The 57671-nt window shown below is 73.6% G+C and carries 46 protein-coding genes (1 of these 46 running past the window's edge); 19 read left to right on the top strand and 27 right to left on the bottom strand.

Going from position 1 to position 57671, the window contains the following annotated elements; all coding sequences use genetic code 11:
• From PUR71_RS06775 to PUR71_RS06705, 15 genes are all read right to left on the bottom strand, one after another.
• A protein-coding gene (locus PUR71_RS06775) for a WXG100-like domain-containing protein (protein ID WP_329925421.1) crosses the window boundary here: on the bottom strand, positions 1 to 1464 show its 5' end (the start). It extends 3282 nt beyond the left edge of the window; the window shows 1464 of its 4746 coding nt (coding positions 1-1464); its start codon is at positions 1462 to 1464; its stop codon lies beyond the left edge, outside the window.
• Positions 1461 to 1826, bottom strand: a complete 366-nt coding sequence (locus tag PUR71_RS06770) for a WXG100 family type VII secretion target (RefSeq protein WP_329925420.1) — start codon at positions 1824 to 1826, stop codon at positions 1461 to 1463. The genes PUR71_RS06775 and PUR71_RS06770 overlap by 4 nt, the downstream gene beginning before the upstream one ends.
• 2 nt (positions 1827 to 1828) lie before the next feature.
• A complete protein-coding gene (locus tag PUR71_RS06765; protein ID WP_329925419.1) occupies positions 1829 to 2290 on the bottom strand; it encodes a YbaB/EbfC family nucleoid-associated protein in 462 nt (153 codons plus the stop codon).
• 67 nt (positions 2291 to 2357) lie between these two features.
• The gene (locus PUR71_RS06760; protein WP_329925418.1) at positions 2358 to 5213 is read right to left on the bottom strand and encodes a WXG100 family type VII secretion target; all 2856 of its coding nucleotides are present in this window, start codon (positions 5211 to 5213) and stop codon (positions 2358 to 2360) included.
• A gap of 125 nt (positions 5214 to 5338) precedes the next feature.
• On the bottom strand, positions 5339 to 5941 hold the full coding sequence (locus PUR71_RS06755; protein ID WP_329925417.1) for a hypothetical protein: 603 nt from the start codon (positions 5939 to 5941) through the stop codon (positions 5339 to 5341).
• 2 nt (positions 5942 to 5943) lie between these two features.
• Positions 5944 to 6231: a WXG100 family type VII secretion target gene (locus tag PUR71_RS06750; protein WP_329925416.1), complete on the bottom strand. Its 288-nt coding sequence runs from the start codon at positions 6229 to 6231 to the stop codon at positions 5944 to 5946.
• 55 nt (positions 6232 to 6286) lie between these two features.
• On the bottom strand, positions 6287 to 6628 hold the full coding sequence (locus tag PUR71_RS06745; RefSeq protein WP_329925415.1) for a WXG100 family type VII secretion target: 342 nt from the start codon (positions 6626 to 6628) through the stop codon (positions 6287 to 6289).
• A gap of 64 nt (positions 6629 to 6692) precedes the next feature.
• Positions 6693 to 9989 carry a right-handed parallel beta-helix repeat-containing protein gene (locus PUR71_RS06740; RefSeq protein ID WP_329925414.1) on the bottom strand — a complete coding sequence of 1099 codons (3297 nt, stop codon included), beginning with the start codon at positions 9987 to 9989 and terminating at the stop codon, positions 6693 to 6695.
• A complete protein-coding gene (locus PUR71_RS06735) occupies positions 9986 to 12709 on the bottom strand; it encodes a hypothetical protein (RefSeq protein ID WP_329925413.1) in 2724 nt (907 codons plus the stop codon). The genes PUR71_RS06740 and PUR71_RS06735 overlap by 4 nt, the downstream gene beginning before the upstream one ends.
• 2 nt (positions 12710 to 12711) lie before the next feature.
• Positions 12712 to 14043 (bottom strand): type VII secretion protein EccB, encoded by a 1332-nt coding sequence (gene eccB / locus PUR71_RS06730; RefSeq protein ID WP_329925412.1) that lies wholly within the window; start codon positions 14041 to 14043, stop codon positions 12712 to 12714.
• A gap of 13 nt (positions 14044 to 14056) precedes the next feature.
• A complete protein-coding gene (eccD, locus tag PUR71_RS06725) occupies positions 14057 to 15451 on the bottom strand; it encodes a type VII secretion integral membrane protein EccD (protein ID WP_329925411.1) in 1395 nt (464 codons plus the stop codon).
• Between the two features lie 53 nt (positions 15452 to 15504).
• A complete protein-coding gene (gene eccCa, locus PUR71_RS06720; RefSeq protein ID WP_329925410.1) occupies positions 15505 to 19488 on the bottom strand; it encodes a type VII secretion protein EccCa in 3984 nt (1327 codons plus the stop codon).
• A gap of 341 nt (positions 19489 to 19829) precedes the next feature.
• The gene (locus PUR71_RS06715; RefSeq protein ID WP_329925409.1) at positions 19830 to 22847 is read right to left on the bottom strand and encodes an AfsR/SARP family transcriptional regulator; all 3018 of its coding nucleotides are present in this window, start codon (positions 22845 to 22847) and stop codon (positions 19830 to 19832) included.
• 443 nt (positions 22848 to 23290) lie between these two features.
• The gene (locus PUR71_RS06710) at positions 23291 to 25789 is read right to left on the bottom strand and encodes a SpoIIE family protein phosphatase (RefSeq protein ID WP_329925408.1); all 2499 of its coding nucleotides are present in this window, start codon (positions 25787 to 25789) and stop codon (positions 23291 to 23293) included.
• 42 nt (positions 25790 to 25831) lie between these two features.
• On the bottom strand, positions 25832 to 29275 hold the full coding sequence (locus PUR71_RS06705) for a HAMP domain-containing protein (RefSeq protein WP_329925407.1): 3444 nt from the start codon (positions 29273 to 29275) through the stop codon (positions 25832 to 25834).
• Between the two features lie 292 nt (positions 29276 to 29567).
• On the opposite strand from PUR71_RS06705, the gene PUR71_RS06700 reads away from it, so the two are divergent.
• The 3 genes from PUR71_RS06700 (at position 29568) to PUR71_RS06690 (ending at position 31779) form a co-directional block, all read left to right on the top strand.
• Positions 29568 to 29963: an STAS domain-containing protein gene (locus PUR71_RS06700; protein ID WP_329925406.1), complete on the top strand. Its 396-nt coding sequence runs from the start codon at positions 29568 to 29570 to the stop codon at positions 29961 to 29963.
• A 120-nt stretch (positions 29964 to 30083) separates the two neighbouring features.
• Entirely contained in the window at positions 30084 to 30563 is a 480-nt protein-coding gene (locus PUR71_RS06695) for an ATP-binding protein (RefSeq protein WP_329925405.1), read from the top strand.
• Between the two features lie 112 nt (positions 30564 to 30675).
• On the top strand, positions 30676 to 31779 hold the full coding sequence (locus PUR71_RS06690; protein ID WP_329925404.1) for a carboxylate-amine ligase: 1104 nt from the start codon (positions 30676 to 30678) through the stop codon (positions 31777 to 31779).
• A gap of 102 nt (positions 31780 to 31881) precedes the next feature.
• On the opposite strand, the gene PUR71_RS06685 is transcribed toward PUR71_RS06690, so the two are convergent.
• Complete coding sequence (locus tag PUR71_RS06685) at positions 31882 to 32052, bottom strand: hydrophobic protein (protein WP_329925403.1); 171 nt, start codon at positions 32050 to 32052, stop codon at positions 31882 to 31884.
• A 445-nt stretch (positions 32053 to 32497) separates the two neighbouring features.
• On the opposite strand from PUR71_RS06685, the gene PUR71_RS06680 reads away from it, so the two are divergent.
• The 3 genes from PUR71_RS06680 to PUR71_RS06670 all read left to right on the top strand — a co-directional run bounded on the left by PUR71_RS06680 (position 32498) and on the right by PUR71_RS06670 (position 34659).
• Positions 32498 to 33889, top strand: a complete 1392-nt coding sequence (locus PUR71_RS06680; RefSeq protein ID WP_329925402.1) for a threonine/serine ThrE exporter family protein — start codon at positions 32498 to 32500, stop codon at positions 33887 to 33889.
• A gap of 103 nt (positions 33890 to 33992) precedes the next feature.
• Complete coding sequence (locus PUR71_RS06675) at positions 33993 to 34316, top strand: WhiB family transcriptional regulator (protein ID WP_329925401.1); 324 nt, start codon at positions 33993 to 33995, stop codon at positions 34314 to 34316.
• Between the two features lie 187 nt (positions 34317 to 34503).
• Positions 34504 to 34659: a DUF6131 family protein gene (locus tag PUR71_RS06670; RefSeq protein ID WP_329925400.1), complete on the top strand. Its 156-nt coding sequence runs from the start codon at positions 34504 to 34506 to the stop codon at positions 34657 to 34659.
• Positions 34660 to 34707: 48 nt separating this feature from the next.
• Here PUR71_RS06670 and PUR71_RS06665 read toward each other — a convergent pair whose 3' ends face one another.
• The 6 genes from PUR71_RS06665 to PUR71_RS06640 form a co-directional block, all read right to left on the bottom strand.
• On the bottom strand, positions 34708 to 34968 hold the full coding sequence (locus tag PUR71_RS06665; protein ID WP_329925399.1) for a DUF6479 family protein: 261 nt from the start codon (positions 34966 to 34968) through the stop codon (positions 34708 to 34710).
• Between the two features lie 165 nt (positions 34969 to 35133).
• Positions 35134 to 35535 carry an SsgA family sporulation/cell division regulator gene (locus PUR71_RS06660; RefSeq protein WP_329925398.1) on the bottom strand — a complete coding sequence of 134 codons (402 nt, stop codon included), beginning with the start codon at positions 35533 to 35535 and terminating at the stop codon, positions 35134 to 35136.
• Between the two features lie 184 nt (positions 35536 to 35719).
• The gene (locus tag PUR71_RS06655; protein ID WP_329925397.1) at positions 35720 to 35980 is read right to left on the bottom strand and encodes a hypothetical protein; all 261 of its coding nucleotides are present in this window, start codon (positions 35978 to 35980) and stop codon (positions 35720 to 35722) included.
• Between the two features lie 210 nt (positions 35981 to 36190).
• On the bottom strand, positions 36191 to 36667 hold the full coding sequence (locus PUR71_RS06650) for a flavin reductase family protein (RefSeq protein WP_329925396.1): 477 nt from the start codon (positions 36665 to 36667) through the stop codon (positions 36191 to 36193).
• A gap of 3 nt (positions 36668 to 36670) precedes the next feature.
• Entirely contained in the window at positions 36671 to 38164 is a 1494-nt protein-coding gene (locus tag PUR71_RS06645; protein WP_329925395.1) for an MFS transporter, read from the bottom strand.
• Positions 38165 to 38367: 203 nt separating this feature from the next.
• A complete protein-coding gene (locus PUR71_RS06640; protein WP_329925394.1) occupies positions 38368 to 38904 on the bottom strand; it encodes a hypothetical protein in 537 nt (178 codons plus the stop codon).
• A gap of 229 nt (positions 38905 to 39133) precedes the next feature.
• Between PUR71_RS06640 and PUR71_RS06635 the strand changes: the two genes are divergently transcribed.
• The 4 genes from PUR71_RS06635 to PUR71_RS06620 all read left to right on the top strand — a co-directional run bounded on the left by PUR71_RS06635 (position 39134) and on the right by PUR71_RS06620 (position 42151).
• A complete protein-coding gene (locus tag PUR71_RS06635) occupies positions 39134 to 40087 on the top strand; it encodes a helix-turn-helix transcriptional regulator (protein ID WP_329925393.1) in 954 nt (317 codons plus the stop codon).
• A 125-nt stretch (positions 40088 to 40212) separates the two neighbouring features.
• Positions 40213 to 40929, top strand: a complete 717-nt coding sequence (locus tag PUR71_RS06630) for a flavodoxin family protein (protein WP_329925392.1) — start codon at positions 40213 to 40215, stop codon at positions 40927 to 40929.
• Positions 40930 to 41063: 134 nt separating this feature from the next.
• Positions 41064 to 41513: a protein kinase domain-containing protein gene (locus PUR71_RS06625; protein WP_329925391.1), complete on the top strand. Its 450-nt coding sequence runs from the start codon at positions 41064 to 41066 to the stop codon at positions 41511 to 41513.
• A 275-nt stretch (positions 41514 to 41788) separates the two neighbouring features.
• On the top strand, positions 41789 to 42151 hold the full coding sequence (locus PUR71_RS06620; RefSeq protein ID WP_329925390.1) for a 5-carboxymethyl-2-hydroxymuconate Delta-isomerase: 363 nt from the start codon (positions 41789 to 41791) through the stop codon (positions 42149 to 42151).
• Positions 42152 to 42416: 265 nt separating this feature from the next.
• On the opposite strand, the gene PUR71_RS06615 is transcribed toward PUR71_RS06620, so the two are convergent.
• A complete protein-coding gene (locus tag PUR71_RS06615) occupies positions 42417 to 42851 on the bottom strand; it encodes a hypothetical protein (protein WP_329925389.1) in 435 nt (144 codons plus the stop codon).
• Here PUR71_RS06615 and PUR71_RS41135 point away from each other — a divergent pair.
• The 4 genes from PUR71_RS41135 to PUR71_RS06600 all read left to right on the top strand — a co-directional run bounded on the left by PUR71_RS41135 (position 42760) and on the right by PUR71_RS06600 (position 45536).
• Positions 42760 to 43038, top strand: a complete 279-nt coding sequence (locus PUR71_RS41135; RefSeq protein ID WP_443077399.1) for an SHOCT domain-containing protein — start codon at positions 42760 to 42762, stop codon at positions 43036 to 43038. The two genes, PUR71_RS06615 and PUR71_RS41135, sit on opposite strands and share 92 nt — an antisense overlap.
• 306 nt (positions 43039 to 43344) lie before the next feature.
• Positions 43345 to 43665, top strand: coding sequence for a hypothetical protein (locus tag PUR71_RS06610; RefSeq protein ID WP_329925388.1), 321 nt, complete (start codon positions 43345 to 43347; stop codon positions 43663 to 43665).
• A 90-nt stretch (positions 43666 to 43755) separates the two neighbouring features.
• Positions 43756 to 45132, top strand: coding sequence for a DUF4331 domain-containing protein (locus PUR71_RS06605; RefSeq protein WP_329925387.1), 1377 nt, complete (start codon positions 43756 to 43758; stop codon positions 45130 to 45132).
• A 68-nt stretch (positions 45133 to 45200) separates the two neighbouring features.
• Entirely contained in the window at positions 45201 to 45536 is a 336-nt protein-coding gene (locus PUR71_RS06600; RefSeq protein ID WP_329925386.1) for a hypothetical protein, read from the top strand.
• A 265-nt stretch (positions 45537 to 45801) separates the two neighbouring features.
• Here the strand turns inward: PUR71_RS06600 and PUR71_RS06595 are convergent, their stop codons facing one another.
• Entirely contained in the window at positions 45802 to 46395 is a 594-nt protein-coding gene (locus PUR71_RS06595; RefSeq protein ID WP_329925385.1) for a TetR/AcrR family transcriptional regulator, read from the bottom strand.
• A gap of 303 nt (positions 46396 to 46698) precedes the next feature.
• Positions 46699 to 47604 carry a LysR family transcriptional regulator gene (locus PUR71_RS06590; RefSeq protein ID WP_329925384.1) on the bottom strand — a complete coding sequence of 302 codons (906 nt, stop codon included), beginning with the start codon at positions 47602 to 47604 and terminating at the stop codon, positions 46699 to 46701.
• Positions 47605 to 47737: 133 nt separating this feature from the next.
• Between PUR71_RS06590 and PUR71_RS06585 the strand changes: the two genes are divergently transcribed.
• From PUR71_RS06585 to PUR71_RS06575, 3 genes are all read left to right on the top strand, one after another.
• Entirely contained in the window at positions 47738 to 48556 is an 819-nt protein-coding gene (locus PUR71_RS06585) for a 3'(2'),5'-bisphosphate nucleotidase CysQ (protein WP_329925383.1), read from the top strand.
• Positions 48557 to 48592: 36 nt separating this feature from the next.
• The gene (locus PUR71_RS06580; protein ID WP_329925382.1) at positions 48593 to 49189 is read left to right on the top strand and encodes an NADPH-dependent F420 reductase; all 597 of its coding nucleotides are present in this window, start codon (positions 48593 to 48595) and stop codon (positions 49187 to 49189) included.
• A gap of 120 nt (positions 49190 to 49309) precedes the next feature.
• A complete protein-coding gene (locus PUR71_RS06575; RefSeq protein WP_329925381.1) occupies positions 49310 to 50251 on the top strand; it encodes an alpha/beta hydrolase in 942 nt (313 codons plus the stop codon).
• Positions 50252 to 50471: 220 nt separating this feature from the next.
• Here the strand turns inward: PUR71_RS06575 and PUR71_RS06570 are convergent, their stop codons facing one another.
• On the bottom strand, positions 50472 to 53189 hold the full coding sequence (locus tag PUR71_RS06570) for a beta-L-arabinofuranosidase domain-containing protein (protein WP_443077397.1): 2718 nt from the start codon (positions 53187 to 53189) through the stop codon (positions 50472 to 50474).
• Positions 53190 to 53611: 422 nt separating this feature from the next.
• On the opposite strand from PUR71_RS06570, the gene PUR71_RS06565 reads away from it, so the two are divergent.
• Both PUR71_RS06565 and PUR71_RS06560 read left to right on the top strand, forming a co-directional pair.
• On the top strand, positions 53612 to 55174 hold the full coding sequence (locus PUR71_RS06565) for an alpha-L-arabinofuranosidase B (RefSeq protein WP_329925380.1): 1563 nt from the start codon (positions 53612 to 53614) through the stop codon (positions 55172 to 55174).
• A gap of 148 nt (positions 55175 to 55322) precedes the next feature.
• Positions 55323 to 56876 carry an alpha-L-arabinofuranosidase B gene (locus PUR71_RS06560; RefSeq protein ID WP_329925379.1) on the top strand — a complete coding sequence of 518 codons (1554 nt, stop codon included), beginning with the start codon at positions 55323 to 55325 and terminating at the stop codon, positions 56874 to 56876.
• Positions 56877 to 57442: 566 nt separating this feature from the next.
• On the opposite strand, the gene PUR71_RS06555 is transcribed toward PUR71_RS06560, so the two are convergent.
• On the bottom strand, positions 57443 to 57671 hold a 229-nt coding region (locus tag PUR71_RS06555; protein ID WP_329925378.1), incomplete at its 5' end, for a non-reducing end alpha-L-arabinofuranosidase family hydrolase.

Genomic DNA, 57671 nt, shown 5'->3' with positions numbered 1-57671 from the left:
GGCGGGCGAGTTGGTGGCGCGGTTGGTGTCGGTGGCGGTCGTCGTCGGCTTGTCGGCGAGAGCGGGTCCGGTGATCCCGCTCGTACCGGGTGTCTCGGCGGGGCGGGTGTCTGTGACGGTCGTGTCGGTCGGCTTGCTCTCGAAGCCGGGGAGGCCCACCTCCTGGTGGGCGGTCGGGGCCGAGGTCATGGTGTCGCTGCCGTGGAGCCCGGATCCCGTCGTGGTGCCGGTCTCGCCTCGCGAGGCCGTCGTCCGTGCGGGCGTCTCGACGGTGGTGTCCGTGGTCCGGGGGGTGGTCCGCTCCTGCGTGCCGACGGAGGAGTCGGGCTGCCCGTGGGTGACCTCGCCCGTCGTGTGGCCCTCGGCGACGGACGGCGTGGTGACGGTGCGAACGTCGGGCGTGCCGACGGAGTGCGTGCCGGTGTCCCCGGCGACCGTCACCGGCCGGGTGTCGGACGTCGGGTCCTTGACCCCGGCGGTGTCGTGGCCGGAGCCGGTCCGGATCGGGGCGGGGGCGGCATTCGACGCATGCACGTCCGGCGCATGGACGTCCGCCGGGTGCACGTCCGGCGCATGCACGTCCGCCGGGTGCACGTCCGGCAGGTGGAGGTCCGGAGCCTTGATCTCCTTGAGGTTGACGGGGTCGATCTTGGTCTTCCCCTCCTCCCCGCCACGCCCGTGCTTGCCGCCGCCCAGGGCGCCGACCAGGCCGGAGGTGATGGCCGAGGTGTAGTCCGCGTCGCCGCCGAAGACGGCCGTCATGGTGGCGGTGGTGAGCACGCCGGTGGCGCCGCCGACGGCGAGCTTGCCGATCAGCGAGCCGGCGAACTTCGGCGCGAACGCGCCGAGTCCGCCGCCGAGGATGCCCCCGATGGCGCCGCCGATCGCGCCGCCCTCCACGGCCTGGACGGTGCTGTCGGTGTCCCACTTGGTGCGGTCGTGGAGGAGCAGGATCTGGATGCTCTGGATCAGCGCGTCCATGCCGACCATGAACCCGACGCCGGAGATGACCGACACCAGCAGCCGGCGCAGGATCATCTGGACGATCAGTCGCGCAGAGGTGATCGCGGCCGGGATCGCCTCCGGCGCGGCGAACGACAGTGTGCTCAACTCATAGGCGAGCCAGATGAGTTGGGCGAGGACCATGAGTTTGGCGTATTCGACCTGCACCCCGGTGTTGTCGCCCAGATCGCCGATCTGGTTGGCGGCCTCGGCCATCTGCGGCAGGTTGGTCTGCAACTGCTGGGTGAAGGAGTGGAACTGGTCGGCGACCGGGCCGCTGATGCTGTTCAGCACGCCGTGGGTCGCCGGACCGATCTCCTTGGTGATCGAGTCGAGCTGCTGGGCGGTGTCGTACCAGGCGGCGCCCAGGGCCCGCAGCTTGTCCTCGTCACCCTTGGGCCAGGACTGGCCGACGGCCAGCCGGGCGACCCAGGCGATCTCGGGGGGCAGGTCGATGCTCATCGGTGCACGGGCCCCTCGGGCGCGGGCCGGTGCTCGCCGGCGCCGGTGTTGATCCGGCGGACGGACTCGACGTTGGTGTCCTCCAGGCGCTCGAAGTTGACGGCCATGGTGCGGATGCCCTCGGCCGTGCTGTGCACCACCTGGCCGATGCCGCCGATGCCCTTGTGGATCTCCTGGTGCGGGGCGTCGTACTGCTTGAAGAACTCCTCGCCGGTGGCGTCGTCGCCCCAGCACGGGCCGAGGTCGGACAGCCGGCCCTCCAGCCCGCTCGCGATCCCCTTGAAGCGGGCCGCGAGCTGCTGGACGTAGGGCAGTTGGAGGTGGAGTCCGTCGGTGTCCACCGAGAACGGCTCGTTCGCCATCGTCAGCCCTCCGTTCCGGTCGGCCGGCCGCTGCGGCGGTTCGTCGCGGGGCCGCCCGCGGCGAGGTAGTCCCGCACCGAGTCGGGCATGGTCGGGTCCTCGGAGAGCAGGACCGTCGGGTCGGCCTTGCCCTGGAGCAGGTCGGCGACGGAGACGCCGGGCGGCAGGCCGAGCGAGGTCAGCTCGGCGACCTGCTGGAGCGCCTCGGCGCGGGCCTGGCGGATGGTGGCCAGCAGCAGTTCGGACAGCTCCTTCGGCGCCATCCGGCGGAAGGCGCCGGTGGGGAAGTCGATGGCGGTGACCTCGCCCTGCGCGCTGACGGTCACCTCGACGGTCTGGCGGGGGGCGGTGGCGGTGGCGGTGACCTCGTTGATCCTGCGCCGGGTCTCGACGGCCTCCTCGCGCTGCCGGTGGTACAGCGCCAGCAGGTCCTCGATGCCCTGGTCGTACGGTGTGGTGCTCATGCGCCCCTCCTCGGGGGTGTCGTGCGCTCTCGCGGGCCCGGGGGCCGAATGGGGGTCGGGTGCTCCGTCAGCCGAGGGCCGAGAAGCCCTCCTTGGGTGCGCTGCCCCAGGCGTCGCTCTCCTGGACGAGCAGGTCGGCGATGCCGCGGGGCGCCTCCGGTTCGGTCTCCGGCTCCTCGGTCGACTCGTCCTCCATGAGGAGCGGCTCGTCCCCGTCTGCGCCCGCCCCGCACGAGACGGTGGCGGGGTCGAAGGCGAAGGCCGACTGGCCGGGAGCGGCGGCGGCCGGTGCGGAACGGTCCGGCCGCCAGACCGCGAACTGCGGCTCCTCCGGCTCGGGCCGGCCCGCTTCCCCGCTCCAGGTGGCCGTCGCCTCCGTCGTGTAGCCGGGGGCCATGACCTCTTCCTCGTCCTCGGTCGGCACCGTCCAGAGCAGCGGGACGAAGGCCGAGCCTGCCGCCTCCCAGGCTTCGTGCTCCTCGTGGTCGCCGCTCTCGGTCGGCAGGGGCAGCGGCGTGGAGAGCGGGTCGACGTGGGCGGGCGTGGTGGCGGCGGGGGCCGGGACCACCTCGGCGAGCTCGAGCACCGGCTCGCCCACCGGCTCGACCTCGGCGGTCGCGGATGCCTCCGCCTCCGCCGTGCCCTTCTCCTTCTCCTTCTTCTCGCCGGTGGCGGTGGTGGCGGCGACCGCGACAGCGGCGACCGCGGCCGCAGCGACGATGACCGGCGCGACCGGGGCCGCGGGCTCCTCCCACTCCGGCACGACGACCGGCGCGGCCGGTGCGGTCGGTGCGGTCGGTGCCACCGGCAGCGGCAGACCGTCCGAGCCGAGGACGGCCTGCTCGGCCGCAGCCTCCTGCCCGGGTCCGGTGCCGAGGGGTTCCTCGCCGGACACCGTGACCGGGCTGTCGCCCGTCGTCGTGAGACCCGGGCCGCCGGCGAGGGCACCTGCGGTGATCTCCTCCTCGACGGCGTCGAGTTCCTCCGCCCACGGCTCGATGTCGCTGTCCAGCAGGCCGGAGGCGTCGCTGCGTTCGCCCGGTGCGTTCTGCCCGGCCGCCGCGCCGCCCATGCCGGGCATCATCGGCATCCCCATGCCGGGAGCCTCGGTGCCGCCCGCCGGGCCACCGGTCTCGCCGAAGCCGGGCAGGACGGTGGCGCCGGGCGCGCCGAGCCCCGGGCCGTCCAGGTCGGCGGTCCTGACCGGCGGGAGGTCCAGGGCCGCGCCGCCGGCGGTGGTGCCGAGCGGGGAGCCGACCTCTCCGTCGGTGAGCGGGCTACCCGCCCACGGCTCGCCGTTCGCGTCCAGCAGGCCGGAGGCGTCGCTGCGTTCGCCGGGGGTGTTCTGGCCGGCCGCGCCGCCGCCCATGCCGGGCATCATCGGCATGCCGCTGCCCAGGCCGGCGCCGGCGCCCGGGCCCTCGGAGACCAGGCCGGTGCCGCCGGCGGGGGAGAAGGCGCCGGGGAGCCCGGATTCCGTCGTGGTCCGGCCGGGGAAGGCGGTGGCGTTGCCGAGGGCGTCGGTCTGGCCGGGGAAGGCCGTCGGGGCGCCGGTGTCGATGCCGCTGCCCAGCCCGTCGCCCAGCCCGCTGCCGAGGCCGTCGCCGAGCCCGCTGCCCAGCCCGTGCGAGCCGGTCCCGGAGCCGACGCCGGTGGCGCCGGGGAAGGCCACCGGCTTGCCCGAGCCGAACGTGCCGTGCGGGGAGGAGAGTTCGCCGGCGCCGCTGCCGGTGCCGGTCTGGCCGGGGAACCGGGCGCCCCGGGCGTTGGTGGTCGTCCCCGGCGTGCCGATCGGCGCGATGCCAGGCAGGTGGCCGAGCTCGCCCAAGCCGGTACTGCCGGGGAAGCGGACGCCGCTGCCGGCGCCCGGGTTGATCGCGTGGTCGAAGGCGAGCGGGTCCAGTCCGGCCGTCTCCGGTGCGCCGGTGCCGGGCCCGCCGGTGCCGAGCTTGCCGGGGAACGGCAGGCCGCTGACGGGAAGACCGTTGCCGGGGCCGCCGGGGACGTGCAGGCCGCCGCCGTGGCCCGGACCGTCGCTCAGCGCCGAGAAGTTCTTGAGGCCGCCCGCACCGGGGCCGTGACCGGTCCCCAGGTCGCCGGGGAAGGGCTGCGGCGAACCGCTGAACTTCTTCAGGTCGGGCATGTTGAAGCCCTTGCCGTTGCCGACCGTGTTCGGGCCGCCCTTCTCGAAGTCCTTCAGGTCGGGCAGCTTGGTGTTCGGTCCGCCGGTGTCCGGCTTGTTCTGGCTGGTCGGCGGGGTGATCGGGGCCGGGGCGCGGACGGAGTCGATGGTGACCTGGTACTCGCCGGCCAGGCTCTTCAGCACCTTGCGCATGTCGGCGGTCATCATCTTGACCAGCTCGGGCTTCTGGCTGATCGGGATGAGGCCGTTGTCCATCGCGTGCACGCCCTGGGCGATGGCCTGGTTGGCGTACCAGGTGTCGATCTGCGAGATGAGGTTCTGGGCGTTGGTGAGGTTGACCGCGTTGTCCGCGAGCTGTTGCGGCACGGAGTAGGTGTGGGTCGAACCGCCGGACAGGACGTCGGCGGTGGCCTGCACCTGCTTGGAGAAGCCGGTCAGCATGGTCGTGAAGGCGTCGGCCGCGTCGCCCTTCCACGGGCCGTGCTCGCCGGCCAGGGCCTTGCCCTGGTCGACGAGGCTCTGGGCGATGCCGGCGAGGACCAGCTGGATCTGGTAGAAGGCGTCGGCCGCGTTCTGCAGCGACTGAGGGTCGGAGACCGACTTGCCGTGGCCGCTGTCGTCGCCGGTGCCGGCGGCCATGCCGTTGATGGCGGCCTCGATCTGCTTCCAGTCCCAGGTGTCGTAGTCGCCCGTCGAGCCGGGGTCGGTGCCGGGCGCGCCGTAGACCGCGCCGTCGTTGCCCTGGTTGAAGCCGTTGCCGTTGTAGTTCGGGTCGCCCATCGCGCCCTCTCCCTCCTGTCGTTCCGCTGTCCGCCGGCGGTCCGGCCCGGTGTCCCGGTCCGGTGGTCCCGCCGGGCCCCCCGCGTGCGGTGCGGGGGGCCCGGACGGGTTCCTGCACGGGGCCGTCAGGTGTTGCCGTTGCTCGGCTTGCCGCCGCCCCCGCCTCCACCGCCGCCCCCGCCACCGGGGGCCGGGGTGCCCCCGGCGTCGGTGACCAGGGCGCCGAAGTCGGCCGTGGAGTTGCCCATGAAGGTCTGCAGGTCGGTGACCGCCATGTGGTTGGCGTCCTCGATGGTCTTGTACTTCTTCGCCAGGTCGAGGACGCCCTGCTGCAGGTCGGTGAGACCCTTGGCCAGGTCGTCCAGCACCTTCTCGAACTGCTTCTTCAGCCCGTCGTCCCCGTTGGGGCCGTTGACCGAGATGCGCATCTTGTTCGCGTGGTAGAAGGCGCCGGGCGCGATGTTGACCGCGTCCAGCAGCTTCCGCGCGTCCTTGGTCGGCTGGATGAGCAGTCCGATGTTGGTCGCGAAGTGCTCCATCGACGCGGTGTCCACGGACGTCCCGCTGTGGTCACCGGCCGGGGGCGGCACCGGCGGCGCGGTGAACGTGGTGTGGGCCGTCGCCGTCCCCGTGCCCGTCGCGTCGGGCACGCTGGTGCTGCCGTGGTACGGGTTGATCGGCGGCGGCGGGGGCTTCGGCTTGTGGTGGACCGGAGGGATGTAGGGCATCGTCAGCCCCAGAGCTGAACGCCCTGGCGCTCACCGTTGGAGTAGTACTCGTTGATGGTGCCCAGCATCTGCACGGCGGTGGCGGCCTTGGCCGTCATGTCGGCCGCGGCCTGGTCCCACTGCGCCTTGACCTGGGTGTAGGTGGCCTGCGCGTCGCTGGTCCACGCCTGGAGGTTGATCTTGGCCTGGCTGTCCAGATCGGCCAGGGTCTGGTTGAGCTTCTGGGTGATGGCGTTCATCTCGCCGACGATGTAGTCGACTTGCTCCATCTGGACCGTGTACGTGCTCATGCTGTTCGCTCCTGTGATTGTGAGGGGTGGGGTGCCGAGGCGGTTGGCCGCGGGCTCAGACCGGGAAGCCGGGCAGGCCGGTGACGCCCGAGGCCATGGCGGAGGCCACCTGGCCGGCGATCTGCTGGGTGTTCTCGTGGGTGTTGGCGTACACGTTGGTGTTGGCCGCGAGCTTCTCCAGCATCGTGGTCAGCGCCTGGTTGACCTTCTGGAAGTCGGCCAGCCAGTCCTGCATGGCCTGGTGGTAGATCTGCGCGGCCTCGCCGCTCCAGCTGCCGCGCAGGCCGTCGATCTGGCCCTCCATCTGCGCGTACGAGCCGCTGGCCTCGTCCAGGGCGGTCTGGAAGGTGCCCTGGGCGGCCGTCATGCCCTGGATTTCCACGGAGGTCAGTGCCATGGGTACGTCCTTTCATTTCGGGGGTCGCACGGCGCTCGCGCCGTGCGGGGTCACGGAGCCGGGGTCAGGAGTGCACCAGGGGTGCGGTGCCCGGCGTCCGGGGCTCTTGGGGGGCCGGGACGGCCTGCGGCGGCGCGGCCGGCGCGGTGGGAGGGGCGGGCACGGGCGGCAGGTCCTCGACGGCGACGGTGCGCGCGCGGGCCGAGCGGGCCAGCGCGTCGCCCAGCCGGTGCGCCGCGAACGCGCCGCCCTGCGGCGGTTGCGCGGAGTACCGCGCGACCAGTTCCGTGCCGGCCGCCTCGCCCAGCTGGAAGCCGAGCGAGCGCAGACGGCGGTCGGTGAGCGTCACGAGCTCCTCCGCGCGGTACGCGGCGAGTTCGACGTTCTCGGCGAACGCCTCCATCAGGTCGGTGTGCTCGCCCAGCACCTCCATGACGTGCGGCGTGCTGCCGCTCAGGGCCAGGACCACGCCGGGCCCCGCGGCGACCAGCCGGGTCAGCGAGGTCAGCACGGCCGTCCGGGCGGCGGGGGCGCGCTCGGCGAAGGCGGGGTCGAGGTCCAGCAGGAGGAGCCCGCCCTCCGCCTCGGCGCAGGCGGCGGCGAACCGGAAGCCGGGCTGCTCGGCCCACCGGGCCGGGACGGTGGAGAGCGCCAGCCGGTGGGTCACGCCGGTGGGCAGCAGGCCGAGTTCGGCGAGGCCGCGCCCGTACAGCCCGGCGAGCGCGCGGCGGCCGCTGCCGGGCGGGCCCTGCAGGATGACGTTGCCCAGGCCGGCCAGCGGTTCGCCGGCGTCGCGCAGACGGGCCAGCTGCGTCAGGCGGGAGCGGAGCGTGCGCCGGGCGCCGTCCAGGCCGACGAGGCCGTCGATGCGGCGCAGCGCGGGCGTGTCGGGCGAGGAGGCGCCGTCGCCCACGGGGGCGGGCGTGGCCGGTGGTGCCGGCTCGGGGGCCTGGGCGGTGGGCTGCCCGCCGGCCTGCTCGCCGGGGACGGTGATGACGTCCTCGCTGCTGAGCCGGCTCAGCTCGCTGTCGTCGGTCGGCGGGTGGACGGCCAGTCGGGACGCCTGCCGGCTGATCATCTCCTCGAAGACCTGCCGGGCGACGCGGCCGTTGCCGAACGTGGCGCCCTTCGGCACGTCCTCGAAGTAGCGGTTGAGCGCCTCCAGGGCGCCGGCGTCGAGCTCGTAGAAGTGCTTGGCGCACAGGCCGCGCACGATCGTCACCAGCTCGGCGGGGCTGTAGTTGGGGAACTCCACGCTCCGGGCGAAGCGGGAGGCCATGCCCGGGTTGGAGGCGAGGAACTGGTCCATCTGCGCCGAGTAGCCGGCGACGATGACGACGATCTCGTCGCGGTGGTCCTCCATCAGCTTCATGAGGGTCTCGACGGCCTCCTGCCCGAAGTCCGGGCCGCTGCCCCGGGACTGGTTGGTCAGGGTGTAGGCCTCGTCGATGAACAGGACGCCGCCGAGCGCCTTGGTGAAGACCTCGGTGGTCTTGATCGCGGTGCCGCCGATGATCTGGGCGACCAGGTCGGCGCGGGCCACCTCGACGATGTGGCCCTGGCTGAGGATGCCGAGCTCGGCGAGGACGGCGCCGTACAGCCGGGCGACGGTCGTCTTGCCGGTGCCGGGCGGCCCCGCGAACACCAGGTGGCGGCTCATCGGCGGCATCGGCAGGCCCATCTCCTGGCGCCGCTGGGCCATCTTGTTGACGTTGATCAGGCCGGTGACCTCGTGCTTGACGCTCTCCAGGCCGACCAGCGCCTCCAGTTCGGCGAGCGGCCCGGTGCCCAGGTGGCGCGGCGCGCCACCGGGGTCCGCCGGTCCGGGTTCGCCGCCCGGCGCGGGCGCGGTCCGCTCCTCGCCGCCGGTGTCGAGGCGCTCGACGCTGACGCGCCCGCCGGACTTGAGCTGGTGGACCGGGGTGCCGCCGTTGTCGCGGATCTCGCAGTCGTGCACCCGCACCGGCTCGTCGGTGTTGCAGCGCACGCCGTCGCCGGAGTTGTCGAAGACGGCGCAGTTGTCCAGCTCCGCGCGGGAGGACGCCTGGACGTTCAGGCCGTGGCCGCGCGCGCCGCTGATCCGGCAGCCGACGGCCGTCACCGCGCCGCCGCCCGAGACCTTGATGCCGTCGGCGTCCGACCCGGCGAACCCGCTGTCGCGGGCGGTGAGTTCGCAGTCGGGGCCGACGACGGTCCGGCAGCCCTCCAGGAGGGAGCCGGTGAGCTCGGCGCGGGCACCGCCGGCCATCGCCAGGCCGGTGCCCGCGGTGGCGCGCAGGCGCAGCCCGGTGAGCGAGGCCTGCGCGCGGTCGGCGAGGTCCACACCGATGCCGCCAGGGCCGCCCTCCATCGTGAACTCGCCCTGCCGCAGCGTCAGTTTGGCCCCGCCGGTGGCCCGCGCGGCCACCCCCGCGCCGGTCACCGTGAGGTCGGCGCAGTCCGCCTCGCCACCGGCCTCGACCAGCAGGCCCACCGGCGTGCCGGCGATCCGGCAGTGCTCCAGCTGCGCCCGCGAGCCCGCGGTGACCTGCACGCCGCCGCTCGTGGCGCCCTCGACGACGCAGTTGCGCAGGAGCGGGGTCGCGCCGCCGCTGACGTGGACGGCCTGGCCGCCCGAGCCGGTGAACGTGCAGTCGGTCAGCAGGGTCTGGACGGTGCTGGTGAGGTAGGCGTCCAGGGCGGCGCTGCCGGTGACGGTGAGCTTGCGCAGGTCCGCGCGGCCGTTCTGTTCGACGGCGATCGCGGGCTTGCCGCTGCCGTCGATGCGGCAGGACTCGACCAGTGCGGTGCCGTGGCCGTTGACGCAGATCCCGTTGCCCCTGGCGCCCTGGACGGAGCACTCGCGCACGGTCAGCCGCCCCTGCTCGGCGACCACGACGGCCGACGAGCCGACGTCGGTGATCTCGCAGCGCTCCACGACGTTGCCGCCGCCGGAGGTCACGACGATCCCGGCGCCCTGGGTGTTGGTCACCTTGCAGTCGCGCAGGCCGAGCACGCCCTCGTGCCAGGCCAGGACCGCCGCCCAGGCCTCGCCCGCGACCCGGCAGCCGTCCAGCACGGCCTGTCCGCGCCGCACGTCGAGGACCGGCGCCTCGCGGTCGGCGCCGCTCAGCAGCAGGCCGGACAGCTGGACGGCCTCCGCGTCCAGCACCACCGTGCTGCCGGCCGAGGAGTGGATCTGCACCGTGCCCGCCGCGCCCTCGGCGGCCAGCGTCACCGCCTTGGTGACCGTGAGCGCCTCGTCGTAGCGGCCCGGTGCGACGGTGATCAGCGCGCCGTCCACGGCGTCGGCCAGGGCGGCGGCGATGGACCGGTGGGCACCGGGCCGGTCGGCGGCCACCAGGAGGACTTGCCGGGTCACTTCTCTGCTCCCTCGATAGGTGCACGGGTGCCCTGGGCGGCACGGGCCGGCGGCACGGGCGTCGTGGTGATCAGTCCGGGCGGGGCGGCGAGCGGAGGGCCGCCCCGCGTCGGGCTCCCGGTGGGCAGTTGCTCGGCGGCCTGGGTGAGGCCCTCCAGGGCGATCTCGTCCAGGGGCAGCCGGGGGGCGTCCGGGTCGGCGTCCTCGTCGCCCTCGGACGGCAGCAGCTCGCGCAGCAGCACGGGTTCCGTCGCGGATCCCGCGCGCAGCACCTTGAAGGTCGTCCCGGGCGGGAAGAGCACGCGGTCGGGGTCGGAGGGGTCGAGCAGGCTCGTGCGGCGCGCGGTCATCGACCAGATCAGGAAGTCGGTGGTGCCGTCGCCGGGCGTCTCGGGCACGGTGATCCGCGCGGTGCAGAACGCCCACTCGGTGGCCGCCCGGCCCTCCTCGTACCAGTCGAGCTCGGAACGGGTGACCGAGGCCCGCAGCAGGGCCACGCCCCGGTAGGAGGGCAGCCGGAACAGCCCGGACGCCACGCAGCGGGCCAGCGGTACGTGCGGGCCGGCCGAGCCGGAGCGCACGGCGGCGTCGACGGCGGCGCTGTCCCCGTAGAGGTAGAGGCGCACGGCGACGAGGTCGGTGAGGGCGTCGCCGTCCAGGGCGCGCGAGGCACTGCGCAGGCCGGGCGACTCGGACATCACCCGGGCCACCGTGCCCGCTACGGCGTGGTACTGGGCGCTGAACTTGCGCCGCACCCAGTCCCGTTCGCGCTCCAGCCCGCGCTCGGGCGGCAGCGCGAGGGCGGCGGCCGACGGGACGGGCTGGACGCGCACACCCGTCGCGAGGGCGGCGACCGGGGGGACGGCGGGCGTGGTGGGCGCGGCGGGTGGGGGCGTCGGGGCGTCGACGGAAGGCGCCGGCTCGACGGGCGGCGGCGTGGCGGGCGCGCCGGATTCCAGCCGGATCATCCGGGGCATCGCCGGGGCGGGCGTCGGCGGTTGGATGTCGTCGGTGTCGGTGTCGGTGTCGGTGTCGATGTCGGTGTCGGTGTCGGGGGCGGTCAGCGGTTCGGCGGGCGGGGTGGCCTCGAGCGCCGGGGCAGGGGCGTTCGAGGGCTCGATGGACGGCAGCTTCGGCAGGGCCGGCGGCACGGCCTCGGGTCCTTGGGTTGGGGCGGGCGTCGGCGGTTGGATGTCGTCGGTGTCGGGCGCAGTCGGCGGTTCGGCCGGCGGGGTGGCCTCGGGCGCCGGGGCAGGGGCGTTCGAGGGCTCGATGGACGGCAGCTTCGGCAGGGCCGGCGGGACCGCTGCGACCGGCGGGACCGGTGCACCCGGCGCAACCGGCGGGACCGGTGCCACGGGCTCCGGCGGAGCGACGGGCACGGGCGGCGCCGACTCCAGCAGGGACGTGAGGACCGGGGGAGTCGTCGGGGCGGGCGCGTGCTCGGGAGCGGCCTCGGACTCCGTTTCCAGCACGGGCACCTTCGGCTCGAACGCCGGAGCCGGCCAGTCGGCGACCGGGCCGGGGGAGGACGTCGCCAGGGACGTCGGCAGCGGCAGCGGCGCGGAGGCGGACTCCGCCACCGGCTCCGGAGCGCTGACCGGCACCGGATCCAGCTCGACGACCGTCCCGGCGGCAGGCGTGGGCGAACTCCCCGGCACCGGACCCAGCTCGACGACACCCTCCGCAGCGCCCGTCGACACGGGCACAGGCGCGACCACGGGCGCCGGCGCCTCGACGGACGCGACCGGCGGCTCCACCACCCGCACCGCAGGGGCGTCCGCGTCCGCGTTCCACGCCGGCGGCTCAGCCAGGTACCCGGGCGCCGGGGAGTAGATCACCTCGCCCTGGAGCGCCGGCCCGCTGCCCGCGCTGCCGGCCGCGCCGGCGGCCTCGGCCGCATCCGAGGCCGCCGGCCCCGGCGACAGCACGACGCGCTGGCGCAGCGCGTCCGCGAGCACCTGGCCGAGCGCGCCGCTGCCCTCCGGCAGCGCGACCGGCCCGAAGTGGACGAACCGCACCCCGGTGCGGGCCGAGGGCAGGACGGTGCCCCAGAAGCGGGTCACGTCGGCGAGCGGCACGGCGGGTCCGCCGGGGCTGCCGAGGACGACGGTGAGCGCGTTCGGGTGGCCGGGCAGCGCGGCGATCAGCCGGCGCCGTCCGGCGGCGAGTTCGGCGGGCCGGGCGCTGCGCACCCACACGCCGCCGGGCACGGGCTCGACGACGCCGAGCGGGCTGGTCTGCCAGATGCGGTCGTAGGTGGCGAACTCCCACAGCGGCTTGGGGTAGCGGTGCGAGTCGCGCTCGGCCGCGCGGCCGGGCCGCAGGCGCAGCCAGCCGGTGCCGCTGTCGGCGGGGACGAACAGGCCGCCGCCGGCGGTGGGCAGCGCCTCGCCGTCGGGGGTCAGGACGGTCCGGTTCAGCTGGTCGGCGATCCGCTGGCCGACCGGCGGGCCCTCCACCGAGGGGTGGAAGACCAGGCGGAGGCTGCCGGGGCGGCGGGCGAGCAGGTCGGCGAGCGCCGGCCAGGCGGTGTCGAGGTCGGCGGGCAGCAGGTCCACCACGACCAGCGTGTGCTCGGGGTCGGGCGTGAGCGCGCCGGCGAAGGCCAGCGCGCTGGGCTCCGGCGGCCCCTTGGGGTGGACCAGCAGCGCGTGGCCGGCGGTCCGGATCCGCAGGGCGGGGCCGGCGGAGCGGGCCGGCTTCATGGCGAGGCGCACGGCTAGCCTCCCTGCACGGTGTCGGCGGCGGCGCGGGCGGTGAGCGTCGGGCCGTGGCCGAGGAGCTTGAGGAGGTCCTCGGGCAGCGCGGTGGCGGGCGCGCCGGTGATGCCGAGGGCGGTGCCGGCCCGGCTGTCGCCGAGCGGGTAGGCGATGCCCTGATCGGTCACCAGGAAGGTCTGCGCGTTGCCGTTCTGGCGGGCGAGCTGCTCCAGGTCGACGGCGAGCATGCCGCGGGTCGGGGGGACGAGGACGGTCCGGGCGCCGGTGGCGGCCTGGCCGGTCTCGACGACCAGCTGGCTGATCAGCTTGGTGCCGTCCGCCCGCTGGCGCAGGCACGCGGTCTGGGCGCCGGAGTCCAGGCCGGGGGCGCCGAGGACGTCCGGCAGCGCGGTGAGCAGCGACTGGTCGGGGGAGACGGGGGCGGCGGCGATGTCGGTGGCGCCGACGGTCAGCACGGCCGGGGCGCCGGGGCGGGCGGACAGCAGGGCCGCCGCGGTGGCGCTGGCGGGGGCGACGCCGGCGTCGGTCATGACGTAGGAGTGCTGGACGCCGCCGGTGACGGTGCGGAAGAGCTGGCCGACGGTGACCTCGTGCCCGGCGACGAGGCCGGCCGGCTTCCCGGCGTCCGGGACGGCGGCGGCGAGCGGGGCGCCGGTGGGCAGCGCGGCGAGCCAGTTCTGCGGGGCGGGCACCGGGCGGTCGCCGTCCAGACCGAGCGCGATGAGTGCGGTGTCGGAGGGCACGGGGTAGCGGACGCCGCGCCACAGCAGCCAGTGCGAGTTGTCGGGGGCGGCGAGCAGGACCTGCCGGTCGTCGGGGAACGCGGCGGTCTGGCCCTCGGGGGCGAGGTCGACCAGCTGGCCGCCGGCGAGGTCGGGCCGCAGGCACCAGGTCCAGGGGCCGGGCAGCAGGCCCGCGGGCAGCGAGTCGGGGGCACCGGGGATGCCGACGGGGGCGCCGTGCGGGGTCGTGCCGAGCTCCGCGCCGGAGACGGTGTGGACGGCGTTGCTCTTGCCGCCGAGAAGGAGCGCGGAGGCGTAGTTGCGCACGGGCCGGAGCTGTCCGTCGAGGAGCAGGTACCGGTTGCCGGTCTGCTGCTCCACGATGATCGACCCGGGGTTGCGCCAACGGGTGTCCGCCACGGGCGCGATGAGCCCGTAGACGGCGAAGCCGACGCAGAGCAGCACGACGACGCCGGCGCCGAGGACGGTGGCGAGCGTGGTGCGGCCGGTCGGCCCTTCGCCGCGGCCGACGTCGCCCCGCACGAGGGCGGTGGCCAGGCGGGCCATGGCGAAGCGGTACGCCTGGAGGTGGTCGCGTCGTGTCTGCATGCCCGGCCCCCGCTCAGCTCGCCAGCACGCGCAGCGCGCTGTAGACGTGCAGGGCCTGGAGGACGAGCGGCAGCAGGGCGATCACGGTGGCCGTCTCCAGGATGTCGCCGGTGTGGCCCCAGATCGGCAGCAGCCGGTCGGTCAGCCGGGGAGCGCGGACCAGCAGGAGGAGGGCCGCGGCGAGCAGCACGGCCGGTACCAGGATCCGGGCGGCCGTGCCGTGCGAGGCGTGCGCCAGCAGGAGCAGCGCCAGGCCGAGCGTGCCGGCGAGGACGGCGGAGACGCGTTGCAGGACGCCGGTGAGCCCGCGCGAGCGCAGCAGCACCGCCCCCGCGAGGACCAGCGGCAGCGCCCAGTTGATCCAGCCGGGCTCGCGCACCAGGAACCAGAAGGCCGCCGCGTACAGCACCGCCGAGGCGAGGGCCAGCGCGTCCAGGTAGTCGTTGGCCGCCCCGGCGGCGCGCTCCAGGCGGGCCTGGGGCTCGGGGGTGATGTCCTGCTGGAGCTCCTCGGCGTCGTGCGGCAGGGCCGGCACCTTCACCCCGGCCAGCCGCAGCGCCAGCCGGGGGCCGAGCTGCCCGAGGACGAACAGGGCCACCGCGACCACCGCGAGGGCCTGCGCGGCGTCCCAGTGCGCGGCGTGGACCAGGCCCGCGGCGGCCGCCGCGGCGGCCGCGGTGAGCAGCGCGGTGCCCGGCAGCAGGAACGGCAGTGGACGGACGATCAGCAGGACGCCGCAGACGACGGCGGTGGCGAGGGCCCCCATGAGGACCTCGGCCGGGCGCAGCAGGAACGCGTGGTCCGGCCCGCCGCGGAAGGTGAACCCGGAGAGGGCGGCCAGGCCGATGGCACCGACGGCGGCCGTCAGGACGGTGCCGCGCCGCGCGTCGGGCCGGGCGCCCACCAGACAGGCGGCCACCAGCAGCCCGGCGGCGCTCACGCCGGTGGTGGCCGCGGTGAGCGGTCCCGGGCCGCCGCTGAGCAGGGCGGCGGCGAGGACCGCGAGCAGCACGGCCCCGGCGGTCAGCGCGAGGCGGACGGTGGCCACCGGCTGCCAGCGGTCCGCCCGGCCGCCGATCACCTGGGCCACGCCGTCGGCGACGTCGTCGAAGTGCAGGGCGGGCAGCGCCGCCTCGGCGGGCCGCAGGTGGAGCACGTCACCGTGCTTCAGCCCGAGGCTCTCGGGGGTGCCGTCGGGATCGAGGGGGTCCTCGCCGAGCCGCTGGAGCACCTGCACGGCGCCGCGCTCCTGCGGACTCAGCGTCAGCCGGCCGAGGAGGACGGGCAGCAGGGCCGAGATCGGCGTGGAGACGGGGACGGAGACGTCGAAGCGGCCGTCGGCGTGGACGACGGTCAGCCGGCACACCTCGGTGACCGGCGGGGCACCGGCGGGCGCGGGGGTCGACATGCTGCTCCTGGACGACGAAGAGGCGGGCGGGGTGGCGGACGGGAGGACGGTGGTCACGCGGGCGTCACCAGCCCGGTCTGGACCAGGCGCACCGCCCGGCGCGTGACGAGCTGGGCGCGTCCGGCGGGCAGCGTGCGGGGCTTGGCCTCGCCGAGGAACTTGCCCTCCTCCTTGGGGTAGGAGAAGAGCAGCGCCGGGTTGCCGAGTTCCCACATCCGCCGCAGGACGGGATCGGTCATCGAGCGCATCGCGCCCGAGGTGCTGCGGGCGATGATCACGTGCATCCCGATGTGCTGGCCCTGCGCGAGCAGGGGGACGAGCGGCGCCAGCGGGGTGGGCGTGCCGGGCGCGCCGGCGAGGAGGTCGTAGTCGTCGACGACGACGAACAGCCGCGGGCCCTCCCACCAGTCGCGCTGCGCCAGCTGCTCCGGCGTGATGTCCGGCCCGGGCACCCGCTTGCCCACCGAGTGGGCGGCGTTCGCGGCGAGTTGTGCGAGGGAGTCGCGGTCGACCACGTAGCCCGCCCGGTACTCCTCGGGGACGGAGGAGAGCAGGCCGCGCTCGGGGTCGGCGACGACGATCCGGGCCTCGTCGGTGCTGAACCGCGAGGTGATCGCGCGGACCGCCAGGCGCAGCGCGTTGGTCTTGCCGCTCTCGCCGTCGCCGAACACCATGAGGTGCGGGCTGGTGGAGAAGTCGTGCCAGGTGGGCTCCAGGCGCTGCTCGTCCCAGCCGAGGCAGAGCCGCAGGTCGCCCTCGGAGGGGGGCAGTTGGTCGGCCGGCAGCCGGGTGGGCAGCAGGCGCACGCCGGGCGCCGGCGAACCGGTCCAGAAGGCGTCGATCTCCGCGACGGCCGCCTTGGTGGCCGGGGTGAGGTCGGCGGTCTCGCCGGAGCTGTCCAGGCGCGGGAGCGCGGACAGGAAGTGGTGGCCGCCGGGGCTCAGGCCGCGGCCGGGCTGGTGCGGCACCGCGCCCGCGATCCGCGAGCCGACCTCGGACTCCAGGGCGTCGCCGAGGCGCAGTTCGAACTTGGTGCCGAGCAGGTCGCGCAGGCGGGGCCGCAGTTCGGACCAGCGCACCGCGGAGGCCAGCAGGTGCAGGCCGAAGGACAGTCCGCGCGCGGCCAGGTCGATGACCCTGGCCTCCAGGTCCTCGAAGTCCTGGCGCAGCGTCGACCAGCCGTCGACCACGAGGAAGACGTCGCCGTACGGGTCGTCGATCTCGCCGGCCGCCCGCAGCGCGCGGTAGGCGGCCATCGACTCCAGGCCGCGCGAGGTGAACTCCCGCTCGCGGCGCTCGAGGAGCTGGGTCAGCTCCTCGACCGTGCGCAGCACCCGATCGCGCTCCAGACGGGTGGCGACCGAGCCGACGTGCGGCAGACCGGCGGTGGAGACGAGGCCGCCGCCGCCGAAGTCGAGGCAGTAGAACTGGATCTCGCCCGGGGTGTGGGTGAGCGCCAGCGACAGGATGAGGGTGCGCAGCATGGTCGACTTGCCGGTCTGCGGGGCGCCGGCGAGCCCGACGTGGCCGTCGGCCCCGGACAGGTCGGCGACCAGCAGTTCGCGCAGTTGCTCGTAGGGCCGGTCGACCACGCCGAGCGGGACGCGCAGCGTGCCGAGCGACGGGTGGCCGACCGCGCTCATGCCGCGGACCGGGTCCGGCACGATGCCGGGCAGCAACTCGTCCAGGCTGGGGGAGGCGGCCAGCGGCGGCAGCCAGACCTGCCGGGCCGGCGGCCCGCTCTCCTCCAGGCGGCCCACCAGCACCTCCAGCAGGCTCTCGGCGTTGACCTGCTCGTCGGGCGCGGCGGCGGCCGGCTCGGGCCGGCCGGCCGGGGCGAGCGCGGCCAGCGCCTCGTCGGCGCTCTCGGAGCGCAGCGCGCCCTGGCGCTCCAGCCCGAAGTCCGTCAGCACGCCGGCGGCGCCGGCCTCCTGGACGGGCTGTTCGTCGGCGGGGAGCGGCTCGGGCGCGGGGCCGGAGACGTAGGCGGCCTTGAAGCGCACCAGGTTGGTGGTGTCGATCTTCAGGTAGCCGTTGCCCGGCGCGGACGGCAGCTCGTAGGCGCTGGAGACGCCGATGACGCTGCGCGACTCCATCGCGGAGAAGGTCCGCAGGGCGATCCGGTAGGAGAGGTGGCCCTCCACCTTGTGGATGCGGCTCTCGTCGAGGCGCTGCGAGGCGAGCAGCAGGTGCACGCCGAGGCTGCGACCGAGCCGGCCGATGGAGACGAAGAGGTCCACGAACTCCGGCTTGCTGGCGAGCAGTTCGGAGAACTCGTCGACGACGATCAGAAGCGACGGCAGCGGGGCGAGACCGGCGCCGGCGGCGCGCGCCTTCTCGTAGTCGTAGAGAGAGGAGTACCCGGCCTCGCGCAGCAGCTCCTGGCGGCGGATCATCTCGCCGTTGATGGAGTCGCGCATGCGGTCGACGAGGTGGATCTCGTCGGCCAGGTTGGTGATGACCGCCGAGGTGTGCGGCAGGCGGTCCATGTGCAGGAAGGTCGCGCCGCCCTTGAAGTCGACCAGGACGAGGTTGAGCACCTCGGAGGAGTGGGTGGCGGCCAGGCCCATCACGAGGGTGCGCAGGAGCTCGCTCTTGCCGGAGCCGGTGGCGCCGATCAGCAGGCCGTGCGGGCCCATGCCGCCCTGCGCCGACTCCTTGAGGTCCAGCTCCACGACCTCGCCGTCGTCGGTGACGCCGAGCGGCACGGTCAGGCGGGCGGACTGCACCTGCCGGGGGCGCCACTTGGCGGCGACGTCGAAGGTGTGCGGGTCGCGCAGGCCGAGCAGGGTGACGAGGTCGAGGTCCGATTCGAGCGGCCGGTCGGCCAGGTCCACGCTGCCGCTGGTGCGCATCGGCGCCAGCGAGCGGGCCAGGGCCTCGGCGGCGGTGGCGCTGAGGGCGTCGGCGTCGGCCGAGACGGTGTCCTCGCCGGAGGCGAACTCGACCTTCCCGTCGTGCACGGTCAGACGCAGCACCTTGGGGCCGCCGGGCATGGTGCCGGTGACGTCGAGCAGGACGACGTTGCGCAGACCGCCGCCCGACAGGCGGGAGTTCGCGGGGATCCGCACGCCCTGGGCGACGACCACGACGAACGGCTCGGCGATGCTGGGCGAGGCCGCCGGGTCGTGCTCGGGGCGGTCGCGGAGCTCCTGGCCGAGCAGGTCGAGCAGGGTCTCGGCGTCCTCGGCGGCCAGGCGCGCCGGCCCGGCGGCGTCCTCCTCGCCCGGGTGGGCGTTGTGCGGCAGCCACTTCAGCCAGTCCCACTGTGCGCGGGCGTCCTCGTCGCCGAGGAACGCCACCCGCAGCTCGTCGGGGGAGTGCAGCACCGCCAGCCGGCCGACGATCGCCCGCGCGAGGGCGAGCGCGTCCTCGGCCCTGCCGGCGAACTCGACGCTGCTGAAACGGCGCAGACCCACCGGGACGGGCAGCCCGGGGACGCTCTGGTGGGCGTGCGTGAAGCGGCGCAGCGACACCGCGCACAGCGGCTCGAGGTCCTCGACCGGCTTGGTGCGCGGCGGCAGGAACTCCAGGGCGGCGCGGCGCGCGCCCAGCCCGATCCGCACCCGCGCGAAGTCCTCGTGCCCGGGGCGCCGCTCCCACAGCCGGGGGCCGCGGGCCAGCGCCCACAGCTCCGACGGGTCGGGGTGGTCCCACAGCAGGGCGGCGCGCTGCTCGGCGGCGGCCTGCCGGGCCTGGACGCGCTTCTGCGCCAGGTAGCGGAGGTAGTCGCGGCGCTCGGCGCGCATCCGGCGTCGGCGCTCGCCGCCCGGGCGGCCGATCTGGGTCAGCGTCATGCTGACCATGGCGACGCCCATCATCCCGGACATCATGTAGGTCGACGCGCCGCCGCCGCGCATGGAGAACATCAGCACCATGGCGCCGGCGCCCAGGCCCATCGGCAGGTACATCAGCGCGGAGCCGAGGTCGGGGGTGGCGGGCTCGCCCAGCACCGGGGGCTCGGCCAGTTCGATCTGCCCCTCGGGGAGCGGGGGGCCGTCGGCGCGGGGCGGGCGCTTGACGAGGACCGTGCTCAAATCCCGTACTCCGTTTCCTCTTCACCGCGGAGGCACGAGCTTGCCCCGTGCCGATCACCGTGCGATCCGCGCGCCGTATACGCCGTCCGGACCGGCTCCGGCGCAGGTCGGGGGTGCCGCGAAGAGCGCCGGATATCGAACGGATATCGGGGCCTGGGAGGCTGTGGCCGCAAGCGGTGCCGCGCACGCGGCCACCGCGAGGGGAACCGCGCGGGGAACACCACACGAAACCGCGCGGGAGCAGCGAGGGAGGGCCCGCGACATGAAGGTCTGGAACAACACCGGATCCTGACCCCGGCGGGGTCACCGCCCGCCGGGGTCGCCGTTCCGGCTCCGGCGGGCTACGCCACGCCCACCACGTAGCCGGTGGCTTCCGGAGCGTCGGCCGAGCCGGCCGAGCCGTCGAGGCGGGCCAGCACCTGTCGCACGTCCTCGGCGTCGGGCAGTCCGAGCCCGTCGAACAGTTCCTCCGCCTCGCGCAGCCGCTCGAGTGCCTCCTCGGTGCGGCCGAGGCCGTCGAGCGTCCTGGCGGTGACCACCAGGGCGTGGCCGCGGTCCCGCTCGGCGGCGAGCTCCCGGCAGTCGGCCACGGCCCGCAGCGCCTGGTCGAGGGCCTCCCCGTGACGGTCCAGCAGGCGCAGGGTGTCGGCCAGGCGGTAGCGGGCCTGGGCCTCGCGCAGCGGGATCCCCGCGGCCCGGCAGATCCGCAGGCACTCCTCCAGAGCGGTGACGGCCTGCCGGTGCTCGCCGAGCTCGTGCGAGGCCAGGCCGAGCACGTAGAGGGCGTAGGACAGGCCGGTCCACTCCTCCGCGTCGGTCAGGCCGGGCAGGAGCCGGCGGCAGGCGGCGGCGGCCTCGGCGGGCCGGCCGTCGCGCACCTGGGCGAGGGCGGAGTTGAGCGCCGTCGCGGTCTGTCCGGCGCGGTGGCCGAGGGCGCGGGCCAGCGAGTTCGCCTCGTCGTAGTGGTGCACCGCCTCCTGGTAGCGGTGCCGGAACTGGGCGAGCACGCCGAGGTCGTTCAATGCCTGTTGGAGCACCACCACGTCGCCGCCGGCCCGGCAGGCGTCGGCGGCGCGGCGGCTGTGCTCGGCGGCCTCGTCCAGCCGGGCCGCCTGGACGGCGAGGTTGCCGCGGATGAACTCGGCGCGGCCCAGCGAGCGCTGGTCGCCGAGCGCGTCGGCCGCCTGCGCGACGGCGGCCGCGGCGCCGGTGAGGCGCTCGTAGCGCGGGTCGGCGTCGAACGGGCTGAGCGCGACGAGCAGGTCGGCGGCGACGCGGACGTCCTCGGCCGGCGCCGCCCGGTGCGCCGTCGCGAGGACGGCGGTGATGGCCGCCTCGAACTCCTCGGCCACCCAGTCGGCCGCCGCCTGGGCGTCCTCGAAGGTGGCGCCCGGGGCGGGCACGGGGGTGAGCGCGGTGCCGATCGGATCGCCGGGCACCAGCTGCTGGAAGGCGGCGGTGGCGTTGGCCAGCAGGAATCGCAGCTGGCGGCGCAGCGCCGTGGTCACCTCGTCGGCGGCCGACTCCCCGGCGGTCCTCTGCTCGGCGCCGTCGGGGCCGGCGAGCTGGAGGGCGAACACCCGCAGCAGGTCGTGGTAGCGGTAGCGGCCGGGCCGCGGGGCGGTGAGCATGCCGGCGTCGACGAGCGACTCCAGCAGGTCCTCGGCGTGGCGCGGCCCGGTCCCGAGGACGGCCGCCGCGGCCGGAACGCCGATGTCCGGCCGGCACACCGCGGCGACCATCCGGAACGCGTCCGCCTGCTCGGCCGTCAACTGGCGGTAGCCCCACTCGAAGGCCCCGGCCACGGCCAGGTCGCCCAGCCGCAGCTCGGCCATCCGGTCCTGTTCGGCGGCCATCCGGTCGGCCAGCCGGGCCACCGTCCAGGACGGGCGCGAGGCCAGCCTGGCCGCCACGATCCGCACCGCCAGCGGGAGCCGCCCGCAGTGCCGGATCAGCTCGCCGACGGCCGCCGGGTCGGCGGCGACCCGCTCGGCGCCGGCCGTGCGGGCCAGCAGCCTGCGCGCCTCGGCGACGCTGAACACGTCCAGGTCGACCTGGACGGCGGTGGCCAGGCCGAACAGCCGGGCGCGGCCGGTCACGAGGACCGCGCAGCGGGCCGAGCCGGGCAGCAGCGGGCGGACCTGGGCGGCGTCCCGGGCGTTGTCGAGCACGACCAGCACCCGGCGGACGTCCAGCAGCGAGCGGAAGAGCCGGGCCCGGTCCTCCAGGGCTTCGGGGACGGCGCCCGGGGCGATGCCGAGGGCCGTCAGGAAGCTCGCCAGCAGGACGTTCGGGTCGGCCGGCGCGTCCTGGTCGCCGCGCAGGTCCGCGTACAGCTGGCCGTCGGGGAAGCCGGCGCGCAGCCGGTGGGCGACCCGCAGGGCCAGCGCCGTCTTGCCCACTCCGCCCATCCCGGAGATCGCCGCGATGGGCAGCGCGGCGTCCACGGACGGCTCGCGCACGGCCGCGGCGAGCGCGCTGTGCAGCGCCTCCAGTTCGGCTTCCCGGCCGGTGAAGTCGGGCGTGTCGGCCGGCAGGTGGGCCGGTACCGGGCCGGGCTGCACGACCGGTGCCGGACGCACGGCGGCCGGGCCGAGGAGGGCGGGGTCGTTGCGCAGGATCCGCTGGTGGATCTCGCGCAGCTCCGGGCCCGGGTCGACGCCCAGCTCCTCGGCGAGCAGCCGGCGGGCCCGGTCGAAGAGCGCCAGCGCGTCGGCCTGGCAGCCGTTCTGGTAGAGCGCCCGCATCAGGAGTGCGTACGGTCGCTCGCGCAGCGGGTGCTCGGCGGTGAGGTCGCGCAGCACCGGGACGGCGAGGGCGGTGTCGCCCAGCTCAAGGTCCAGGGCGCACCGCTCCTCCAGCAGGCTGGTCCGCAGTTCCCTGAGCCGGGTGCGCTGCTGCTGTGCGTAGGGCCCCGGCACCCCGGTGAGCGGCTCGCCGCCCCACAGCTCCAGCGCCTCCGCGAACAGCCGCCGCACCTGCGCGGGGTCCTCGCCGCCGCGCGCCGCGCCGATCGCGGCGGCGGCCAGCTTCTCCATGTGCAGCGCGTCCACGGCCCCGGCCGGCACGACGGTGCGGTAACCGTCGCCCACCGAGGTGAGGATCACCGGGGCGTCGCTGTCGTGCTCCAGCACCTTGCGCCACCGCCACGCATACGTGCGCAGCATGGCGGACGCGCTCGCGGGCGCCTCGTCGCCCCACAGTGCCTCGATGAGTTCCCCGGCGCCGGCCGCCCGGCCGTCGCGCAACAACAGTGCGGCCAGCATCGCCTGCTGCAGCGGCGATCCGACCGGTAGCCCCTCGTCCCCGTACTGTGCCCGCATCGTGCCCAGCAGGAAGAACCGGACGGGATGGATCATGGACAGCGGTCCCCTCGTGCGTGACGCCCAGGCGTCCCGGTGAGGGCCCGAGGCCGCCATGTCCGATGTGTGGTCCCGGGTTCCCCGCCTCCCCGAGGGGCGTCATTATTCGTATTACTAGCACATCCTTGTCATGGCACCGCATTCCGGCGATCGAGAGGCTTGGCATGGCGTCAGCGTTCGTTCACGATCAACGCCCGCCCGGCCGTTGGCCTCCCGGAACGCATCCGGGCCGGACGGGAACAGGGACGAGCGGCACGGCGGATCGGGTTGCACCGCAGCAAATTTGACCAAGGCTTGAATCTCTTCGCGGGGGCGACCCGGCCCGTCCCGGCGGAACCGGGGCGACCGCCGACGATGCCGTGGCCGAGCGGTTCCTCGACGGCACCGCGACCACGGAGGTCCACCACCTCGGCGGCACCGGGACGAGCTGAGGGCACGCTCTACCGGACCGCCACGCCGACCAGGCAGGTGTCGTCGTCCGTGTCGGCGCTGCTGTACTGGAGCAGGTGGTCCAGGTGGCCCTCCAGGCCGTCCCCTCCCGTCGCCGATTCCCGGTGGGCGCGTTCGGCGAGGGCGGTGAGGTTGGCCAGGGACGCCTGGAGGGACTCGTCGCGGCGCTCGATCAGACCGTCGGTGTACATCACCAGGGTGTCGCCGGGCCGCAGGACGAACTCGTCCTCCTCGTAGTCGGCCTGGTCGAGGGCGCCGAGCAGGATGCCGCCGACCTGCGGGAGGGTGCTCGCCCGGCCCTCCCGCAGGAGGACGGGCGGCGGGTGGCCGGCGCGGGCCCAGCGCAGGCGCCGGGTGGCGGGTTCGTAGAGGCCGCAGACCGCGGTGGCGGTGACGTTGTCGGTGAGGTGGTGCGTCACGCTGTTGAGCCAGCTCAGCAGTTGGGCCGGGCCGGCGCCGGTGGCGGCCAGGCCGCGCAGGGCGTTGCGCAGCGCGACCATGCCGGTGGCGGCCTCGATGCCGTGCCCGGCGACGTCGCCGACGCACAGCAGGACGTCGCCGGTGGGCAGCGCGAGGGCGTCGTACCAGTCCCCGCCGACCAGGTGGTCCTTCTCGGCGGGGCGGTAGCGGACGGCGACGCGCAGGTCGTGCAGGTCCAGGGGCCCGCGCGCGGGCGGCATGATGGCGTGCTGGAGCTGGAGGGCGAGGCGGCTGCGCTCGGCGGCCTGCTGCTCGCTCTGGGCGAGCTGGTCGCGGGTGGCGGCGAGCGCGACCTCCGTCCAGTGCTGGGCGGAGATGTCCTGGTAGGCGCCGCGGACGGTGCGCAGCCCGCTGCCCGGGTCGCGCACCGGCTCGGCCACGACGCGGATGTGCCGGGTGACGCCGTCGGGGCGCTGGAGGCGGAAGGCGGTGGACGCGGGCCGCCGGTGGTGCAGGAGGGTGCGCAGGAAGCGGCCGATGGTGTGCCGGTCGTCGGGGTGGGCGTGCTCGGCCAGCTGGTCGAGGGCGATCGGCGGGGCGCCGGGCGCCAGGCCGTGGAGCTCGAACAGGGTGTCGCTCCAGGCGATCTGGCGGGTGCGCAGGTTCTCCTCGAAGCCGCCGATGCGGCCGAGGCGCTGGGCGTGCTGGAGCAGCCGCGCGACCCGAGGGGTGCCGTCGTCGAGCCGCCAGACGACCACCAGGTGGGTGCCGTGGCGGCTGATGCTCACCTGGGCGCGGGTGGCCAGCGGCACCCCGTCGACGAGGGCGGCGAGGCGCATGCCCTGGGCGCGGAAGGGCTCGCCGGTGGCGAAGACGTGCTCGATCTTCTCGGCCAGGCCGCCCGGTTCGGCGGCCAGCGGGTACGCCTCCAGGAGGCGGGTGCCGACGATGGCGCCGTTGGGACGGCCGGCGAAGTCGACGAAGGCCGGGTTGACGTGCCGGATGACGAACCGCGGCGGCAACTCGTCGTCCGGCGCCAGCCGCAGCACGAGACAGGGGTCGAGGAGACCGTCCGTCAGTTGCCGGAGTTCGTCGAAGTGCGCGTCGGCGGGGTCGGCGGCCGAGGACTTCCGTTCGTCCCAGGACTCCAGCGTTGCGGCGGCCACCTCGGCGAGCGCCTCGAACTGCCGTTGCAGCGGCTGGGACTGGCGGGGCAGCGCCTCGCGCCAGCAGATCTCCAGCACCCCGATCAGCCGGCCGCCGAGGCCGGCCGGCACGGCCAGCCGCCCGCCGCGGATGTCGTGCTGGCCGATCGAGGGGAGCGAGGCGTCGGCGAGCGTGTGGTACCCCACGGCCGCGCGCTCGTCCAGCGCCCGGCGGGCCGGCGTCGGGACGCCCGGCGGCACGTGCCGCCAGCGCCGGGCCTCCTCCTGCGGGAAACCGGCGCTGCCCGCCAGTGACAGGGACAGGTCGGGGTGGGCCGCCCAGACGGCCACCGCCGCGACGCCGAGCGGACGCAGGGCGTGCTCCAGCATCGAGCGCGCGGCCGTCGCGGCGTCGCCGCCCGCGATCGTGTCCGCCTCCGTGCTCCGCAGCCGCAGCGCCACCGGATCCTCGCGCGGGGCCGCCGCACCGGCGACGAAGTCGCGGGCGAGCGCCGAGATCCGGTCCGCCGCGGCCTGGTTGAGCAGGTCGGCGGCCAGCGCCAGCGTCGTCACCCCCGCCTGCTCGGCGAGGAGCTCCAGTTGCCGGGCCGCCTCCGTGGGCGCGCAGCGCAGGCGCTCCACCAGCACGCCGACGGCCATCTCGACGACGGCCCGGCCCGCCGATCCTGCCTGTGCCTGGTCCAGTTCCTGGCGCAGTCGCTCCACCGTGCTCGCGAGCAGGCCCACGGCCGCCGCGGTGCGGTCGGGCTCCTGGTCCGGTGGGGTGCCGCTGCCGCCGGCCGCGCCGGGGGTGCCGATGCCGCCTCCGCCGCCGGCCGCGCTGCGCTGCGCACCGACCCTGGGGGCTCCCGGCTCGGCCGCCGGGGGGCGTCCGGTGGCGAGGGGCTCGTGGGGCTGCTGCACGGTGGTGGCTCCTGGGGTCTGGACCGCTGCTCCGGTATGCGTCTACCGCGTCAGGTGGTGGGTGATGCGGCTGATCACCTCGTCCGCGTCGACCGGTTTGGTGATGTAGTCGCTCGCGCCCGCCGCCAGGCTCTTCTCGCGGTCGCCGATCATGGCCTTGGCGGTGACGGCGATGATCGGCAGCCCCTCGTGCTCGGGCATCGCGCGGATCGCCGCAGTGGCCGTGTACCCGTCCATCTCGGGCATCATCACGTCCATCAGGATGACGTCGATCCCGGGGTGGGCGGTGAGGGACTCCAGCGCGGCGCGGCCGTTCTCGGCCTGGAGCACCCGCATGCCGTGCAGTTCCAGGATGCTGGTGATCGCGTAGAGGTTGCGGTCGTCGTCGTCGACGACGAGCGCGGTCCGGCCGGCGAGCGCCGCCTCGCCGCCGGGGCTCCAGGGCGCCACCCGCTCCTGACCGCGCTTCGACGACAGGGCGCCGCCGGGGCGGTCGGCGCTCATGTGCAGGGCGATGCGCTCGCGCAGCTCGTCGAGGCTGGAGATGAGCTCCAGCGGCCGGTCGCCCTGCCGGCGGACGGCGTCGGCGTGCTCGGCGGTGACGCCCCGGTTGTTGTGCGTCAGCACCGGGACGGTGTGCAGGGCCGGGTCGCCCTCCAGCTCGGCGAGGAGGGTCGCGGCCGTCCCGTCCGGCAGGTCCAGCTCCAGGACGACGCAGTGGCAGGGCGCGGTGGCGAGGGCGCTCGCCGCCTCCTGGGCACCGACGGCGGTGACGATCTCGACCTGCCGGTGGCCGGCGGAGTAGCGGGCCAGGTCGGCGACGGCGTTCTCGGCCACCAGCGTCAGCAGGCCGTTGGGCCGGCTCTCCACCACGAGGAGGCGCCGCGGCCGTTCGGGGTGGGCGCGGTCGGCCGGATCGTGGTCCTGCTCCGCGGCCGGCCCCGGGACCAAGCCGCCCGGCGGCCTGGGCACCGCCGCGGGCTCGCCCCCCGCGACCTCGGAGTGCTCGACCGGGAGGTAGAGGGTGAAGACGGTGCCACGGCCCAGCGTGCTCTCGACGGTGATCGCGCCGCCGAGCAGGTAGGCGATCTCGCGGCTGATGGACAGTCCGAGGCCGGTGCCGCCGTACTTGCGGCTGGTGGTCCCGTCGGCCTGCTGGAAGGCGCCGAAGACGGTCTCCAGGTGCTGCGGCGCGATGCCGATGCCGGTGTCGGTGACGCGGAACGCGAGCACCGGGCCGCCGCGCCGGACGCCGTCGGGCAGTTCGGCCTCGGTGGCGGGCTCGATGCGCAGCTCGACCCGGCCGTGCTCGGTGAACTTCACGGCGTTGGACAGCAGGTTGCGCAGGACCTGGCGCAGCCGGTAGTCGTCCGTGCGCAGCCCGCCGGGCACCCCGGGTGCCGTCCGGACGGCGAACGCGAGGTTCTTCTGCCCGGTCATCGGGCGGAAGGTGGCCTCCACGTAGTCGAGCAGCGAGTGCAGCGGCACCGCGTCGACGCTCAGGTCCATCTTCCCGGCCTCGATCTTGGACAGGTCGAGGATGTCGTTGATCAGCTGGAGCAGGTCGGAGCCGGCCGAGTGGATGATGCCCGCGTACTCGACCTGCTTGGCGGTCAGGTTCCGGGTGGGGTTCTGGGCGAGCAACTGGGCCAGGATCAGCAGGCTGTTGAGCGGGGTGCGCAGTTCGTGGCTCATGTTGGCCAGGAACTCCGACTTGTACTTCGAGGCGAGGGACAGCTGGTGGGCGCGCTCCTCCAGTTCCTGGCGGGCCTGCTCGATCTCCAGGTTCTTGGTCTCGATGTCGCGGTTCTGCGCGGCCAGGAGCTCGGCCTTGTTGCCCAGTTCGGCGTTGGAGACCTGGAGTTCCTCCTGTCGGGCCTGCAACTCCGCCGAGCGCGCCTGGAGTTCGGCGGTCAGCCGCTGGGACTCGCCGAGCAGCTCGTCGGTCCTGGCGTTGGCGATGATGGTGTTGACGTTGACGCCGATCGTCTCCATGAGCTGGTCCAGGAAGTCCCGGTGGACCTGGGTGAACGGCTGTACGGAGGCCAGCTCGATCACGCCGAGGACCTGCTCCTCGACCACGATCGGCAGCACCATCAGCGACAGCGCCTCGCTGCGCCCGAGACCGGAGGAGGCCGCCAGGTACCCGGGCGGCAGGGCGTCGACGCTGATGGTGCGCCGACTGCGCGCGGCCTGGCCGACGAAGGACTCGCCGAGGCGGAAGCGGGTGGGGCGCTCGCCGTCGGGGAACGCGTAGGAGCCGACGAGCTGGAGCGTCGTGCCCTCGGGGCCGTCCTCGGCGAGGTAGAAGGCGCCGCACTGCGCGTCGACCAGCGGGGCGAGTTCGTCCATGACGGACTCGGCGACGACACCGAGGTCGCGCCGGCCCTGCATCAGGGCGGAGAAGCGGGCGAGGTTGGTCTTGAGCCAGTCCTGCTCCTCGTTGGCGCGCGTGGTCTCGCGCAGGGACTCCACCATGAAGTTGATGTTGTCCTTGAGGTCGGCGACCTCGCCGGAGGCGTCCACCGTGATCGAGCGGGTGAGGTCGCCGGCCGCGACGGCGCTGGTGACCTCGGCGATCGCGCGGACCTGCCGGGTCAGGTTGCCCGCGAGCTCGTTGACGTTCTCGGTGAGCCGCTTCCACGTGCCGGAGACGCCGCCGACCTTCGCCTGGCCGCCCAGCCGGCCCTCGGTGCCGACCTCGCGGGCCACGCGCGTCACCTCGTCGGCGAACGAGGAGAGCTGGTCGACCATCGTGTTGATGGTCTCCTTCAGCTCCAGGATCTCGCCCCGGGCGGTGACGGTGATCTTCTGCGACAGGTCGCCCTCGGCGACCGCGGTCGCCACCTGGGCGATCGCGCGGACCTGGCCGGTGAGGTTGCCCGCCATCGAGTTCACCGAGTCGGTGAGGTCCCGCCAGGTGCCCGAGACGCCCTCGACGCGGGCCTGGCCGCCGAGCCGTCCGTCGGTGCCGACCTCGCGGGCCACGCGCGTCACCTCCCCGGCGAAGGAGGAGAGCTGGTCGACCATCGTGTTGACGGTGTTCTTCAGCTCCAGGATCTCGCCCCGGGCGTCGACCTCGATCTTCTGGGTGAGGTCGCCGCGGGCCACCGCCGTGGTCACCTGGGCGATGCCGCGGACCTGCCAGGTGAGGTTGCCCGCCATCGCGTTGACCGAGTCGGTGAGGTCCGCCCAGGTGCCCGACACCCCCGGCACCTGCGCCTGGCCGCCGAGCCGCCCGTCGGTGCCGACCTCCCGCGCGACCCGGGTGACCTCCGAGGTGAAGTGCGAGAGCTGGTCGACCATCCCGTTGAACACGGAGGCGATCTCGCCCAGCAGCCCGTGCGCGTCACCGGGCAGCTTGGTGCTGAAGTCGCCGTCCCGGACGGCGGTGAGGCCCGCGAGCAGCTGCCGGAGCTCGGGTTCGTTCACCAGCGCGGTGCCCGGCCCGTTCCGCGAGCCGTTGGACGTGGTGGGACCAGCCATCGAACGTCGCCTCCGTAGAACGCCGGGCCGGGGCCCGCATCCGGTCGTGCGCACCCCCGGGGCCGACCGTGCGGTGCCGGTCGCTGCTCCAGGGGCGGTGGGTACCGCCACGGAGGCTACCGCAGGGCGCGCGCGACCGGGAAACGGCTGCCACCTGGGCGGGAACGTTTTCGCGCCGCTTCCTGCGCGGGAGCGTCCTCCATGAAATCTTCACGGCCGGCGGCCGCATCGATCGCCCGATCCGGGGTACCAGGCCGCCGTCGTGCCGTCACGGGACAGGAGGGGAACGACCATGCTGCCGTTCGACGACGACCGGGCGGTCACCGGCCCGGTGGTCACCGCGCCCAGGCCAGGCCTGGAGGTGCGCAGCCGCGCCACGGGAACCGGAGCCCTCGTGTGCGCGCTCGTGGGCGACCTCGACGTGGAGACGCTGGCCGCGGCCGCCGAGACGCTCGCCGCACTCGTCGCGCGGCGACCGGCCGCCGTCGTCATCGACCTGCGGGAGGTGGCCTTCTGCGACTCCTCCGGGCTGAACCTCCTGCTCAGGACCCGCATCGAGGCCGAGAAGGTGGGGCTGGACCTGCGGCTGGCGGCGGTGGCGCCGACCGTCATGCGCGTTCTGGAACTCACCGGCGCACGCACGGTGTTCTCGATCCACGACTCGGTCGAGGCGGCCCTGGAGTCCTGAAGAGCGCGGCCCCGGAACCTCCCCCTTCCGGGCGCGGACGGGGGAGGGGGCAGGCATAATCCGAAGGCTGCCGGGAAACCGGGCCGCGAAAGCATCGTCGATCCGAAAGGGTGCCCGCACATGTCGATGAGCCGGGGAGCACTGGACGGCGGCCCGCTCCGGGCGCGGCCCCTCCTGCCCGTCGGCGGGCAGCGGAGGCGGTTGCCCCTCGCCGGGCTCCCCGCGCCGGTCGCGCGGGCCAGGGCCCACGCCGCCCGGGCACTCGGCGACTGGTGCCCGGCCTCCGGGCCACCGGGTGCCGCCGGGGGGATCACCGAGGACGTCGTCCTGGTGGTCGCCGAACTCGTCGGCAACGCCGTGCTGCACGGCGGCGGCCCGCTGGAGCTCGTCCTCGACCTCACCCGCACCCGGCTGCGGATCGGGGTCAGCGACCGCGGCACCGACCTGCCCGCCCCGCGCGAGCCCCACCACCCCGCCCTGCCGGGCGGCCACGGCCTGTTCATCGTGCAGCGCATCGCCGACCGCTGGGGCGCCGAGCCGCACGCCCTCGGCAAGACGATCTGGGCCGAGTTCGACGCCGCGCGGCTCCGGGACGCGTAGTCCCACCCGCCGTGTCACCTGCGACCGGCGCCGTGCGCCACCGGCCCGTGCGCCGCCGGCCCGTGTGCGACCGGCCCGTGTGCGATCGGCGCTTCGGGGTAGCGGTGCGGGCATGCTGACACTCGGAGTCGAGGAAGAGTACCTGCTGGTCGACCCCCGGGACGGCGTGCCGCTGCCCCGCGCGGCCGAGGTCCTGGCCACCGCCTCCCTGGCGGCCGCGCTGCGGCCCGCGGAGGCCCAGCACGAACTGCTGCAGGTCCAGGTGGAGACGGCGACGCCGGTGTGCGAGGACCTCGCCGACGTGGCCCGTCACCTCACCAGGGTGCGCGCGGGCCTGAACGCGGCCGCCGCGCAGCACGGGTGCCGGGTGGTCCCGGTCGGGTCGGCGCCGTTCGGCCCGGCCGGTCGGGTGCCCGTCACGGACGGCGAACGCTACCGGCGGGCCCGCAGCCAGGCGCCCGCGCTGGTGGACGACCTGATGCTGAACGGCATGCACGTCCACGTCGGCGTCCACGACGAGGAGGAGCGCCTCGGCGTCCTGGTGCGGCTGCGCCCGTGGCTGCCGGTGCTGATCGCGCTGAGCGCCAACTCGCCGTTCTGGCGCGGCGCCGACACCCGGTTCGCCAGCTGGCGGACGGTCCACTTCGACCAGTGGGCCGTCAGCGGCCCGCCGCCGGCCTTCCGCGACGCGGCCGACCACCGGCGGCGGGTGGCGGCGCTGCGGACCGCCGGGGTCATCGCCGACGAGGGCCAGCTCTACTGGCAGGCCCGGCTGTCCCGTCGCTACCCGACCGTGGAGGTCCGCGCGACGGACGTCCAACTGACCGTCGCCGACGCGGAGTTGTTCGCCGGCCTGATCCGGGCGCTGGCGGCCTCGGCGGTCCTCGCCGAACGGGCCGGGCGCCCGCGTCCCGACACCCCCGACGAACTGCTGCGCGCGGCCACTTGGCACGCCGCCCGCACCGGGCTGCACGGCCGGCTGGTCTCCCCGTCCGACGGCACGGCCCGTCCGGCCGGGGCCGTCGTCGAGGAGCTGCGGGCCCACGTCGCCCCCGGTCTCGCGGCGGCGGGGGACACCGGCCGGGTGGCCGAGCTGTGGCGCGGCCTCGAACGCCTCGGCAGCGGCGCCGACCGGCAGCGCCGCTGGTGCCGCGAGCGGGGCAGGAAGGGTCTGGTCGAGGGGCTGGTGGCTGCCACCGTCAGCCGCACGTGCTGAGCGAGGCCCCGGGCGTGCACGCGGACGCGCAGTGGGGCCGCCCGGATCGGACGGCCCCACCGCGGGGAGCGGCCGGTAGCGCCGGCCGGTGTTACTGAGCGGCTACCAGCGGTACCAGCGGCTCCGTCCACCGGCCGCCGACGTGCCCCGTGCGACGAATCCGAGCAGCCACACGATCAGCACGAAGATGGCTGCCCACCACAGCACCTTGAGCGCGAAGCCGGCGCCGAACAGGATCAGGGCGAGCAGAAGGACCAGCAGGAGCGGGACCATGGTTCGACCTCCTCGGTAGGCGGTGTGCCGCCGGTCCTTGTGCCCCGTCTTCGCGGGGGTATGTCCGGTATTCCGCAGAACGGCGCCGGAGGCCGGTGGCGGACCGTCCCCCGAATGCCGGGCGCGAACGGTCGGGCCGTCCCCCGAATGCCGGGCGCGAACGGTCGGGCCGCGCTCCGGGCGCAACGTTCACGAAGTGATCGCTCCGGGTAATCGAGTGAGAGCGAAGCGTCGTCACGTGGGGGTGGTGCAGGGAGCGACCATGCCGGAACACGAGCAGTTCGGTGCGCGGGCCGGGGCGGAAGGCCCCGGAGGGACGGAGGATCGGCGCGTGCCGGTGCAGGGCGGGCCCCCGGGGGCGGATCCCGGCGGCAGACCCGCGCCGCCCCGGCCGGACCCCGGCCCCGACGGGGTGGAGGGCGGCGGTACGGCCCCCGGCGGAGCCGTGCCCTGGCCCGACCGGATGCTGCCGCTGCTGCGCACCCCGACCACGGCCCGTCCGCTGGGCGACGGCGACGGCGCCCCCGCGGACGGGCCGGAGCCCGCCGTGGCGGGCGTGGCACTGGACCTCGCGCTCCTGGTGGGGGAGCAGATGCTGGCCTGCGGCGAGGCCGCGGAGGACGTCGAGGCGGCCATGTTCGCCGTCACCTGGACCTACCGGGTCCGCCCGTGCGATCCCCAGGTCACCTTCACCCGGGTGGCGATCTCCTACCAGCCGGGCCCCGGCGAGCCGCCGGTGACGGCCGAGCGGTCGGTGCGCCACCCCGCCGGGGACTGCGCGCGGCTCGCGGCGCTCTTCCGGCTGGTCACCGACATCACCGCCGGCGGAGTCGGCGTGGACGACGCCCACCGCCGTCTGCGGGCCGTCCACCGGGACTGCCGCCGCTACCCGGCCTGGCTCCTCGTCCTGTCCTCCGGCCTGCTGGCCGGCACCGCGACGCTGCTGGTCGGCGGCCGGGCCGACGCCAGGGCCTGGCTGGTGTTCGTCAGCGCCGTCGTCGCGGCCGTGGCGGGCGACCGGCTCGCCGCCCTGGTCGGGCGGCACGGCCTGCCGGAGTTCTACCGGATCGCCTCGGCCGCGACACCGGCCGCGGCCGTCGGCATCCTGCTGTCCTTCAACCAACTCCACCTGCGCGGCTCGGTGGTGATCACCGGCGGGCTGTACGCGTTCCTGCCCGGGTGGCCCATGGTCGCAGCGGTGCAGGACGGCCTCACGGGCTTCTACCTCACCGCCGCCGCACGGCTGCTGGAGGCGCTGTACCTGATGGCGGGTGTGGTGGTCGGGGTGATGAGCGTGCTCTACATCGGCGTGAACAACGGCGCCGACCTGGCGGCCCAGAGCGTCCCGTCCTCGTCGAACCCGCCGCTCCAGCTGGTGGCGGCGCTGCTGCTCGCGCTGTCGTTCGCCGTGCTGCTCAACACCGAGCCGCGCACGTTGCCCGGCGTCATGCTGAACAGCGGTGCGGGCTGGGCGACTTACGGCGTGCTGGTGCACGCAGGTGGGGAGCCCGTCATGGCCACCGGTCTCGCCGCGGTGCTGGTGGGCCTGTCCGGCCGGCTCATGGCCCGGCACCGGGGCAGCTCCGCGCTGCCGTTCGTCATCGCCGCCCTGGGGCCGCTGCTGCCCGGCTCGGTCCTGTACTTCGGAATGATCGCCTTCGTCCGGGGCGAACCGGAGGCGGGAGTGAGCGGCATCGGGCACGCCGCGGCCATGGCGATGGCCCTCGCCATCGGCGTGAACCTGGGCCGCGAAGTCGCCCGCCTCTTCCTGCCGGCGCGCGGGACCGGCCGGTGCGCGCTGGTCGCCAGACGGAGCGCGGGCCGTCACCGCCGCTGAGGAGCGGCGGCGGCGGCGTGGTGCGGGCAGGCATGAACGCGCGGGACGGGGTTAGACGACCGGGACAGACCACCTCGACCCACCTCGACCGGATGGAGCCCCCGTGGCCGACATCGCCCGCCTGCCCGAAGCACCCGTGTCTCCCGAGTCCCCCGAGACGCGCGAGGACCACTGGAGCCGTGAGCCGGAGGGGGCCTGCCACGCCGCCGACAGCGGCGTGCTCTTCCGCCCCGCACCCGAGGAGGAGGGCGTCGCCGCGAAGGAGCGCGAGGAGGCGGCGAAGGCCGTCTGCGCCGGCTGCGAGGTGCGGGTGGAGTGCCGGCGCCACGCGCTCGCCGAGCGCGAGCCGTACGGCGTCTGGGGCGGGCTGACCGAGGGGGAGCGCCGGGCGCTGTTCACCAGCGGTCCGGTCCCGTCCGCCGCGTGATGCCGTGAGGTGTGCGTGAGGCCCCGGGAACGCCGGGGCCTCACGCGTGTTTGCGGAGCCGGGAAAGCGGTATGCGCGCTTCATGGGTGCGGCCGGAGAAACGACCCCCCACCCGGGGGCGGCCGCGGCGTCGACGCGCCGCGGCCGCCCTCCCGACCCACCGTCCCGTCACCTGAGGGAGGACATCGTGATCGTCCTCGGCGTCATCCTGCTCATCATCGGCTTCGTCGTCGGGCTCCCGTTCCTGTGGACCATCGGCGTCATCCTGGTCGCCATCGGCCTCGTCCTGTGGGTCGCCGGAGCCCTCGGACACGCCATCGGTGGACGTCGCCACTACTACTGACGTGCGTCACCGCGTCCGATCATCGTCAGCACCGGGCTCCCGTGCCGCTCACCGGCGGTGGCGGCCGGGTTCGCGCTCGGCGGGCTTGCGCCCGTGGTGGTGCGGGCCCTCGCCGTCGGGGGTGCGCCAGGAGTCGGCGCGCCCCGCGGCAGCGCCCCTGGGCGATCGTGGGGGCAGCCTCCGTGCGACGCGGAGGCTGCCCCAGGCGAACGCGCCGATCAGCACCGCGGCGACGACCAGCGCGGGCACGACGACGGCGAGCACGGACGGGCTGGAGTCGGCAACGGTCGTGAGCGGTTGCGTGGCCATGGTCTTCTCCGTTTCCGTTCGACGGGCGTCGGGGAGCCGTTCCGCTCCGGGGGCGGCCCCGGCCGCGGGGGGAGGGGTGTGGGACCGGGACCGCCATGTGCGGCCGTGTACCCCGCCGGGCGGGGACCATGCGTCCGTCGCGGGAGGGTCATCGTCGCGGGAGGGTCATCGGAGCATCCGGTCGAGGGCGGCGTCGATGTCGAGGTGGCCGCTCTCGCTCCCCGCCGGCACGAGGTTGAAGGAGTCCAGGAGGAACGCGGTCACCGCGTCCGAGGGGATGCTGATCACGGCCCGCCCGTCCTGCGTGCGCAAGGTCACCAGGACCCGGCCCTCCGGTCCTGGGGCGACCGTCACGTCCCCGTGGCCGGTGGGCGCGTGGCGGCCCTCGTTCAGCAGGTCGCGGGCGAAGAACCACTGGACCTCGTCCTCGTTCCCGACCGGTGGGAAGGCCAGGCACACCGCGTACGGCAGCGAGGCGTCGAACCGCAGCCGCGCCTCCAGGCAGACGTGCGGGAACGGGCCTTCGGGCAGTGTGACGGTGGTGGACCGGCAGGTGGCCACGGTCATGCGGGGTTCTCCATTCTCCGGACGGGTCTCCGGACGGGAATTCGGGGTGGCCGGGATCCGTGCCGAAACCCGGCGGGGCGCGCCGCGCCCGCCCGGCGACGGTCACCGGGCGGGCGCGGCGCTATTGCGTGGACGCCGTTGCGCGGACGGGATCGCGCGCGGGGGCCTCCGCGCGGCAGGCCCCTCAGGGCGCCACCGTGTCCGCTGCGGGCGGCTCCGGGGCCTCGTCGTCCCCGTCGTCGTCCGTACCGGTGCCGCGCCGGACGTCGGCTGGTGTGGGCGCCGTGATGGACCGCTCCTCGGCGGACCGCGCCCGGGTGCCGACCTCCCCCTCGGCCTTGCGCCGGACGTCGGCCGGAGTGGGCGCCGTGATCGAACGTTCCTCGGCGGACCGCTCCTGGGCCGCCTCGTCGGGCCGGGCCCCGTTGTCGTCGTGCGTGGTCATGGATCGTTCCCTCGCCTTCCCGAATCGTCGGCCGCTGGGACATCAGGCGGCTGCCCCGAAATCCCGGTTTCGAACCGGGCGGGCGGCACCGGTTCCGGGCACGCCGGCCTGCCGGCCGGGACGTGACCGCGACCGGGACCGGGACCCGATCGCGACCTTGACCGGAAGGCCCCGCCGTCGGGCCCGCCGTCCGGGCCGCCGGGCGCCCCGTCACGCCGGATGCCCGGGGTCGATGTCCGCCACGTCGCGGTACGAGAGCACCGGTGCCCCTGGCGAGGGCACCTGGACGTGGAGCGGCTCCAGGAGGAAGCCGGTGTGGTCGCCCCCGTCGAACCGGGCGAGCACACCGCCGACGAACCGGGCCGGAGCGTCGTCGAGCAGCGGTACGCCGTACGGGCCCCGGTGCCACGCCGTGCCGGCGAACTTGTCGGTGTCGTCGCCCGTCCGGCCGCCGAACAGCTCGGCCAGCCCGTGGCCGGCCGAGAGCAGGTGGACGCCGAGCACTTCTGCGCCGAGGGCGACGGCGTGGGTGCGGTTCACCTTGGACAACCACACCGTGAAGCGCACCGGCACGATCGAGCACTGCCCGGCGAACCCGACCAGGCACCCGGCCGGCTCCGGCCCGGCCGCCGTCACGACGTACACCGGATAGTCCAGCAACGCCGTGAAGGCGTCGAAACCGCTCATCCCTCAGGCCTCCGTCCGGACGGCGCTCAGCGGCTCGGCCAGGGACTCCAGGCTGCGCTTCTCCGCCCGGACGCCGATGGCGGCCTCGACGAGCCCGGCGACCGTCATGAGCGCGGCGCCGATGGAGAAGGCGAGGGTGGTGTCGGAGACCCTGCCGCTGCCGACGAGTCCGTTGAACAGCAACGGTCCCGTGATGCCCCCGACGGCGGTGCCGACGGCGTAGAAGAAGGCGATGCACAGGGCACGGGTCTCCAGCGGGAAGATCTCGCTGACCGTCAGGTAGGCGGAACTGGCGCCCGCCGAGGCGAGGAAGAGCACGGCGGTCCAGCAGGCGGTCATCGTCACGGCGGAGAGCGAGCCCCGCTGGAAGAGGGCGGCGGTGGCGAACAGCAGAAGCCCGGAGCCGATGTACGTCCCGGCGATCATCGGTTTGCGGCCGACCGTGTCGAAGAGGTGGCCGAGCATCAGGGGACCGAGGAAGTTGCCGACCGCGATGACCGCGAAGTAGTAGCCGGTGTCGCCTTCGGGGACGGCGAAGTAGAGCGTGAGGATGGTGGCGTAGCCGAAAGTGATGGCGTTGTAGAGGAAGGCCTGGCCGATGAACAGCGCCAGCCCCAGGGTCGTGCGGCTGGGGTACTGGGAGACCAGGGTGCGCGCGATCGTGACGAACCCCAGCGGCCCGCGTTCGCGGATCCGGATGGGCCCCTCGTCGACGGGCGGCAGCGGCCGTCCGCTCTGCTCCTCGATCGTCCGTTCGGCCTCCGCCACGATCCGTTCGGCCTCCTCGGCCCTGCCGTGGGTGAACAGCCAGCGCGGGCTCTCCGGCACGTGCCTGCGCACGAGCAGGATGACCACACCCAGGACGACGCCGATGCCGAACGCGAGCCGCCAGCCGACGTCGCTGGCGAAGAAGGAGGTGTTGAGCAGGGCGATGGAGGCGAAGGCACCGACGGCGGCGCCGACCCAGAAGCTGCCGTTGATGATCAGGTCGATCCGGCCGCGCACCCGGGCGGGGATCAGCTCGTCGATCGCGGAGTTGATCGCCGCGTACTCGCCTCCGATGCCGAAGCCGGTGAAGAAGCGGCAGAGGAAGAAGAACCACGCCGTCCAGGACACGGCGGTGACGGCGGTCGCGGCGAGGTAGACGCCGAGGGTGAGCATGAAGAGCTTCTTGCGGCCGAGGCGGTCGGTGAGCCAGCCGAAGAACAGGGCGCCGCTGCAGGCGCCGGCCACGTAGACGGCGGCGGCGACGGTCGTGACCTGGGCGGTGGTGATGGAGATTCCGCTGTCGTGCTGGGCGAGGCGCGCGGCCATGTTGCCGACGATCGTCACCTCCAGACCGTCCAGGATCCAGACGGTCCCCAGGCCGATGACGATCCGCCAGTGCCAGCGGGACCACGGCAGGCGGTCGAGGCGCGCGGGGACGTCGGTGGTGATCACTCCGGGTGCCGCCGCTGCCGGCTGTCCGGACGGTTTCGTGTACGCCGGCTCGGCCATGGTGGACCTCCTCGTCGTCGGGTCGGCGATCGTCACGCGTCTGCCCGATCCTGCCGAGCCCAAGCCGGGGTCCGCACGAGGTCGTGCCCGCAGTGGTGTGCACGGTGGCGCGCATGGCAGTGTCCGCAGTGCATGGCGGTGTCCGCAGTGTATGGCGGTGCGCACGGTCGCGCGCACGATGGCCGGCCGCTCGGCGCACCGGTTCAGACGACGGCCTCCGGGCCCGTCGTCGACGGCCCGTCCGCGCTCGCTCGCGGGCCGTCCTGCGCACCGGCGGCCGCCGCGCCGGTGCGGGTGAGGGCCGCGTGCAGGCGACGCACGGCGTCCTCGGCGTCGGAGAGCTCCTCGGGCGTCGGCAGCACGACGGTGCCGAAGGCCTGCGGCTGCTCGGAGTCCGGGTGGCGCCACTGCAGCACGGGCGCGAGGAGGACGCCGGCACGGGCGAGGCACCACGCCAGCCGGCCGTGCGAACGGGCGATCCCGAGGGCGAGGGCGGCGAGGGCCTCGCGCAGGCGTTCCAGGCGCTCGACGAACGGCAGCCGCGCCTGCCCGGCGGCCGGTCCCACCGCCTCCGCCAGGTCGTCGGCGAGCTTCCCGGCCAGCGCCGCGTCCGCCGCGGTGAGCTCCAACACCCCGTCCCGGGACTGCCGTTCGACCTCCGCCGCGAGCTCCGCGACCTGCGCGCACAGCCCCGCGCCGGAGCACGGGGGACGGGCGGGCAGGGCTGGGTGCGAGGTCAAGCGGTCCCTCCCGGCGGGGCGCGGCACCCCGGGACGGGTGCACGTCCAACGCTGGTGCACCGCGGTGTCCGTCCACAGCTCCGGGAGCGAAGTACCGCGCGTCCGAGCAGCCGCCGGAGCGAAACGGGCCCTGCCGCGACCGGCCCGTTTTTCCGTAACACCTCCGGGCGCGTAGCCTCGGCGCCGGGTGTGCGGACGAGGCCGACACACCGACGGTTGGATGGTGACGATGGTCGAGACGTTGTCCTTCGACAGCGCGAGCGTGGAGGCCACGCAGGAGTTCCTCTCCACGGCCTACACGCCGATGCGCATCGCGAAGTCGGTGGAGGACGCCAGGGCGAGCATCAGCCGTCGCGCGGTGGGCCCGCTCACCGTGGACCGGCTGTCCTTCGGGTACGACATGGCCTACAACGCCGACAGCCTCGGCCGGGTGTGCCTGATCACCATGCACACCGGCACCCTCGCCGACCGGACCGGCGGCCGCGAAACGGTGTTCGGCCCCGGCGAGACCTTCCTCATCGCCCCACCGGAGGCGCCCTACCAGGGCGAGGTCCGCGCGGCCGGCTACACGATCGCCATGTTCGACAGCAGCCTGCTGGACGCCTTCGCGCCCACCGGTGCCACCGGACGCGGCCCGGTGCGCCTCACCGGGCTCCGCGCCGTCGACGAGGCCGCCAACCGGCAACTGGGCGCCGCCGTCGCCTACGTCCGCGACCACGTCCTCGACAACCCGGCCGCCTGCGCGAACGGCCTGCTCCTCGCCACCGCGGCCCAGCACCTGGCGGCCGCGACCCTGGCCGCCCTGCCCCACACCGCCCGCGACGACGCCGCCCCCGCCGACCGCACCGACGCCACGTCCACCACGCTGCGCAAGGCGGTCGCGTACATCGAGACGAACGCCGAACGGGATATCACCCTCGCCGAGATCGCCGCGGCCGCCTTCGTCACCCCGAGGGCCCTGCAGTACGCCTTCCGCCGCCACCTGGACACCACCCCGCTCGCCTACCTGCGCCGCGTCCGCCTCGACGCGGCCCACCGCGACCTCCTCGCCGCCGACCCGGGCACCACGACGGTGACCGAGGTCGCGATGCGCTGGGGCTTCGCCCACCCCGGCCACTTCGCCGGCCTCTACCGCGACGCCTACCGCCGCACCCCGAGCGACACCCTGCGCCTGCGCGTCTGACCCTCCGGATCCTCGAGACCCATCAGGCAACCGGCCCAGCCCCGCGCGCGCCCGCGCCTCCGACCTGGTGAGCTGTGCGGGGAGTCCAACGCCCCGGCCTCCCCACCACCCCGAGGGAGGACCCCGTGCCGGACCCGACGACGTCCTACGCCGACCTGCGCGCCCTGGTGATCAACTGCACGCTCAAGCGCTCCCCGGAGCGCAGCCACACCCAGGGCCTCATCGACGTGAGCACCGGCATCCTGGAACGCCAGGGCGTCGAGGTCGAGGTGCTACGGGCGGTCGACATCGACATCGCGACGGGCGTCTGGCCGGACATGACCGAACACGGGTGGGAAACGGACGAGTGGCCCGTCATCTACTCGAAGGTGATGGCCGCCGACATCCTCACGCTAGCTGGTCCTGTGTGGCTGGGAGATAACTCTTCCGTGATGAAGAAGGTGATCGAGCGGCTGTACGCCTGCTCGTCGATCCTCAACTCCGAGGGCCAGTACGCTTACTACGGTCGCGTGGGCGGCTGCCTGATCACGGGCAACGAGGACGGCGCGAAGCACTGCGCGATGAACGTGCTCTACAGCCTGCAGCACCTGGGCTACGTCATCCCGCCACAGGCGGACGCGGGTTGGGTGGGGGAGGCGGGCCCGGGCCCGTCGTACCTGGACCCGGGGTCGGGCGGTCCGGAGAACGACTTCACCAACCGCAACACCACGTTCATGACGTGGAACCAGCTCCACCTCGCCCGCATGCTCAAGGACGCCGGCGGCATCCCGGCGTACGGCAACCAGCGCTCCGAGTGGGACGCCGGCTGCCGCTTCGACTTCGAGAACCCCGAACACCGCTGAAGGCTGTCACCCGGGCGGCTGGTGTTTCACGGTTTCGGGGCCGATCACGGCGACGATGTCCCCGGCGAGCGCGCAGGCGGTCTCGAAGAGGAGATCGGCGAAGGCGTCGAGTCGACGGCCGGTACCGGCTGGAGGTGTTGCTGGGCCGCGGCGGCATGGGCGAGGTCTGGCGGGCCGCGGACCGGCGGCTCGGGCGGCGGCTCGGGCGGCGGGTCGCGGTCAAGCTGCTGCCCGCGAGCCGGGCTGCGGGGAACGGCGAGGCGGTGGCCCGGTTCCACCGCGAGGCGCGGGTCATGGCGGCCTTGCAGCACCCGGGCATCGTCCAGGTCTTCGACAGCGGAGAGCAGGACGGGCTCCTCTACCTCGTCATGGAGCTCCTCGACGGGCACGACCTGCGCGCGGTGCTGGGCCGGGCAGGGCAAGGTCGGGCGGATGTGGAGCATCAGGTCGCGGGCTCCGAGGTCGCGCAGGTGCTCGGCCAGGGCGGGGATGGTGGCGATGTTCTCACCGGTGAGCGTGCAGGTAGCGCCGAAGGGGATCCTGCGGCCGAGGGCCCCAAGCGATGGTGTCGAAGGCGGCGGTGAAGGAGCCGGCGCGGCGGATGCGGTCGTGGGCCTCGGCGGGGCCGCCGTCGAGGGAGACGCGGAGCATGTCCAGGTGCTCGGAGGCCCAGGGGGGAATGCCCGGCGCTTGTAGCCATTGGTGCCGTTCGGCCACTGCGCGCTCTCGCGCACCGCGAGCCATCACCACACCCGACAGACCGTCAGACGGTCAAGCACCCGCCAACGTGACAGCGCCCCTCGGTTGGCTATGCTCCCAGGGCCAACGCTTTGACAATCGTCTCACCTGAGAGTTCCTCATGCCGCAGATCACCGTTGAGTACTCCGCCGAGCTGACCGACGCTTTCGACCGGCGAGGCTTCGCGCTTGCTCTGCACGCCCCGGCGGCGGACCTCCTCGAAGGTCCTCTGGACGACTTCAAGACGAGGTTCTACGTAAGCGAGGAGAGCGTCATAGGCGAGGACTCCGGGAGCAACGCGATGATCCACGTGGAGCTTGCGATCCTGTCGGGCCGCACACCTGAGACCAAGCAAGAGCTGGGTCGTATCGCCTTGGAGACGGCCAGCCGCTATCTTTCGCCGGTGCCCGGCTTGACCGTTCAGGTGACCGTCGAGGTGCGCGACCTCGACCGGGTGAACTACCACAAGCGTGTCATGGTGTGACGGGGCCGGTTGCTGGGTTCTGTCTGCCGCTGGGCTTGTGGCCGGCTCCGGAAGCCCTTCGGTGGTTGACCGCCGGGGCCGGTTCTGTGTGGCGGATCGTCAGATGTCTGGGGTGGCGAGACGGAGTTGGCAGACGCAGTCGGGGGCGTCTTCGGGGCTGCCGGCGAAGTGCCGGTGGGTAGCAGGGAGTCCTCGTAGCGGTCGCTGCTGGCGGAGTAGGGGGCGAAGCCCCATCGGATCCCGGTGTCGCTGTAGCGCAGGCGCGTCAGCTTGATGGCTGGGCCGTCTGCCAGTTCGCCTTCCACGTAGGCGAATGCCCCGCGGTCGCCCACAGCGCGAACGCGATGACGATGGTCACCCAGACGACCCCGCCCGTCGCCAGCAGGCCCGTCGCGTTGCCGGCGTAGAGCTTGCTGTCGGTCAGGATGTCCGCCACCAGGGAGGCGGCAGCGAAGAGGTTCGCCAGCGTGATGAACGCGATCACCAGGTCGGTCACCATCCGTAGCCACCGTGCCTGCTGATCGATCCGGCCGGGGTCCGCGCCGATCAGGACCGCCAACAGCACCACCATGACCACCGGCAGCACCCACGGCGGGCTCTCGCGATAGCTGGGCGGGAGCGCGACATGGAGCAGCGCGGCGACCAGGACGGCCGACGCCACCGGCCACCAGTGCTCGCCACGCTGCTCTGCCGGCTCCATCCACCCATCCGCGGGGGACGGTTCGCCGGGATCACGTGCCTACGTCCGCGTCGCGGCCAGCTGTGGCTCGGCGGGAGGTGAGGGCGGCTCGAGCGCGGGGGAACTCGCCCGTCTCGCCGATCTTCACGCCAAGGACGCCCTCGGCGACGAGGAGTTCCAGCAGGCCAAGACCAAGCTCCTGGCCTGAGAAGGCAGTCGCAATCCGCTTGCCGCGTATGACTTTTCGCTTGAGGACCTGGGCGTTGAGTTGCGGCGGCTACTCCAACCGCGTGAAGAACGCTCGCGTCCGGTTGCGAGCCGCCTTGACCCGGGCAGTGCGCCGGCACTTCACTTTCGGTGACCGCCTAGCAGCGCCTGGAGGCATGGCCGTCACCTTCAATCGCCTTTCCCGTCCGCGCGAATCGCCGGGACGGGATCGTCCACCGTTGCGGGCGGCAATCAGGCCGAGCCGGCGGCCCGCCCATTCACTCCACACCGATGTGAAGGAGAATCCATGTCCCCGGACACCCCCGCAGCCGACACGCCGCCCGACGGCCTGTCCCGCCGCCGCCTGATGCGCCAGGCCGCGGCCGCCGGCGTCGCCGGCCTGGCGGCGACCATCGTCACGGGCGCGAGCACCGGCACGGCCGCCGCGGCCGAGAACGCTCCGGCCGCCGCCGACACGCACCTGGCGCCGGTGACCGCCCACGACGAGCCGGTGATCGTGCACGTGCGCGACATCCGCTCCGGCCACCTCGACCTGTTCAGCGGCGAGCGCCACCAGCGCGTCCAGGACCCGAAGCTGGCCGCCGCCCTGGTCCGCGCACTGGCCTGATCGACCCCCGAACCGGCCGGCTCCCGGTGGCGGCACCACCAGGAGCCGGTCGGCCACCCCTCCCTGCCCGCACACCCCTGTGAGGTTGAAGTGTCCTCCCACCGCGAAGCCCCCGAGATCTCCAAGGACCCGGTCGCCGACAGCACCGACGTCTACGCCTTCGTCAGCCCCGACGACTGCGACACCGTCACCCTCATCGCCAACTACATCCCCCTCCAGGGCCCGGCCGGCGGACCGAACTTCTACGAGTTCGGCGACGACGTCCTCTACGCCATCCACATCGACAACGACAACGACGGCCGACCCGACGTCAGCTACGAGTTCCGCTTCCAGGTCGAGGTCCGCAACCCCGACTCGTTCCTCTACAACACCGGGCCCATCACCTCGCTGGATGACCCGAACTGGAACCGCCGCCAGACCTACAGCATCACCCGCGTCGAGGCCGGCGACCGCCGCCACGTCCTCGCCGAAAACCTGGCATGCCCGCCGTGCAACATCGGCCCGCTCTCCACCCCCGACTACACCTCGCTCGCCAACTCCGCGGTGCACCAGCTGGAGCGCGGCCGCAAGGTGTTCGCCGGACAGCGTGCCGAAGGCTTCTACGTCGACCTCGGCGCGATCTTCGACCTCGGCACCCTGCGCCCCTTCCAGCAGCTGCACGTCATGCCCGCCTTCAGCCAGCCCGCCGCCGGCGTGAACACCACCAAAGCGCTCAACGTCCACAGCATCGCCCTGCAGGTCCCGATCACCGACCTGACCTGTAACGGACGCAAGCCCGCGGACGTGAGCGACCCCCACGCCACCATCGGCGTGTGGACCACCGCCTCCCGCCGTCAGGCCCGCATCATCAACACCACCGGACACGACACCGAATCCGGCCCCTTCGTCCAGGTCTCCCGCCTGGGCAACCCCCTGTTCAACGAGGTCATCGTCCCCATGGGGAAGAAGGACCTGTGGAACTCCCAGCCCCCGGCCGACGACAAGAACTTCGCCCAGTACGTCGCCACCCCCGAACTCGCCAAGCTGCTCCCGGCGCTGTACCCGGGCGTCTTCCCCAACCTCGCCGCCTACACCAAGCCCCGCGCTGACCTGCTCGCCATCCTCCTCACCGGGATCCCCACCGGCGTCGTCCCCGGCTTCCAGAACTACACCGGAGACACGCAGGCCGACATGTTGCGCCTGAACGTCGCCGTCCCCCCGGCCACCAACCCCAACATCCTCGGCCTCGTGGCCGGCGACGGGGCCGGCTTCCCCAACGGGCGCCGCGTCTTCGACGACGTCGTCACCGTCGAACTGCGAGCCATCGCCGGTCTGACCCTGCCGCTGGTCGACCCCTCCTTCACCCCCGACGCCGCCGCTAGCGCCATCACCGACGGCCTCACCCCCGCCGACGTCAAGAACCCCTACCTTGACACCTTCCCCTACCTCGGCGTGCCCTACGACGGGTACCACAATCCGTCCAACTGACCTGCCACGGACCGCGGTTCGCACCTGAGCGCACCGCGGTCCCCGCGCCGACGAGCGAGACCGAGGCCATGACCCACCAGCACACCCACCCCCACGCACCGCTTCCCGCGCCCTCCCGCGAGGGCAGCGTCGTCTTGGAGATCGGCGGCACCCTCGGCGCCCTGATCATCCACACGGGCCCCACCGAGGACGGCCTGGAGATCGAGGTCAGCCCCACCGGCGACGGCACCGCCCGTACTCACGCCGCCGTGCGTCCGCGCCATCTCACCCACCGCACCACCCACTGCGCCGTCATCTCCCCGCTCGCCGAAGGGGAGTACGTGATCTGGCGCACCCCGGACAGCCCGGAGGCCACCGTTGCCGTTCGCGGCGGCCAGGTCACCGAGCACCACTGGCGCACGTGACACGCCGCGCCCGGCCCCTCGGGTGACCGTCGGCACCGGCCGCCCTGCGGCTGTGACCACGTGGCAGGAGCCGGGCTTCCCCGACGTGCACGGCCAGGACCTGGCTGCGGGGTCAGGTGGTGACGAGCCACGGCCGCGGAAACCGCTCATCGACACCGGCGAAGTCACCTTGGAACGTGTCCAGGAGCCACGATCTGACGGCCGGTCGCGCCGATGCTCCCGAGGCGAGCGCCGCATCCGCGCACCCGGGTCCCCGCCGACCGGGTCAGTTGCCCGGATGGGAGGCTGCCCAGCCGTGTTCGAGCAGCGCGAATGCCTCGTCGGCGGCTCGGCGCGGTTCGGCGTGCCGCAGGATCAGGCTGCGGGCCTCGAGGGCGAAACGGGCCAGGGCGGCGCAGCTGACGTCGTCCTCGGGCGCACCCACAGCCTCGGCGATGGCCCTCGTCAGGGCCGCTTCATGGCGCGTCCACATGCGGTGGGCGTAGTCGCGCAGCGCGGGGGTCTCCTGCACCATGCGCGTGAAGTCGGCGAACCGCGGATCCGCTGCATGGACGGCGAACCGGGTCTGCCTCAGCAGGAGGTGCTCGCGCAGGGCCTGCGGGATCGACTGGCCAGGGGCGCGCTCGCGCACGGCGGCGACGAGTGCCGCCTCCACGTCGTCGTCCTGGTCGAAGACCAGGGCCTCCTTGCCGGAGAAGTGCTTGAAGAGGGTGGTCACCGAGACGTCGGCGGCGTCGGCGACCTCCTTGACCCCGACCTGGTCATAGCCGCGCTCGAGGAAGAGCTCGAGCGCGGCGTCTGCCAGGGACTGGCGGGTCTGGGCCTTCTTGCGCTCGCGGCGCCCGGTCGGTTCGGTCACTCGGCCATCGTACCCCGAAGTGCATTCGCTGTGAAAGTTTAGTCATTGCATTTTGTTACCTACTGTGCTTTCTTGGTGGTGCCGGGCCTCCCGGCGGCCCGCCCATCACCGGAAGGACACCATGACCCCTGCCCGCGACCCCCGCATCGCGATCGTCGGCGCCGGCCCGCCCCGCACACGTGGGAGCACGTTCCCGGCGTCACGCTGCTCGGCGATGCCGCCCACCTGATGTCCCCGGTCGGGCCGGGCGCCGATCTCGCCTCCTGAGCCGGCTCCACAATCCCCGGCCCCGCGGCCAGGTCGCTACGAGGCGCCGCACACCGTCAACGCGGTTCGTGCCAGTCCGCGCAGCCAGGCGTGTGCGTGGTCGGTGTCGTACCGCTGATGCCACGACAGGTACACCGGCGCCGACGGCAGTTGAAGCGGCAGGGGGAGCACGACCAGGCCGAGGTCGGTCACCGCGGAGCGCGTGGTGGCTTCGGGGACGCTGATCACCAGATCGGCGTGGCGCGCGAACGCCAGCGCGGCTGCTTCGGTGGGTGCGGACGCGACCACGCGGCGGGTGAGGCCGAGGCGGGCGAGGGCGTCGTCGAGGGGGTTGGAGAGGTTTCCGCGTCGCGAGACGGTGACGTGCTCAGCGGCGGCGTACTGCTGAGCGGTGACGGCTCTGACACGGGTGAAAGGGTGCTCCGGCCGCACGGCGATGACGAGAGGGGTCTCGCCCACGTTCTCGGCACGGATGTCCGGTGCGCTCGGACGGTTGGCGTTCGCCTCCAGGTCGACCTCGCCGCGCCGCAACTCGGGGGTGTCGGTGCTCGATTCCGCGACGAAGCGCAATCGCACCCCCGGCGCCTGGCTGCGCACGGCCGCGAGCAGTGCGGGGCCGCTCAAAGCGACCAGCGAATCGTGCCAGCGGAGCGTGAAGGTGCGCTCCAACGTCCCCAGGTCGAGTTCACGGCTCGGTGCCAGCACCCCCTGAACCTGGTGCAGTAGCTCGTGCACCTGTTCCCGGACGGCGATCGCATACGGCGTCGGTGTCATGGTGCGGCCGGTGCGCACCAGGATCTGGTCCCCGGTCGTGCGCCGGATCCGGCCCAGACTCCGGCTCATCGCGGGGGCGGTGACGTGCAGGCGCGCGGCCGCCCCGGCCACACTGCCCTCCTCCAGCAACGCGTCGAGCGCGGCGAGCAAGTTCAAATCCAGTTGCATGAGAATCATGCTAGCCGTGCTTGACATGCACTTGAGGTTAATCAACCTGCCTCCTAACCTTCGAGAGCGGGCGCAGGAGAGCACGGATTCCGCCCGCACGACCTCATCCCCTTGCTCAGACGGGAGTACCACCATGTCCGAAACGCTTCAGACCACGGCCATCGAAACCTCCGACGCCGACCTGCTGTCGCAGACCGCGATCGCCGTACGCACGGCGGGCTCCGCGCTGCGCGCCCGATTCGGCGAGGTGACCCCCTACCAGACCCGCGACGAACTGATGCGGGCACTCGCCGCCAACGACGACACGGCCCTGGCCATCCTGCGCCCCGCCCTCGCGGCACTGCGCCCGCAGGCCGGCTGGGTGGAGGACGAGCTCGACGGCGGCGCGCTGCCGCCCGGTGAATGGTGGGTCGTCGATCCGGCCGAAGGCAACGTCAACCACCTGCACGCCCTGCCGGAATGGGCGGTCACCGCCACCCTCGTGCGCGAGAACCGGCCGGTCCTCACCGTGGTCCACCTTCCGTTGACCGGCGAGACCTACACCGCGCTCACCGGCGCGGGCGCCCACCTCGACGGGCGGCCGCTGCGCGTCTCCCGGACCACGGACCTCGGCCTGAGCATCGTGGCCACCAGCCAGGCCCGGCCGGACGAGGACGAGACGGTCGTGCGACGCGTGGGCTCCGCGATCACCGCGATGCTCCTCGACGCGCTCGTCGTGCGCACCTCCGTGCCCGCGACCCTGCACCTGGTGAACGTGGCCGCCGGCCGGATCGACGCCTTCTGGCAGTTCGCCGGTGCCCGAGCGGACCTGCTCCCCGGCGCACTGCTCGTCACCGAGGCCGGCGGACGGATCTCTGACGCCGAGGGTCGCCCCTGGACCCCGCAGAGCAGCAGCTTCCTGGCCGCCGCACCCGGCGTCCACACCGAAGCCGCGTCGACGCTCTCGCGCTGACCCCTTACCAGAACCCACCAAGAGGAACGAATCCGCATGAACGACATCGCAGTACTCGGGAACGGCCGCGTCGGCGGCAACCTGGCCGCCGCCCTTACCCGGGCTGGGCATCGGGTGACCGTGGCGGACCGCACGCCGGGCGCCGCCGCCGACGCCGCCCGGGCAGCCCGGATCGTCATCAACGCCACCCCGGGCGCCGGCTCACTGGAACGTCTCGCCGCCCTGCGCGCCGAACTACGGGGCAAGATCCTCGTCGACGTGTCCAACGCCACCACCGACGGACCGGACGGGCTGCCCGCCGACCTGCTCTACCCCGGCTCCAGCCTTGCCGAACAGCTCCAGGAGGCACTCCCCGAAACCAGCGTCGTCAAGACGCTCAACACGATGCTCTTCCCGGTGATGACGGCTCCGGACATGCTCGCCCAGCCGCCGACCGCGTTCCTCTCCGGCGAGGATCCGAAGGCCAAGCAGACCGTCCGCGACCTGCTCACCGGCCTCGGCTGGCGCACGGAGTGGATCACCGACCTCGGCGGAGTCCGGACCGCCCGCGCGACGGAAGCCGCGATCCTGTTCGTCCCCCACGTGATCCGGTCCAGTGGGTTCACGCCCTTCGCGATCTCGGTCGCCCGCTGATCGGAACCCAGCACTCCCCGGACGTCGCGGCCGGCCTCCGCCGCAACGCCCGCGACCTCCACCGCACCCCACACCCCACTCCGATCTTTCGTTCCGGCAGCCTTCAGGAGGGTGCCCACCATGTCGCTCGACCCCCACATCGACGCCCTGCTCAAGCAGTTGGCCGAAGGAGGTGGCCCCGCACCGGAGAGCCGGACGGTCAGCGAGAACCGTGCCCTCGCGAGCAGCCTCGCCGCCCTCGCGGGTGACCCCGAACCGGTCGGCAACGTGCACGACACCATGGCCGCTGCCGAAGGTGTCGAGGTCCCCGTCCGTATCTACGCCCCCGTCGGCGTGCCGCGCTCCGGGCCGTTGCCCGTGACGGTGTTCTTCCACGGCGGCGGATGGGTCCTCGGGGACCTGGACAGCCAGGACCACATCGCCCGCATCACGGCCAACCGCTCCGGCACGATCGTGGTCTCCGTCGACTACCGGCTTGCCCCGGAGCACCGCTTCCCGGCGGCGATCGAAGACGCCTACGCCGCCGTCACATGGGTCGCGGCCAACGCCGGCGGCTTCGGCGGGGACGGGCAGAACATCGCGGTGTTCGGCGAGAGCGCCGGCGGCAACCTCGCCGCCGCCCTCGTGCAGGAGGCCCGACGGCGCGGGGGACCGCGGATCGCGCTCCAGGTGCTGGCGTATCCGGCAGTCGACCGGTTCGACGACAGCCCCTCGATGTCCGAGAACACGGCCGGACCGCTGCTGACCCGCTCATGGCTCGAATGGTTCTGGGGCCTCTACCTCACCACGCCCGACGAAGGCGCCGACCCGCGCGTCTCGCCGGCGAGCACCGACGACCTGGCCGGGCTGCCTCCCGCGGTCATCGTCACCGCCGAACACGATCCGCTGCGGGACCAGGGCGATCGGTACGCGCAAAGGCTCGCCGATGCCGGCGTGCCGGTCATGCACCTCCCGGTCAGGGGTGCCACCCACGCCTTCCTCTCGTTCACCGGGTCGGTGCAACTCTCACGGGACGTCCTGGACCAGCTCGGAGACGCCGTGGCCGCGGCGTTCAACGACTGACCCCCCGCTCGGCGTCGCCACCCGCCAGGCCTCATCGTGCATCCGCGCGGCGCGACCGACCAGCGCACTGGCCGGCGCCCCTCCGGCCGGTGGTGCTCGTCGTCGGGGATCCGGCAAGCCGCCCGCGTGTACGGGAGCGACGAGCTGCACCGACCGCGTGAGGAGGACCTCCGGCCCTACGAGGACGACGCCGAACTCGGCATCGGGCGTGATCGCCCGATCAGATGAACCGCCAGAGGTGGTCGGCCGTGCCGTTGTCGTCCCACAGGACGACCCGGGCTCCCGCGGAGGTGGAGGCGTCGGAGATCGCGAGGACGCGGCCGCTGACGGCGGACTGGATGCGGAAGGTGTCGCCGCCGCCGTGTCGCAGGCGCCACCGGTGGTCGGCGCCTCCGTCGTCGGTCCACTGGACGATTCCGGCGCCGTTGGCGGTGTTGCCGCCCTCCACGGCGAGCACCTTGCCGCTGTTGGAGTTCCGGAGCCGCAGGTGGCCTCCGGTGTCGAGCACCGCGGTCCACAGGTGGTCCGCAGTGCCGTTGTCGCCCCACTGGATCGCCGGTGCGCCGTCGGCGGTCGACATCGTCAGTACGCCGAGCAGCAGTCCACTGGCCACGTTCTGGATGCGGCGGGCGCCGCGCGGGACGAACAGCCACCGGCTGGTCGGCGCACCGGTGTCCGCCGCCTGCACGGCGAAGGCCCCTTGGGCGAGTGAGCCGTTGGCGATGCCGAGCGGCTTGCCGCTGTTGGCGTTGCGCAGTTCGTACGTGCCGTCGGTCGCTTCGACGACGGACCACCGGTGGTCGGCGGTGCCGTTGTCCGACCACTGGACCACCGGCGCGTCGTCGGCGGTGGACATGCCCGTCACGCCGAGGACCTTGCCGCTGTTGGCGTTGCGCAGACGCAGCGCGGTGCCGTCGGCCACGAGGCCCCAGTCGTGGTCGGCGGTGCCGGAGTCGGGCCACTGGAGGGCGGGCGCGCCGTCCGCGGTGGACATGTCCCGGATGCCGAGCACCATGCCGCTGGCCGCGTTGAGCAGGTGGAAGCCGGCGCTCCTGGTGCTCCAGTAGACGGTGTAGTTGAAGCCCTGCGCCTCGTGGAACGGGACCAGGCCGACGGGCGAGCCGTTGGCGGTCGCGGTGAAGACGAGGCCGCTCGTGCCGGTCCGGGTGATCGACGCCGGGTCGAGGGCCGGGAGGGCGGTGAGGGCGGTGCTGCCGTAGTTGCCGCACAGGACGACCGGACCGTAGGTGATCGCGACGACGTCCGGGTTGTCGTTGGCGGCCCGGAGCGCGACGTGCATGGGCAGTTTCACGGTCACCGTGTCGCCGGAGGCCCAGGAGCGGGTGACGGTGGCGTAGCTGCCCGGCGTGGTGGCGATGTCCTGGACCGTGCCGTTGACGTGCACGGTGGCGCCGGAGGTCCAGGCGGGGATGCGGATGCGCATCGACCAGGTGCCCTCGGCGCTGCCGGTGACCCGGAGCGTCGTGGTGTCCTCCGCCGGGTACGCGGTGGACTGGGTGATCGTGATGCCCCGTTCGGACCACCTGAGGACGGTGGGGGTGAACAGGTTCACCACGAGGGTGGTGCCGTCGTGGAAGTAGACGGAGTCCGCCAGCTTGGTGTTGGACTCCATTCCGGTGCCCTGGCAGCACCAGAAGCTGTCGTAGTCGGTGCTCCAGGTGCCGCCGCCCCAGGCCGGCCCCACGCCTCGGCGGCCGCCGGGCTGGAGCGGGGTGAAGTAGGTGATGTGCCCGTGGGGGTCGGCGGGGTTCTGCGCACCGACGACGTGGTTGAGCAGGGTGCGCTCGTAGACGTCGAAGTACGCGGCCTGGGCGGAGTCCAACTGCCACAGCTCACGGGTGAGTTTGAGCATGTTGTACGAGTTGCAGAGCTCGCAGGTGTCGTTGGTCAGGTAGGCGGCGATGGCGTCGGGGGCGCGGAAGTGCTCGGCCTGGCTGTTCCCGCCGATGGCGTAGCTGTGCGAGGTGGTGCAGATCGTCCACGCGTGGGAGGCGATGTCGCGGTAGCGGGTGGTCCCGGTGGCCCGGAACTCGCGGACGGCGCCGATCCACTTGGGCACCTGGGTGTTGGCGTGCAGGCCGTCCAACCGGTCCTGGCCCGCGGCCAGCGGGTCGAACACGGCGGCGTGGTCGAAGCGCTGGGCGACCGCGGACCAGCGCGCGTCGCCGGTCTGCAGGTGGAGGTCGGCCAGGACCTCGTTCATGCCGCCGAACTCGACCCCCAGCAGCTCCTGCATCCGGTCGTACCCGAGCCCGCCGGTGCGCTGGTCGACCCAGGCGGCCAACGCCAGAAGCACGTCCCGGGCCTGGATGCTGCCCATGAGGCGCCAGACGTCGAGCAGACCGGCCATGGTCTTGTGGAGGCAGTAGTAGGGGACGTTGCCGTTCCTGAGGGTGCCGGACTCGAGCTGGGTGAAGTCCGTCTCGGGGAAGCCCGAGAGGTAGCCGGGGGCGAACCCCGCAATGGCATTGTTGGCCTGGCACTTGGCCAGTTCGGCCACCATGTAGGCGGCCTTGTCGCGGCAGGTGGTGTCGCCGAGGCCGGCGTAGGCCTGGGCCCAGGCGCTGAGGAAGTGCCCCTGCACGTGGGTGCGGAAGGGGAATGCCGGGGCGTCCCAACCACCCGGCGCGATGGCGGCGTTGGTGGACAGCCGGTGGTTCGCGCGGAAGTTGTACAGCAGGCGGTCGACCTCGACGAAGCGCAGGTACGCCAGGGTCCGGTTCTGGTTGTCGAGCCACCGGCCGCCGGTGATCTGGACTTGGCCGAGGCCGAACGGTGACGCCGAGGAACCGCCGGTGACGGCCTCGGCGGTCGGCGCGGTGGGGCCGCGCCCGAGGCCGAGGCCGACGGTCGGAGCGACGGCCAGGACGCCGGTCGCCTGGAGCAGACTTCGGCGGCTCAGGGGAGGGGGCAGCATTGCTGACCTGCTCCTTTCGGGGGTGAGGGCCATGGCGCGGTGCATGTTAGCGCTCACAAAATGCCCTGAAGGCAGAGCAATCCTGCGGTTCGGGGTGGGAGTTGGCCAGTATCGCGACATCTGCCGTTAACACGTGCCACGTTTATAGTCCCGGCGCGCCGGGCGTGTCCAGAGGTCGGTGCGCGGGGTTTGTTCGCCACGGGGCGCGGGCCGCGAATGCCGCCGCCCGCCAGGGAACAAGTGCTGTCGGTGCGCGATGTCTTGACGCTGCCTCAACGCGTGGTCATAGTGATGGCCGTTGCGGTGCCCTCCGGGTGTTCATTTCATCGTGCATGCGTGCACCGCTCCTTCGCGACCGCGATTGTTAGCGCTAACAATCCTGCGCCCTTCCTCTTCCCCCCACCCGTGGAAGGAGTTCGTTCATGACCGTACGACCGTGGCTGCGCCGCGCCCGGCGGGCGCTGCTGGCGGCGGGGACGGCCGCCGTGCTCGCCGCAGGCGCACTCACCGGCGCGGCCACCGCCTCCCAGGCCGCCACCCAGGGGCCGTGCGACATCTACGCCGCCGGCGGCACGCCGTGCGTCGCGGCGCACAGCACCACCCGCGCGCTGATCGCCTCCTACAACGGCCCGCTGTACCAGGTACAGCGGGCGTCGGACGGCACGGTGCAGAACATCGGAGTGCTGTCCGCCGGCGGCGTCGCCGACGCCACCGCGCAGGACTCCTTCTGTGCCGGCACCGTGTGCACCATCACCCGCGTCTACGACCAGACCGGCAACGGCAACACCCTGGTCTACCAGGGACCCGGCGGGACCGGCGGCGCCGACACGGCGGCCGTCGCGAACACGGAGGCGCTGAGCGTGGGCGGCCACAAGGCGTACGCGCTCTCCATCGACCCCGGCAACAGCTACTTCGCCCACAACTCCGCCGGGGGCGTGCCCACCGGTAGCTCACCCGAGGGCGAGTACATGGTCACCAGCGGCACCCACGTCAACAAGGGCTGCTGCTTCGACTACGGCAACACCGAGGTCGACCACAAGGCCGACGGCAACGGCGCCATGGACGCGATCAACTTCAGCACGGAATGCTGGTTCGGCGGTTGCAGCGGAACCGGACCGTGGGTGCAGGCGGACCTGGAGAACGGTCTGTTCCCCGGTGGCAGCGCGGCGTGGAACCCCAACCAGGTCTCCGAGACCAGTCACTTCGTCACCGCGATGCTCAAGAACGACGGCACCACCCGCATGGCGCTGCAAGGCTCCAACGCCCAGTCCGGCAGCCTGACCAAGCTCTACAGCGGCTCACTGCCCAGCGGATACAACCCGATGCACAAGCAGGGCGCCATCATCCTCGGCAGCGGCGGCGACTGCTGCCAGAGCAACCGCAACGCGAGCGCGGGCACCTTCTACGAGGGGGCCATGGTCAAGGGCTACCCCTCCGACGCCACCGATGCCGCAGTCCAGGCCGACATCGCCGCCGCCGGCTACGGCAGTGCCCCAACCGGGGCCGGCTCGCTGACGCCCGGCTCCAGGGTCTCCCTGCGGGCCACCACCGCGTGCTGCACCTCGGACTACCTCCGCCACGACGACGCCGACACCAAGGTCGTCATCTCCGCCGTCAGCACCTCCAGCCCGGCCACCGACAAGGCCGACGCCACCTGGATCGTCCGTGCCGGCCTGGCCAACGGCGCCTGCCTGTCCTTCGAGTCCGCCAACGAATCCGGCGCGTACCTCAGGCACTACGCATTCGAGCTCCACCTCGATCCCGACGACGGAAGCACCCAGTTCGCCGCGGACGCCACGTTCTGCCCGCAGCCAGGGAACAGCGGCACCGGGTACTCCCTCCGGTCCTTCAACTACCCGGCCAAGTACATCCGCCACTACGCCTCGACCGCCTACGTCGCGAGCAACGGCGGCACCGACGCCTGGGACACCACCTCCCTGTGGGCCCAGGACACCACCTGGCTCGCCGCCGCCCCCTGGAGCTGACGAGCACCCCGCCCCGAGCCCGGGGCCGGAGCCGACCGAAATCCGCACCGGCCCCGGGCCCGCGGACGCAACCCGCGCCGCCCGCACCGCCGGGTGGCCGGTATGCGTCGATCTTCACCTCACACCCCACCCTGTGAAGGAGTCCTTCATGTTCAAGCGACCGTGGATACGCCGCGTCACACGCGCGCTCCTCGGAGCCGGCACCACCGCCGTTCTCACTGCCGGCCTGCTCACCGCCACGGCCGGCACCTCCCAGGCCGCCGGCCAGGGGCCGTGCGACATCTACGCCGGCGGCGGCACACCGTGCGTCGCCGCGCACTCCACCACCCGGGCGCTGTACGCCGGTTACGGCGGAGCGCTGTACCAGGTCAAGCGTGCCTCGGACGGCGCGACCAGGGACATCGGCCTGCTGAGCACCGGCGGCTACGCCAACGCCGCCGCGCAGGACTCCTTCTGCGCCGGCACCAGCTGCGTCATCACCGTCATCTACGACCAGTCCGGCAAGGGCAACCACCTCACCCAGGCCCCCGCCGGCGGGGCCGCGCCGGGCCCCGACAACCTCGCCAACGCCTTCGAGGCGCCGGTCACGGTCGCCGGCCACGAGGCGTACGGCGTCTACATCGCCCCCGGGTCCGGCTACCGCAACGACCACACCAACGGCATCGCCACCGGCGACCAGCCCGAGGGCATGTACGCGATCCTGGACGGCACCCACTACGACGGCGGCTGCTGCTTCGACTACGGCAACGCCGAAACCAACGACCACGACACCGGCAACGGGCACATGGAGGCCATCTACTTCGGCGACATCAAGGCCTGGGGCTACGGCAGCGGCAACGGTCCCTGGGTGATGGCCGACCAGGAGAACGGCCTGTTCTCCGGCGTCAACACCCGCTACAACGCCAACGACCCGAGCGTCGACAACCGGTTCCTGACCGCCATCGTCAAGGGCGCACCCAACCAGTGGGCCATTCGCGCCGGCGACGCCCAGTCGGGCGGCCTGTCCACGTACTACAGCGGCCCGCGCCCCAACGCGCCCGGGTACAACCCGATGCACAAGGAGGGCGCGATCATCCTCGGCATCGGCGGCGACAACAGCAAGAGCTCGGCCGGCACCTTCTACGAGGGCGTCATGACCTCCGGCTACCCGAGCGACGCCACCGAGAACGCCGTCCAGGCCAACATCACTGCCGCCGCCTACCGCAGTGGCTCAACCAGCACCGGAGCACTCACCCCTGGCTCCAGGGTCTCCATGCAGGCCACCACCACGTGCTGCACGTCCGACTACATCCGCCACGACGACGCCGACAACAAGGTCGTCATCTCCGCCGTCAACTCCTCCAGCCCGGCCACCGACAAGGCCGACGCCACCTGGATCGTCCGCGCCGGCCTGGCCAACACCTCCTGCCTGACGTTCGAGTCCGCCAACGAACCCGGCCGCTTCCTGCGCCACTACAACTTCGAGCTCTACCTGAGCGCCGACGACGGCGGCGGCTCGTTCGCGCAGGACGCCACCTTCTGTCCCACCGCGGGCAACAGCGGGGTCGGCCACTCCTTCCAGTCCGTCAACTACCCGACGAAGTACCTCCGCCACTACGACTACACGGTCTACGTGGCTGCCAACGGCGGATCCAACGGCTGGGACAGCAGCACCAGTTGGGCCGCCGACACCAGCTGGCTGGTCGACCAGCCCTGGGGCTGAGTCATCGGGGCGCCACCACCGTCCACCGGCGGCGCCCCCGCTCGGGCCACGACAAGACGCACTGATCCGCGGTGGCCGGTACCGTCAGCTCCTGACGGTACCGGCCACCGCGGCCGTGGTGCCGGAACGCATTCACGTGTCCGGGCGCGTGAGAGGCACTGAGGAAATTCCTCGCCCTACGGCGTACGCGCGGTGGTCCGGAACGGCGCGCTGCCGCAGAGGTCCTCCCGATCGGGCCCTGAGGAGCGGACGCCGTCCGGGCGCGGGCCTCGTCCGGAACCATCGACCCCGCCGCCCCCGGCGCGCCGGAGGTCCCTCTCACCCGCTTTCCGTGAAGTCGCTGACGTCACGGACCGGCTCGGCTGACCTCCTCCGGACCGGGCCGACCTGCGGTTCATCGCCGCGACCGGCATGAAGGTCCACAGAGAAAGGAACCCCAGCCGGCGCGCGGCTGGGGTTCCTTGGTGCGGTGAGCACCGGTCAGCAGGTGGAGTCGTCGGCGTCGCAGACCGATCGTCTGCGTGTCGGCAGATCACATCCGATCGTGATCACCGCGATTGGGCAGGTCAGTGCTGGAGGGTGAGGAGGCCGGGGCGCCAGGGGAGTTGGTCGTAGGTGCCGGTGGCGTTGGGGTTCTTGCCCTGGTAGAGGAGCTGGAGGTGGCAGGGGTCGATGGTCATGGTCTGGTCGGGGTTGTTGCGGACGAGGTCGCCGTGGCTGATGTCGTTGGTCCAGGTGGCGCCGCTGTTGGCCTTGCCGGCGAAGGGGTTGGTCTCGGTGGCGGCCTGGGGGGTC

This window comes from Streptomyces sp. SP17BM10 (genome assembly GCF_036322405.1).
Lineage (GTDB): Bacteria > Actinomycetota > Actinomycetes > Streptomycetales > Streptomycetaceae > Kitasatospora.
This window is presented reverse-complemented; position numbering and strand designations above follow the sequence as displayed.

What these genes read in the sequence shown, in the direction of transcription:
- PUR71_RS06745 (WP_329925415.1), bottom strand. Translation starts at nt 6,628, where the DNA reads ATGGCACTGACCTCCGTGGAAATCCAGGGCATGACGGCCGCCCAGGGC.
- PUR71_RS06760 (WP_329925418.1), bottom strand. Translation starts at nt 5,213, where the DNA reads ATGGGCGACCCGAACTACAACGGCAACGGCTTCAACCAGGGCAACGAC.
- PUR71_RS06645 (WP_329925395.1), bottom strand. Translation starts at nt 38,164, where the DNA reads ATGGCCGAGCCGGCGTACACGAAACCGTCCGGACAGCCGGCAGCGGCG.
- PUR71_RS06770 (WP_329925420.1), bottom strand. Translation starts at nt 1,826, where the DNA reads ATGGCGAACGAGCCGTTCTCGGTGGACACCGACGGACTCCACCTCCAA.
- PUR71_RS06695 (WP_329925405.1), top strand. Translation starts at nt 30,084, where the DNA reads ATGTCGATGAGCCGGGGAGCACTGGACGGCGGCCCGCTCCGGGCGCGG.
- PUR71_RS06705 (WP_329925407.1), bottom strand. Translation starts at nt 29,275, where the DNA reads ATGGCTGGTCCCACCACGTCCAACGGCTCGCGGAACGGGCCGGGCACC.
- PUR71_RS06690 (WP_329925404.1), top strand. Translation starts at nt 30,676, where the DNA reads ATGCTGACACTCGGAGTCGAGGAAGAGTACCTGCTGGTCGACCCCCGG.
- eccB (WP_329925412.1), bottom strand. Translation starts at nt 14,043, where the DNA reads ATGCAGACACGACGCGACCACCTCCAGGCGTACCGCTTCGCCATGGCC.
- PUR71_RS06765 (WP_329925419.1), bottom strand. Translation starts at nt 2,290, where the DNA reads ATGAGCACCACACCGTACGACCAGGGCATCGAGGACCTGCTGGCGCTG.
- PUR71_RS06650 (WP_329925396.1), bottom strand. Translation starts at nt 36,667, where the DNA reads ATGAGCGGTTTCGACGCCTTCACGGCGTTGCTGGACTATCCGGTGTAC.
- PUR71_RS06685 (WP_329925403.1), bottom strand. Translation starts at nt 32,052, where the DNA reads ATGGTCCCGCTCCTGCTGGTCCTTCTGCTCGCCCTGATCCTGTTCGGC.
- PUR71_RS06620 (WP_329925390.1), top strand. Translation starts at nt 41,789, where the DNA reads ATGCCGCAGATCACCGTTGAGTACTCCGCCGAGCTGACCGACGCTTTC.
- PUR71_RS06655 (WP_329925397.1), bottom strand. Translation starts at nt 35,980, where the DNA reads ATGACCACGCACGACGACAACGGGGCCCGGCCCGACGAGGCGGCCCAG.
- PUR71_RS06585 (WP_329925383.1), top strand. Translation starts at nt 47,738, where the DNA reads ATGTCCGAAACGCTTCAGACCACGGCCATCGAAACCTCCGACGCCGAC.
- PUR71_RS06570 (WP_443077397.1), bottom strand. Translation starts at nt 53,189, where the DNA reads ATGCTGCCCCCTCCCCTGAGCCGCCGAAGTCTGCTCCAGGCGACCGGC.
- PUR71_RS06590 (WP_329925384.1), bottom strand. Translation starts at nt 47,604, where the DNA reads ATGCAACTGGATTTGAACTTGCTCGCCGCGCTCGACGCGTTGCTGGAG.
- eccD (WP_329925411.1), bottom strand. Translation starts at nt 15,451, where the DNA reads ATGTCGACCCCCGCGCCCGCCGGTGCCCCGCCGGTCACCGAGGTGTGC.
- PUR71_RS06700 (WP_329925406.1), top strand. Translation starts at nt 29,568, where the DNA reads ATGCTGCCGTTCGACGACGACCGGGCGGTCACCGGCCCGGTGGTCACC.
- PUR71_RS06615 (WP_329925389.1), bottom strand. Translation starts at nt 42,851, where the DNA reads ATGGAGCCGGCAGAGCAGCGTGGCGAGCACTGGTGGCCGGTGGCGTCG.
- PUR71_RS06715 (WP_329925409.1), bottom strand. Translation starts at nt 22,847, where the DNA reads ATGATCCATCCCGTCCGGTTCTTCCTGCTGGGCACGATGCGGGCACAG.
- PUR71_RS06635 (WP_329925393.1), top strand. Translation starts at nt 39,134, where the DNA reads ATGGTCGAGACGTTGTCCTTCGACAGCGCGAGCGTGGAGGCCACGCAG.
- PUR71_RS06755 (WP_329925417.1), bottom strand. Translation starts at nt 5,941, where the DNA reads ATGCCCTACATCCCTCCGGTCCACCACAAGCCGAAGCCCCCGCCGCCG.
- PUR71_RS06565 (WP_329925380.1), top strand. Translation starts at nt 53,612, where the DNA reads ATGACCGTACGACCGTGGCTGCGCCGCGCCCGGCGGGCGCTGCTGGCG.
- PUR71_RS06610 (WP_329925388.1), top strand. Translation starts at nt 43,345, where the DNA reads ATGTCCCCGGACACCCCCGCAGCCGACACGCCGCCCGACGGCCTGTCC.
- PUR71_RS06560 (WP_329925379.1), top strand. Translation starts at nt 55,323, where the DNA reads ATGTTCAAGCGACCGTGGATACGCCGCGTCACACGCGCGCTCCTCGGA.
- PUR71_RS06750 (WP_329925416.1), bottom strand. Translation starts at nt 6,231, where the DNA reads ATGAGCACGTACACGGTCCAGATGGAGCAAGTCGACTACATCGTCGGC.
- PUR71_RS06580 (WP_329925382.1), top strand. Translation starts at nt 48,593, where the DNA reads ATGAACGACATCGCAGTACTCGGGAACGGCCGCGTCGGCGGCAACCTG.
- PUR71_RS06660 (WP_329925398.1), bottom strand. Translation starts at nt 35,535, where the DNA reads ATGACCGTGGCCACCTGCCGGTCCACCACCGTCACACTGCCCGAAGGC.
- PUR71_RS06665 (WP_329925399.1), bottom strand. Translation starts at nt 34,968, where the DNA reads ATGGCCACGCAACCGCTCACGACCGTTGCCGACTCCAGCCCGTCCGTG.
- PUR71_RS06600 (WP_329925386.1), top strand. Translation starts at nt 45,201, where the DNA reads ATGACCCACCAGCACACCCACCCCCACGCACCGCTTCCCGCGCCCTCC.
- PUR71_RS06575 (WP_329925381.1), top strand. Translation starts at nt 49,310, where the DNA reads ATGTCGCTCGACCCCCACATCGACGCCCTGCTCAAGCAGTTGGCCGAA.